Source organism: Pseudomonas sp. P4_C4, from assembly GCF_056402055.1.
This window is the reverse complement of the sequence record NZ_JBFUID010000014.1, coordinates 1-56,989: the sequence shown is the minus strand read 5'-3', so window position 1 is coordinate 56,989 and position 56,989 is coordinate 1. Positions and strand designations below refer to the sequence as shown.

Here is a 56,989-nt window from a genome sequence, read left to right as displayed (position 1 = left end):
CGTGCTTACGATCTACAACACGCTCACCAAGAGCAAAGAAGTTTTCAAGCCTTTGGATGGCAACAACGTGCGCATGTATGTCTGCGGGATGACCGTGTACGACTACTGCCACATTGGCCACGGCCGCAGCATGGTCGCGTTTGACCTGGTGACCCGCTGGTTGCGGTTCAGCGGTTATAACCTGACCTACGTGCGCAACATCACCGACATCGAAGACAAGATCATCAATCGTGCCCGCGAGAACGGCGAACCGTTCGACGCGCTGACCGAACGCATGATCACTGCTATGCATGAGGACGAGGCGCGCCTCAACATCCTCAAGCCGGACATGGAACCGCGTGCCACCGATCACATTCCGGGCATGCTGAGCATGATCCAGACCCTGATCGACAAGGGTTACGCCTACGCCCCGGGCAATGGCGACGTGTACTACCGCGTCGCCAAGTTCATGGGTTACGGCAAGCTGTCGCGCAAGAAGATCGAAGACCTGCGCATCGGCGCACGGATCGAAGTCGACGAGTCCAAGCAGGACCCGCTGGACTTCGTGCTGTGGAAAGCCACCAAGCCGGGCGAACCGAGCTGGCCATCGCCGTGGGGCGCCGGGCGTCCGGGCTGGCACATCGAATGCTCGGTGATGTCCACCTGCTGCCTGGGCGAGACCTTCGACATTCATGGCGGCGGCAGCGATCTCGAGTTCCCGCACCACGAAAACGAAATCGCCCAGAGCGAAGCGGCCACCGGCAAGACCTACGCCAACGCGTGGATGCATTGCGGCATGATCCGTATCAATGGCGAGAAGATGTCCAAGTCCTTGAACAACTTCTTCACCATTCGCGACGTGCTCGACAAGTACCACCCGGAAGTCGTGCGTTACCTGCTGGTGTCGAGTCACTACCGCAGCGCCATCAACTACTCGGAAGACAACCTCAAGGACGCCAAGGGCGCCCTGGAGCGTTTCTACCACGCGTTGAAAGGCCTGCCGAACGTTGCACCGGCTGGCGGCGAAGCCTTCGTCGAGCGTTTCACCCAGGTGATGAACGACGACTTCGGCACGCCGGAAGCCTGCGCGGTACTGTTCGAGATGGTCCGCGAGATCAACCGCCTGCGCGAGAGCGACCTGAACGCAGCGGCCGGTCTGGCGGCGCGTTTGAAAGAGCTGGCCAGCGTGTTGGGTGTATTGCAGCTCGAAGCCGATGACTTCCTGCAGGCTGGCGCCGAAGGGCGCGTCGATGCAGCCGAAGTCGAGGCGCTGATTGCAGCGCGCCTGGCAGCGCGTGCCGGCAAGGACTGGGCCGAATCTGACCGCATCCGCGACCAGCTCACTGCCATGGGCGTGGTGCTGGAAGACGGCAAGGGCGGTACGACCTGGCGTTTGGCTGACTGATTGCTTTGCTTATTACAGACAAAACCCGCCTTGTGCGGGTTTTTGTTTATGGGGTTGGACTCCAGGCTTGTGTTGACAGGGCTGGCGCCATCGCGAGCAAGCTCGCTCCCACAGTGTCCGTGTCGAACACAAAATCTGTGGGCATCTCTGAACCTGTGGGAGCGAGCTTGCTCGCGATGGTCTCAAGTCGAGTACCGCCAGTGCGGCTAACCTGTCATTCAACCTGGCGCAACCGCTTGTAAAGGGTATTCCTGCTCACCCCCAATCGCCTCGCCAGATACGAAATATTCCCCCCCGCCGCCTGCAACTGCCGGTTCAAATCTTCGGCATCATTCAGATCCACGGCTAACGGTTCCGGCGTATCGACCGGCTCCATCTCCAGATCAACAAAAAAATCATCCGGCAAATGCTCCGGCCTTATCGGTTGTTCCTCGGCCATCGCCAATGCCACCTGCATCACACTGCTGACCTGGCGCAAATTCCCCGGCCACGGGTGGCGGCTGAACAACTCCATCACTTCGTGACTCAACCCAGCCCACTGACTCAGTTCGCGGTGCTGTTCCCACAAGCGTTTGAACAGTGCCTCTTTATCGCTGCGCTCTCTTAACGGTGGCAATTCCAGAGTCAGGCCGCCGATGCGGTAATACAGGTCTTCACGAAACCGCCCCAGTTGTACCTGTTCGCGCAACGAGCGATTGGTCGCGGAAATGATGCGCAAGTCCACCGGGAACAACTCGCTGCTGCCCACCGGTTGCACGCAACGCTCCTGCAACACCCGCAACAGGCGCGCCTGGGTCGGCAGCGGCATGTCACCGATTTCGTCGAGAAACAGCGTGCCTTTGTCAGCCTTGCGGATCAGCCCGATGCTGCCTTTCTGGTTGGCGCCGGTGAACGCGCCTTTCTCATAGCCGAACAACTCGGACTCCACCAGTTCGGCGGGAATCGCTGCACAGTTGACGGCGATGAACGCTTGTTTGCTGCGCGAGCTGGCTTGATGCAGGGCTTTGACGAACACTTCCTTGCCGACCCCGGTTTCACCGTGGATCAACAAGGGAATGTCTTTTTCCAGCAAACGCTCGGCCTGACGCACGGCTTTTTCCACGCGACTGTCGCCGAAGTGCAGGGTGTTGAGGCTGATGGCCGCGGGTACCGCTACAACCGGTTCGGTGAACACTCGAGGTTGAATTGATGCCTGTTTCGGCCGCTTCAACAGGCACTGGAAGCGGTTGCGCCCCGAGGTCTGCAGGGCGAAGGGCAGGCCTTCGGGCTGGTTGAGCAACTCCAGCAGCGAGACCTTGAACAGGCTTTCGACACTGACCCGCGACAGGCTGATGCCCAGCAGGTTGTCGGCCCGGCGATTGGCCGACAACACTTGGCCAGTCTCATCGAATATCAGCAGCCCCGCCCACTGACTGTCGAGGTTGTTCAGTCCGGTGTTGAACGTCAGTTGGAAATGCTGGCCATGGAACAGGTTGAGGATCAGCCGGTTTTCCACGGTCTGGCTCATCATCTTGACCATGCCCAGGGTGTGGGAGGGCGGCAGGTAGCTGTCACTGGACACGTCCAGCACCGCGATCACCTTGCGCTCGGCATCGAAAATCGGCGCGGCGGAGCCGGTCATGAAGCGGTTGGCCTTGAGGAAATGTTCGTCGTGCTCGATGTGCACCGCTTGTTCACAGGCCAGGGCGGTGCCAATGGCGTTGGTGCCGCTGCAGCGTTCCATCCAGCTGGCGCCGGCGCTGAACCCCCGTGCCAGTTTGGGTTCGATAAAGCGCTGCGTTCCCCACGACGTGAGCACCTGGCCCTGATGGTCGGCGAGCATGATCAGGCAATTGGAATTGCTCAGGATGTTCTCGTAGTAGGGCAGCACTTCCTGGTGGGTGGTTTGCACCAGTGAATGTTGGCTCTCCAGCAATTGCGCAATGCCCGCTGCCGGCAATTGGTCGAATGCCGGTGTGCTCTGATGACTGAGACCGAACGCGCGGCAACGGGACCAGGAGTCCTGGATGATGGCGTCGTGGGACAGCGGCGAGGCAGGTGCGGCCATGGCGGTCGATCTCTGAACAATCTTTATTGTTTTTATGGGATAGCGCCGATCCCTGTAGGAGCGARCTTGCTCGCGATGCACGTGAGAGCGCCGCGTTTATTCAGGCAGCCCTCGTCAACGTTAACGTCCATCGCGAGCAAGCTCGCTCCTACAGGGGCCGTGAACAGTCCGTAGAGTGTTGTTCACTATTGTTCACTGTCAATGGGTGAACTGTTCAATTGTTCATTTTCGATTGTTCATTTGTGTTCAGCAACGAACGCGGTTTGTACGTCCCGTTCGGGAATTTTAAGCTGAATCAATAGCTTGAATTTTTTGGCACGGATGTCGCTATGTAGCTCCGGTCGCTTGACTCCAAAAAAAAAAGGCCGAGCCATGTCATTAACCCTGGAGCACGTCAGCCGCACCGTCGAGGGCCAGACCTGGATCGACGATGCCAACCTGAGTTTTGAACCCGGTTCCTTCAACGTTTTGCTGGGTCGCACCTTGTCCGGCAAAACCAGCCTGATGCGCTTGATGGCCGGTCTGGACAAGCCCGACAGCGGCCGCATCCTGATGAACGGCGTCGATGTCACCCAGCGCCCAGTGCGCCTGCGCAATGTGTCGATGGTGTATCAGCAGTTCATCAATTACCCGACCATGACCGTCTTCGAGAACATCGCCTCGCCGCTGCGCCAGGCCGGTGTATCCAGCGAGCTGATCCAGAGCAAGGTGCTGGAAACCGCGAAGATGCTGCGCATCGAGAAATTCCTCCAGCGCCATCCCCTCGAACTCTCCGGCGGCCAGCAACAGCGCACGGCCATGGCCCGGGCGCTGGTCAAGGATGCCGAGCTGATCCTGTTCGACGAACCGCTGGTCAACCTCGACTACAAGTTGCGTGAAGAGCTGCGCCAGGAAATGCGCGAGCTGTTCAAGGCGCGCCACACCATTGCGATCTACGCCACCACCGAGCCCAACGAAGCCCTGGCTCTGGGCGGTACCACGACCATTCTTCACGAAGGCCGGGTGATCCAGAGCGGCCGCTCTTCCTCGGTCTATCACCAGCCGCAAACGGTGCTGGCGGCCGAGCTGTTCTCCGAGCCGCCGATCAACCTGATGCCGGGACGCATTGCCGGCAACGAAGTGAGTTTCGCCAACTTCGTGCACTTTCCGTTGAACGTCGATTTACGTCCGGTGGGCGAGGGCGAGTTCCGTTTCGGCGTGCGGCCCAGTCATATCTCGCTGGTGCCGAGCAACGACGATGACCTCGAGTTGGCGGTGACCGTCGAAGTCGCGGAAATCAGCGGCTCGGAAACCTTTCTTCACGTGCGCAACGAGCACTTCCTGCTGGTGCTGCACTTGCCGGGTGTTCACGAATACGACGTCGATGCGCCGATCCGCATCTACATCCCGACCCATAAACTGTTTGTGTTCGATACGCAGGGGCGGCTGGTCCAGGCGCCGGGCCGGCGTGTCACGAGGGTTGCCTGATGGCCGAAATCCGTTTGCACAACCTCGCCCACAGTTACACCAAAACCCCGGTGGGACCTGAGGACTACGCGATCCGCGAGATGGACCACATCTGGGAGCAGGGCGGCGCCTACGCGTTGCTCGGACCATCGGGCTGTGGGAAATCGACCTTGCTCAACATCATTTCCGGGCTGCTCAGCCCGTCCCAGGGCCATGTGCTGTTCGACGGCAAAGCGGTCAATGACCTGACCCCGGAGAAGCGCAACATCGCCCAGGTTTTCCAGTTTCCGGTGGTCTACGACACCATGACGGTGTTCGACAACCTGGCCTTCCCGTTGCGCAATCAAGGCATGGTGGAAGCGAAAATTCACAGCAAAGTGCAGGAAATCGCTGAAGTCCTCGACCTCCAGGCATTGCTTTACAAGAAGGCGCGCAACCTCACCGCCGACGAAAAACAGAAAGTCTCCATGGGCCGCGGGCTGGTGCGCGATGACGTGTCGGCGATCCTGTTCGACGAGCCGCTGACGGTGATCGACCCGCACCTGAAGTGGAAACTGCGGCGCAAGCTCAAGCAGATCCACGAGCAGTTCAACATCACCATGGTCTACGTCACCCACGATCAGCTGGAGGCCTCGACCTTCGCCGACAAGATTGCGGTGATGTACGGCGGGCAGATCGTGCAGTTCGGCACGCCAAGGGAATTGTTCGAGCGCCCGAGCCACACCTTTGTCGGCTACTTCATTGGCAGTCCGGGGATGAACCTGATCGAAGTGCAGCCGCAACCGGGTGGAGTCGGTTTTGCCTCGACCCATCTGCCGCTGTCCGAGGCCATGCAGCAGCGCATCGCCGAGTCCGAATGGAAAACCCTGAAGGTCGGCATTCGACCGGAGTTCGTCCATGTGTGGGACGAAGCCTTTGATGACGCGCTGCGGGCACAGGTCGTACACGTCGAAGACCTGGGCACCTACAAAATCATGACCCTCAACCTCGATGGCGTCCCCCTGAAGGTGCGCCTGGCCGAAGACAAATTGGTGCCGCAAGGCACGGCCTACATCAGTTTTCCGGCGCAATGGCTGATGGTCTATGCCGACGAATTCCTCCTGGAAACCCAAGCCAACATTGAGGTGCAGCCATGAACAAGGTGCAGAACAACAAGGCCTGGTGGCTGGTACTGCCGGTGTTCCTGCTGGTGGCATTCAGTGCGGTGGTCCCGATGATGACCGTGGTCAACTATTCGGTGCAGGACATCTTCGACCAGTCCAGCCGTTATTTCGTCGGCGCCGACTGGTACAAGCAGGTGCTGCTCGACCCGAGGCTGCATGACTCGTTGCTGCGTCAGTTCATCTATTCCGCCTGTGTGCTACTGATCGAAATTCCGCTGGGCATCGCCATTGCCCTGACCATGCCGACCAAGGGCCGCTGGTCTTCGGTGGTGTTGATCGTGCTGGCAATCCCGTTGCTGATCCCGTGGAACGTGGTCGGCACCATCTGGCAGATCTTTGGCCGCGCCGATATCGGCCTGCTGGGGGCGAGTCTCAAGGCCATGGGCATCAGCTACAACTATGCGGCGAACACCATGGACGCCTGGGTCACGGTGCTGGTGATGGACGTCTGGCACTGGACCTCGCTGGTGGCGCTGTTGTGCTTCTCCGGGTTGCGGGCGATTCCCGACGTGTATTACCAGGCGGCGCGGATCGACCGTGCCTCGGCCTGGGCGGTGTTCCGGCATATCCAGTTGCCCAAGCTCAAGAGTGTGCTGCTGATCGCGGTGATGCTGCGCTTCATGGACAGTTTCATGATCTACACCGAACCGTTCGTACTCACGGGCGGCGGTCCTGGCAATGCCACGACCTTCCTCAGTCAGACCTTGACCCAGATGGCCGTAGGGCAATTCGACCTGGGGCCGGCAGCGGCATTCTCGCTGGTGTACTTCCTGATCATCCTGTTGGTGTCCTGGCTGTTCTACACCGCCATGACTCACTCTGACGCCAACCGTTGAGGACCGCGCCATGAGCAAAAGAAAACTTATCCCCTTGCTGCTCTACATCCTGTTCCTGCTGGTGCCGATCTACTGGCTGCTGAACATGTCCTTCAAGAGCAACACCGAAATCCTCGGCGGCCTGACGCTTTTCCCACAGGATTTCACCCTGGCCAACTACAAGGTGATCTTCACCGATCCGAGCTGGTACACCGGCTACATCAACTCGGCGTACTACGTGAGCCTGAACACGATCATTTCCCTGACCGTGGCGCTACCGGCGGCCTATGCCTTCTCGCGCTACCGCTTCCTCGGTGACAAGCACCTGTTCTTCTGGTTGCTGACCAACCGCATGGCGCCGCCGGCGGTGTTCCTGTTGCCGTTCTTCCAGCTGTATTCCTCGATCGGCTTGTTCGATACCCACATCGCCGTGGCCCTGGCCCACTGCCTGTTCAACGTGCCGCTGGCGGTATGGATTCTCGAAGGCTTCATGTCCGGCGTGCCCAAGGAAATCGACGAAACCGCCTACATCGATGGCTATAGCTTTCCCAAGTTCTTCGTGAAGATTTTCATCCCGCTGATCGGCTCCGGCATCGGTGTCACGGCGTTCTTCTGCTTCATGTTTTCCTGGGTCGAACTGCTGCTGGCGCGAACCCTCACCTCGGTGAACGCCAAACCCATCGCGGCGGTAATGACCCGCACCGTCTCGGCATCCGGTATCGACTGGGGGGTACTGGCGGCGGCGGGGGTGTTGACCATCCTGCCGGGCATGCTGGTGATCTGGTTTGTTCGCAACCACGTGGCCAAGGGCTTTGCCCTGGGCCGGGTATGAGGAACTGATGATGGAATGGATGAGCTGGACCGTCCCCACGGCGGCATTCTTCAGCGTGATTGCCCTGATTCTGGTGGTCATGACCACCTGGGAATTACGTTCGCCGAGCATCCTTCGGCGTGGTTTTCTGCCGATTGCCACCACCCGTGGCGATCGCTTGTTTATCGGTCTTCTCGGCAGCGCCTACCTGCACTTGCTGGTAATCGGCGTCACCGACTGGAGCATCTGGGTCGCCTTCGCGATGTCCCTGGTGTGGCTGTTGGCTGTGATGCGTTGGGGCTAGTCGAATCGCTCGGCAATGTTGCTCCGAAACTTAAACAGGAGGTCTCTATGTTCGACAAAAACAATAAGCTGCGACATAGCATTTCATTGGCAGCCATGCTGGCACTCAGCGGTTTGAGCGCATCTGCCTGGGCCGATGCCTACGAAGATGCCGCGAAAAAATGGATAGGCAGCGAGTTCAAGCCGTCCACCCTGACGGCCGATCAGCAGCTCGCGGAATTGAAGTGGTTCATCAAGGCGGCGGAGCCATTCCGCGGGATGGACATCAAGGTGGTGTCGGAAACCATTGCCACCCACGAGTACGAGTCCAAGGTGCTGACCAAGGCCTTCACCGAAATCACCGGCATCAAAGTGACCCACGACTTGCTGCAAGAAGGCGACGTGGTGGAAAAATTGCAGACCGTGATGCAATCGGACAAGAGCATCTATGACGGCTGGGTCAACGACTCGGACCTGATCGGCACGCACTTTCGTTACGGCAAGACGGAATCGATCACCGACCTGATGGCCAACGAGGGCAAGAACTTCACCTCACCGACCCTGGACATCAAGGACTTCATCGGCATCTCGTTCACCACCGCGCCGGACGGCAAGATCTACCAGTTACCTGACCAGCAGTTCGCCAACCTCTACTGGTTTCGCGCTGACTGGTTCGAACGCGCAGACCTCAAGGCCAAGTTCAAGGAAAAGTACGGCTATGAGCTGGGCGTGCCGGTGAACTGGTCAGCCTATGAAGACATCGCCAAATTCTTCAGCGAAGACGTCAAGGAAATCGACGGCAAACGCGTCTACGGGCACATGGACTACGGCAAGAAAGACCCGTCACTGGGCTGGCGCTTCACCGATGCCTGGTTCTCCATGGCCGGTGGCGGCGACAAGGGGCTGCCCAACGGTTTGCCGGTGGACGAGTGGGGCATCCGCGTCGAGGATTGCCATCCGGTGGGTTCCAGCGTAACCCGCGGCGGCGACACCAACGGCCCGGCGGCGGTGTTCGCCACCACCAAGTATGTCGACTGGATGAAGAAGTACGCGCCACCGGAAGCGGCGGGCATGACCTTCTCCGAATCAGGTCCGGTGCCGTCCCAGGGCAACATCGCCCAGCAGATCTTCTGGTACACCGCCTTCACCGCCGACATGACCAAACCGGGTCTTGCGGTGATGAACGCCGACGGCACGCCGAAATGGCGCATGGCGCCGTCACCGCGCGGACCGTACTGGGAAGAGGGCATGAAGCTGGGGTATCAGGACGTGGGTTCCTGGACCTTCATGAAATCCACGCCTGAGAAGCAGAAACTGGCGGCCTGGCTCTATGCGCAGTTCGTGACCTCGAAAACCGTGTCGCTGAAGAAGACCATCGTCGGCCTGACGCCGATTCGCGAGTCGGACATCAACTCGCAAGCGATGACCGACCTGGCGCCGAAACTCGGTGGCCTGGTGGAGTTCTACCGCAGCCCGGCCCGCGTGCAATGGACCCCGACCGGGACCAACGTGCCTGATTATCCTCGCCTCGCGCAGTTGTGGTGGAGCCACATCGCCGAAGCCGCCAGCGGCGAGAAAACCCCGCAAGAGGCGCTGGACGGCCTGGCCAAGGATCAGGACGCAATCATGAGCCGTCTGGAACGCTCGAAGGCACAAGCCACCTGCGCCCCGAAAATGAACCCGGAACGCGATGCGCAATACTGGTTCGACCAGCCGGGCGCACCGAAGCCGAAACTGGCGAATGAGAAGCCTAAGGGCGAGACCGTGAGCTACAGCGAACTGCTGAAATCGTGGGAGGCGGCGCGTAAGTAAAATGGTTGTAATGTGAAAGGCGAGCGGCACCGGAAGGTGCCGTTTTTGTTGGTGTCTGTTCCACCGTCATCGCGAGCAAGCTCGCTCCCACAGGTTTTGTGTCATACACAAAATCTGCGGGTATCCTCGGTCACTGTGGGAGCGAGCTTGCTCGCGATGGGGGCGTTACGGTCAAAGCATGTATTACCGCAGACCGATCAGACCAAAACAGCCAAATCCGTGTACTGAGCAACCACGGAATCGGCGGTGAGGAGTCTCATGGGTTCTGTGATGGCCGTTGCAATAATCAAACGGTCGAAAGGGTCACGATGGTGATGCTCGAGGTCTTTTACGGCAATGGCGTGTTCTGACGTTACCGGCAACTCGATGAAGCCGCTTTCGAGGCAGTATTGACGGATCTCCTCCAGATCGACGTTCAGCTTTCCTAGCCCGAGCTTGATTGCCATCTCCCAGAATGTCGCTGCACTGATGTAAATGTCGGCGGCGTTTTCAATGATCTTTCTGGCCTTGCCAGTTAGCCTTGGATCATCACTGAGAGTCCAAAGCAGAACATGGGTGTCAAGCAGAACCCTCATTCGTGAGTTCCCTCAAAAGCATCCAGCATGTCGTCGGGCAGGGGGGCGTCAAAGTCTTGAGGAAGAACCAGTTTGCCTTTCATCGCTCCGATACGCTGTGCGCAAGGTTTTCCCACGGGAACCAGACGAGCCAGGGCTCGACCATGTTTGGCAATCGTAATGATCTGTCCGGCTGCTGCATCATCGACGAGTTTGGACAGGTTGTTTTTTGCTTCGGCCAGCGGAACGACGATCATGGCGTTTCTCCTGAATTCTGGACAAATATAGCCAGAATTCAGAGCGCCGACAAAGGCAAGCTGACGATAGGTCAAATCGTCATGTGTCAAATTGGGTGAGTAATCAAAACTGCTGTCCCGCAACGTATAGGTTTCCCGTTTCATGGAATGCTCCGAATGGCTTTTCACGCACCATAGCGATCGGTAGCAATGATCGGATGTCAGCTATTCCATACCGTCGCTCAAGCATCTTCTTAAAATGGGTAGGGAAAAAAGCTCAAAAGATCGCAGCCTGCGGCAGCTCCTACAGGGTGTAAGCCATCCCGATGTAGGAGCTGCCGCAGGCTGCGATCTTTTGATCTTTGATCCCAAACGCAAAAACGGCACCCGAAGGTGCCGTTTCTGTTTACTACCGAGTGTCGCTCAAGCGATCAACCCGCCAGGCCCGACTGTTGAACCAGGTTCAACAACGGTTGTGGGTACAGGCCGAGGAAGAACGCCAGTACCGCGATGGCCAGCAGCATCACGCCGCCTGCACGTTGTTCCCAGTGCAGTTGGGCGTCGACTCGACGCAGGTTCGGTTCGATCAGGTACAGGGTGACCATCACACGCAGGTAGTAGAACACGCCGATGGCGCTGCCCAGTACCAGGGAGCCGACCAGCCACCATTGGTGCGATTCGACACCGGTGGCGATGATGTAGAACTTGCCGATGAAGCCCGCGGTCAGCGGGATACCGGCCAGGGACAGCATCATCACGGTCAGTACGGCGGTCAGGTACGGACGGCGCCAGAACAGACCGCGGTATTCGTACAGGGCGTCTGCGTCACGGCCTTTGTACGGCGAGGACATCAGGGTGATCACACCGAAAGCACCGAGGCTGGTGATCACGTAGGTGACCAGGTACACGCCGATGGCTTCCACGGCCAGACCCTTGCTCGCCACCAGGGCGATCAGCAGGTAGCCGAAGTGGGCGATGGACGAGTAACCCAGCAGACGCTTGAGGTTGCTCTGGGTCAGGGCCAGCAGGTTACCGAACAGGATCGACGCGATGGCGATGATGGTCAGCACGTTGCTCAGCACGCCGCTGCTCGCCGCTGGCGAGATCTGGAACAGACGCACCATCACCGCGAACACGGCAACCTTGGAAGCGGTAGCGAGGAACGCTGCAACCGGTGCCGGAGCACCTTCGTAGACGTCCGGAGTCCAGAGGTGGAAGGGTACCAGCGACAGCTTGAACGCCAGGCCGATCAGCATCATGCCCAGGCCCAATTGAGCCAGAGAGCTTGGCAGGCCAGTAGCCGCCAGCGCCTGGCCGATGCCGACGAAGCTCAGGGAACCGGCGTCAGCGTAGAGCAGGGCCATACCGAACAACAGGAACGCGGAACCGGCAGCCGACAGCACCATGTACTTGATGCCGGCTTCCAGCGAACGCTTGTTGAAGAAGGCATAGGCCACCAGACCGTAGACCGGTACCGAGAGCAGTTCCAGACCGACGAACAACCCGGCCAGGTGCTGCGCGCTGACCAGCACCAGGCCACCGGCGGCGGCCATCAGGATCAGCAGGTACAGTTCTTCACGGTTGCCCGGGTAACCCGTGCCGCCATCGCCGAGGTAGGCATGGGCGAGGGTCACACAGGCGAGGGTGGCGACCAGGATCAGCGCCATGTACAGGCAGGCGAAGCTGTCGATCTGCAGCAATGGGGTCACGGCCAGGGGCGCGACTTTCAGGGCAGGCAGGATCGACAGCAGTGCCAGGTTCAGACCCGCCACCGACAGCAGGAAGGTCTGGGAGTGGTTGCGGCGCCAGGCGATCGCCAGCATCACCACGATGATCGTGGCGCTGGTGATCAACAACGGCGCTAGCGCGATAAAGTGTTGAGTCGTGAATTCCATAGCGCTCTTACCGGGCCGAAGCGAGTTGAGTGAAGGCGGTGCCGAGCCATTGCTGCACGCCATGCATCGTAGCGGCAGAGGTATCGAGGAACGGTTGTGGGTACACGCCGATGTAAATCAGCAGTGCGGCCAGACCGACCACCATGATCATTTCGCGACCGTCCATGCCATGTAACACCGCGTCCGATTTCGACGGGCCGAAGTAGGCACGGTGGATCATGATCAGCGAGTAGACCGAACCGAACACCAGGCCGGACGTCGCGATGATGGTGACCCATGGAGCGATCGGGAAGGTGCCGATCAGAATCAGGAACTCACCGACAAAGTTACCGGTCGCCGGCAAGCCCAGGGAAGCTGCTGCGAAGAACAGGCTTAAGGCTGGCAGGTAAGCGATCTTCGACCACAGGCCACCCATCTCGCGCATGTCGCGGGTGTGGGTACGCTCGTACAACTGACCGGAGAGGATAAAGAGTGCCGCCGCCGACAGACCGTGCGCCAGCATCTGCATCACCGCACCCTGCAGCGCCAGTTGGCTGCCGGAGTAGATGCCGATCAGTACGAAGCCCATGTGGGAAACGGACGAGAAGGCAATCAGGCGCTTGATGTCGGTTTGCGCGAACGCCAGGAACGCACCGTAGAAAATCCCGATCAGACCCAGGGTCATCGCAAACGGCGCGAACTCGGCCGAGGCATTCGGGAACAGCGGCAGGGCGAAACGCAGCAGGCCATACGCCGCAGTCTTCAACAAGATACCGGCCAGGTCCACGGAACCCGCGGTCGGCGCCTGGGCGTGAGCGTCAGGCAGCCAGGAGTGGAACGGCACGACCGGCAACTTGACCGCGAAGGCGATGAAGAAGCCGAGCATCAGGATGTACTCGGTAGTCGTCGACATCCTGGTTTTCAACAGATCGGCGTAGTTGAAAGTAATCACGCCGGTGTCGTTGAAGTTGACCAGTACCAGACCCAGGATCGCCACCAGCATGATCAGGCCGGAAGCCTGAGTGAAGATGAAGAACTTGGTCGCCGCGTAGATCCGGGTTTTCTTGCCGTCCGAAGAACTGTGACCCCAGAGCGCGATGAGGAAGTACATCGGCACCAGCATCATTTCCCAGAAGAAGAAGAACATGAACAGGTCGAGGGCGAGGAACACGCCGACGACACCGCCCAGGATCCACATCAGGTTCAGGTGGAAGAAGCCAACGTGACGCTGGATCTCTTTCCACGAGCAGAGTACCGAGAGGACACCCAGCAGACCGGTCAGCATGATCATCAACAGCGACAGGCCGTCGAGGGCCAGGTGCACATTGATGCCGAAGCGCTGGATCCAGACGTGTTTGAACTCAAGCGCCCAGGTCGGATCGGCACCCGGTGCCGGAGCAAATGAATAGTCACCGTTGGCCCACAGCCAGAGGCCGAGGGAGAGCAGCAGGGACATGGTGATCAGCGCAATCCAGCGCGGGAGGGTGGCGCCGAAGCGCTCACCCATCCAGCACAGCAGGCCGCCGATGAAGGGGATCAGGATTAGCCAAGGCAGAATCATGACGGGTTCGTTTCCTTTCGCAAATTCGCAAGGTTCATATCAGACCGCTACCAGCACGACGGCGCCAATGACCAGCACGGCACCAGCAGCCATCGAGGCGGCGTACCAACGCAGTTGACCGGTCTCGGTACGGCTCAGGGCGGTGTGACCGCCTTTGGCCATGCGCGGGATCAGACCGATGGTCTGGTCGAGCGGGTCTTTGCGCAGGATGTGGCTGATCGCCAGGTACGGCTTGACGAACAGTTTGTCGTAGATCCAGTCGAAGCCCCAGGCAGCGAACCACCAGGCCGAGAGGATGCGGCCGATGCCGCTGTTGGCGATGCCGGTGACGAAGCGACGCTTGCCGAGGAACAGCAGCGCGGCCAGCAGGATACCGGACAGGGCGATGGCGCCCGAAGCGATTTCCAGACTGTGCTTGGCTTCGCCGCCGGCATGGCCGACGCTTTCCGGCAACACACCGTGCAGCGGCGGAACGATCATCGCGCCGACGAAGGTCGACAGTACGATCAGCACCGACAGTGGCAGCCAGTGAGCGATACCGTGACCAGCGTGGGCTTCGGTCTTCGCTTCACCGTGGAACGCGATGAAGATCAGGCGGAAGGTGTACAGCGAAGTCATGAACGCGCCGACCAGACCCGCGTAAAGCAGACCGTTGTTGCCGCTGGCGAACGCTTCCCAGAGGATTTCGTCCTTGGAGTAGAAGCCTGCGGTCACCAGAGGCAGGGCCGCCAGGGCCGCGCCGCCGACGATGAAACTGGCGTAGGCCAGTGGCAGTTTCTTCCACAGGCCGCCCATCTTGAAGATGTTCTGCTCGTGGTGGCAGGCAACGATCACCGCACCGGACGCAAGGAACAGCAGGGCCTTGAAGAAGGCGTGGGTCATCAGGTGGAAGATCGCGCCATCCCAGGCACCAACGCCCAGGGCCAGGAACATGTAGCCGATCTGGCTCATGGTCGAGTAGGCGAGGATACGCTTGATGTCAGTCTGAACCAGTGCGGCGAAACCTGCGAGAACCAGGGTCACACCGCCAACGATGCCCACCAGGTGCAGGATTTCCGGCGCCAGGGTGAACAGGCCGTGGGTACGGGCAATCAGGTAGACACCGGCGGTCACCATGGTTGCGGCGTGGATCAGTGCCGAAACCGGAGTCGGGCCGGCCATCGCATCCGCCAGCCAGGTTTGCAGCGGCAGTTGCGCGGATTTACCGACAGCGCCGCCCAGCAGCATCAAGGTAGCCATGACCATCCAGAAATCGCCGGACTGGAATTTCTGCGGAGCCAGCACCAGCAGTTCCTGGATGTTCAGGGTGCCCAGTTGGGCAAACAGAATGAACAGGCCGATGGCCATGAACACGTCGCCGATACGGGTCACGATGAAGGCCTTGAGTGCGGCGTTACCGTTGTTGCGGTTGCTGTAGTAGAAACCGATCAACAGGTACGAGCACAGGCCCACGCCTTCCCAACCGAAGTACACGAACAGCAGGTTATCGGCCAGGACCAGGAACAGCATGCTGGCGATAAACAGGTTGGTGTAGGCGAAGAAACGCGAGTAGCCGTCTTCACCGCGCATGTACCAGGAGGCGAACAGGTGGATCAGGAAGCCGACGCCAACCACCACACCGAGCATGGTTACGGACAGGCCATCCAGGTGCAGGGCGAAGTTCGGCGTGAAGCCTTCCACCGCCATCCACTGCCACAACACCAGGGTGTAGTGACCGCCTTCCGGCGGGGCGACGTTGAACTGCCAGATCACATAGGCCGCGACGATCGCCGACAGGCCAATGGAGCCGACGCCGATCAGCGCCGAAAGGTTTTCCGAGAGACGGCCGCGAGAAAACGCCAGCAGCACAAAACCGATCAGGGGGAACAGGAAAGTCAGATAGAGAAGGTTCATCCGCGCATCTCACTGGCAGCGTCGATATCGAGCGTGTGGAAGCGGCGATACAGTTGCAGCAGGATCGCCAGGCCAATACTGGCCTCGGCGGCTGCCAGGCTGATCACCAGGATGAACATGATCTGTCCATCCGGCTGCGCCCAGCGGCTACCGGCAACGATGAACGCCAGGGCGGAGGCATTCATCATGACCTCCAGGCTCATCAGCACGAAAAGGATGTTGCGGCGGACCATCAGGCCGACCAGGCCGAGGCAGAACAGGATGCCGGCGACCGCCAGACCATGCTCCATGGGGATAGCAGGCATCGTCATTGCTCCTTGGCTTCGTTGCGGCCCAAGTGGAACGCCGTGACGGCTGCGGCGAGCAGCAGCATCGAGGCGAGTTCGACCACCAGCAGGTAAGGACCGAACAGGCTGATGCCCACGGCCTTGGCGTCTACGGTGGTGTGGCCGATGGCTTCACCGGTCTGGTGGGAGAACAGCACATACAGCAGTTCCACCAGCAGCAGCGCAGCGAGGAGGACCGGGCCGCCCCAGATGCCGGGCTTGAGCCAGGCGCGCTCTTGCTGAGCCGAGGCCGGGCCCAGGTTCAGCATCATCACCACGAACACGAACAGCACCATGATGGCGCCAGCGTAGGCGATCACTTCCAGGACACCGGCAAACGGTGCGCCGAGGGCGAAGAACGTCATCGCCACGGCGATCAGCGAAATGATCAGGTAGAGCAGGGCGTGCACAGGGTTGGTGTTGGTGATCACGCGAAGCGTGGACACCACAGCGATACCCGATGCGAAATAGAAAGCGAATTCCATCTTTCTTCCTTAAGGCAGCAAGCTCTTCACGTTGATCGGTTCGGCTTCATTCTGCGCGGAGCCTTTCGGCTTCCCGGCAATCGCCATACCTGCAACACGATAGAAGTTGTAATCAGGGTTTTTGCCGGGGCCGGAGATCAGCAGATCTTCTTTCTCGTAAACCAGGTCCTGACGTTTGAACTCGGCCATTTCGAAATCCGGCGTCAGCTGGATCGCGGTGGTCGGGCAGGCTTCCTCGCAGAGGCCGCAGAAAATGCAGCGCGAGAAGTTGATGCGGAAGAAGTCCGGGTACCAGCGACCGTCTTCGGTTTCAGCTTTCTGCAGCGAGATGCAACCAACCGGGCAGGCCACGGCGCACAGGTTGCAGGCTACACAACGTTCTTCGCCATCAGGGTCGCGGGTCAGGACGATACGCCCACGGTAGCGCGGCGGCAGGTAGACCGGTTCTTCCGGGTACTGCAGCGTGTCGCGCTTGTGGAAGGCGTGGCTGAAAATCATCACCAGGCTACGAAGCTGGGTGTAGAAGCCATGCACGATGTCAAAAATGTACTTCATGATTCTCTATCCTCACTGAGCCGCGACGGCGGGCGTGTTGAGCAACACGATCGCAGCGGTCACCAGCATGTTGACGAGGGTCAGCGGCAGGCAGAACTTCCAGCTGAAATCCATCACTTGGTCATACCGTGGGCGCGGAATCGAGGCGCGCAGCAGGATGAAGAACATGATGAAGAACGCGGTTTTCAACGCGAACCAGATGAACGGGATCTGCGGCAGGATGCCGAACGGACCGTGCCAGCCACCGAAGAACAAGGTCACCAGCAGCGCCGAAATCAACACGATGCCGATGTACTCGCCGACGAAGAACATGCCCCATTTCATGCCGGCGTATTCAATGTGGTAACCGTCGGCCAGTTCCTGCTCCGCTTCCGGCTGGTCGAACGGGTGACGGTGAGTCACGGCGACGCCAGCGATGAAGAAGGTCAGGAAACCGAAGATCTGCGGAATGACGAACCACAGGTTCTGCGCTTGATATTCAACGATGTCGCGCATGTTGAACGAGCCGACCTGGATCACGATGCCCATCAGCGACAGGCCCATGAACACTTCGTACGACACGGTCTGCGCCGAGGCACGCAAGCTGCCCAACAGGGCGAACTTGTTGTTGCTCGACCAGCCGGCGAACAGCACCGCGTAGACCGACAGGCCAGCCATGGCGAAGAAGAACAGGATGCCGATGTTGATGTCCGCGACACCCCAGGTCGGGGTGATCGGGATGATTGCGAAGGCAATCAGCAAGGCGCTCATGGCCACGACCGGCGCCAAAGTGAAGATCACTTTGTCGGCGAACGGCGGCGTCCAGTCTTCCTTGAAGAACATCTTGATCATGTCGGCCGCGATCTGGAATGCGCCGAACGGACCGACACGGTTCGGACCGTAACGGTCCTGCCAGAGGGCGAGCAGACGACGCTCGACCCAGCTCAGCAGGGCGCCGCAAACCACCACGGCAAGCAGAATCACCACGGCCTTGAGGACCGCGATGATGATGTCGATCACTTCAGGAGTGAACAAGGTCATTGAGCTGCCTCCTGCAGACCGTCAACGGAAAAGCCTGCGATCGCTGGCGGAATGCCGGCGATGCCCGCAGGCAATGCCACCAGACCGGCGCCCAGCTCTTCATTGATACGCAGTGGCAGACGCAGGGTCTGACCAGCCACGTTCAGGCTCAGCATGGCGCCATCGTTGACGCCCAAACGGTCGGCTTCGGACTTGGCCAGCGCAACATAAGCAGCCGGAATGCGTTCCTGAACCGGAGCGGCTTTCGAAGAGTTCTCTTCGCTGCCGAACAGGTGGAAGAACGGTACAACCTGCCAGGTGCCCTGGGCCGGATTGAACGCGCGCGGAACGCTGGCGAACCAGTTCAGCGAGTCACCGCTGCTTTCGATCAGGCGGGTGCCCGGGTCGCCAGCGCGGATGTGACCACCGACTTCGTCCTGGAACTTGTTCCAGGCTTGCGGCGAGTTCCAGCCCGGAGACCAGGCGAATGGCACTTGCTGACGCGGTTCGACCGAGCCCGAGTAACCTTCCATCGAGAAGTTGAACGCGGTGTCGTTGTCTTGCGGAGTACGCGGTTCATGCACGTTGATGTCGGCGCGCATGGCGGTACGACCGGAGTAACGCAGCGGTTCACGGGCCAGTTTCATGCCCTTGATGCGGAACGCGGCGGACGGTGCGGCATCGACAATGCGGTTCAGGATCGAGGTGCTGGAAGCGACAGCGGCGGTGACGTGGTCCAGTTGGGTCCAGTCGATTGGCTGGTTCAGCAGGGTCGCGCGCAGGGCATGCAGCCAGCGCCAGCCTTCGTGAACCAGGATGCTCGCGTCCATGTACTTCGGATCGAAGACCTGGAAGAAGCGCTGGGCGCGGCCTTCCTGGCTGACCAGGGTGCCGTCGCCTTCAGCGAAGCTGGCGGCTGGCAGAACCAGGTGCGCGCGATCGCTGGTGGCAGTCTTCTGATGGTCGGCGACGATCAGCACTTTGGCGGCGGTCAGGGCAGCATCGACACGGGCTTTGTCGGTACGGGTGTACAGATCGTTTTCCAGCACGACGATGGCGTCGGCCTTACCGTCGATCACCGCTTGTAGCGCGGCATCAACCGATTCGCCACCGAGCATGGCCAGGCCGAGGCTGTTGGCCTCTGGCACGATCAGGCTGATGGAACCGTCCTTCTCGCGCAGCTTCAGAGCTTTGGCAATGTTGGCAGCAGCCTCAATCAGCGCCTTGGAGCCCAGAGAGGTACCGGCGATGATCAGTGGGCGCTTGGCAGCGAGCAGGGCGTCGGCGATGCGCTTGGCCAGCTCGAGTGCTTCGCTGTCCAGGCCTTCAACGGCAGGAGCGCTGGCGTCGAGGGCGTGAGCTACGGCGAAACCGATGCGGGCCAGGTCGTCTGGAGCGGCGTGAACGCACTCTTCGGCGATGTCGTCGAGCTTGGTTTCAGCGATGCTTGCGATGAACAGCGGGTTCAGCGCGTGCTGGCCGATGTTCTTCACGGCGGCGTCGAGCCAAGGCTGGACGCGCATGGCGTCGGCCATGTCTTCGGCCTTGCCCTTGACCGATTGGCGCAGGGACAGGGCCATGCGCGCAGCAGTCTGGGTCAGGTCTTCACCGAGGACGAACACGGCGTCGTGGTCTTCGATGTCGCGCATGTTCGGCACTGGCAGCGGGCTGTCTTTCAGCACTTGCAGGACCAGACGGATGCGTTCCAGTTCGGAGGCTTCGATACCCGAGTAGAAGTGTTCGGCGCCGACCAGTTCACGCAACGCGTAGTTGCTTTCGAGGCTGGCGCGAGGCGAACCGATACCGACGATGTTGCGGCCGCGCAGCAGGTCAGCGGCTTTATCCAGCGCTTCGTCGAGGCTCAGCTTGGTGCCGTTGGCCAGCAGCGGTTGACGCGGGCGGTCTTCGCGGTTGACGTAGCCATAGCCGAAACGGCCACGGTCGCACAGGAAGTACTGGTTCACCGAACCGTTGAAACGGTTTTCGATACGACGCAGTTCACCGTAACGCTCGCCCGGGGAGATGTTGCAACCGCTGGAGCAGCCATGGCAGATGCTCGGCGAGAACTGCATGTCCCACTTGCGGTTGTAGCGCTCGGAGTGAGTCTTGTCGGTGAACACACCGGTCGGGCAGACCTCGGTGAGGTTGCCGGAGAACTCGCTTTCCAGGGTGCCGTCTTCAACGCGACCGAAGTACACGTTGTCGTGGGCGCCGTATACGCCCAAGTCGGTGCCGCCGGCGTAGTCTTTATAGAAGCGCACGCAACGGTAGCAAGCGATGCAGCGGTTCATTTCGTGGGAAATGAACGGGCCCAGTTGCTGGTTCTGGTGGGTACGTTTGGTGAAGCGGTAACGGCGCTCGTTGTGGCCGGTCATTACCGTCATGTCTTGCAGGTGGCAGTGACCGCCTTCTTCACAGACCGGGCAGTCGTGAGGGTGGTTGGTCATCAACCATTCAACAACGCTGGCGCGGAAGGCCTTGGACTCTTCATCTTCGATGGAGATCCAGGTGCCGTCGGTGGCAGGGGTCATGCAGGACATCACGATACGACCACGGGTGTCGTTCTCGTCGGTGTACTGCTTGACCGCGCACTGGCGGCAAGCGCCAACGCTGCCAAGGGCAGGGTGCCAGCAGAAATAAGGGATATCGAGGCCTAGCGACAGACATGCCTGTAACAGGTTGTCTGCCCCATCGACTTCGAGCTCTTTGCCGTCTACGTGGATAGTGGCCATGGTTCAAAGTTCTTCGTTGGCCCGGTGTCAGCGGGCGTGGCTAATGGAATCTTGTTATCCGCGTGAATCAACACAGCCGTTAAAGGCGTCATCACACGAAAAGCGAAGGGCACGGACCCTTCGCCTTTTTTAAGCGTTTACGCGCCGACCAGGATCGGCCTTGCCAGAGGCGGGACGGCGGCGCTGACTGGCGCGATACCGGCTTCGAACTCATGGCGGAAGTATTTGATCGCGCTGCCCAACGGCTCCACGGCGCCCGGTGCGTGAGCACAGAAGGTCTTGCCTGGGCCGAGGAAGCCGACCAGACCCAGCAGGGTCTCGATGTCGCCGGCTTGCCCTTCACCGTTCTCGATGGCCATCAGGAGCTTGACGCTCCATGGCAAGCCATCGCGGCACGGGGTGCAGAAGCCACAGGACTCGCGGGCGAAGAACTGTTCCATGTTGCGCAGCAGGGACACCATGTTGACGCTGTCGTCCACCGCCATGGCCAGGCCGGTACCCATACGGGTGCCCACTTTGGCGATGCCGCCGGCGTACATTTGTGCGTCCAGGTGTTCCGGCAACAGGAAGCCGGTACCGGCGCCGCCAGGCTGCCAGCACTTGAGCTTGTAACCGTCGCGCATGCCGCCGGCGTAGTCTTCGAACAGCTCGCGAGCGGTGACGCCGAATGGCAGTTCCCACAGGCCCGGGTTCTTCACCTTGCCGGAGAAGCCCATGAGCTTGGTGCCCATGTCTTCACTGCCTTCGCAGGCCAACGATTTGTACCAGTCCACGCCGTCGGCAATGATCGCCGGCACGTTGCACAGGGTCTCGACGTTGTTCACGCAAGTCGGCTTGCCCCACACGCCAACGGCGGCCGGGAACGGCGGCTTGGAGCGCGGGTTGGCGCGGCGGCCTTCGAGGGAGTTGATCAGTGCGGTTTCTTCACCGCAGATGTAACGCCCGGCGCCAGTGTGGACGAACAGTTCGAAATCAAAACCCGAACCCAGGATGTTCTTGCCCAGCAGGCCAGCTGCCTTGGCTTCTTCCACGGCACGGTTCAAGTGCTTGGCGGCGGTGGTGTACTCGCCACGCAGGAAGATGTAGCCACGGTAGGTTTTCAGCGCGCGGGCACTGATCAGCATGCCTTCGATCAGCAGATGGGGCAGTTGCTCCATCAGCATGCGGTCTTTCCAGGTGTTCGGCTCCATTTCATCCGCGTTGCACAGCAGGTAGCGGATGTTGATGGATTCGTCCTTTGGCATCAGGCCCCACTTCACGCCAGTGGGGAAGCCTGCACCGCCGCGGCCCTTGAGGCCGGAGTCTTTCACGGTCTGGACGATGTCGTCCTGAGCCATGTCGGCGAAGGCCTTGCGCGCAGCGGCGTAACCGTTCTTGGCCTGGTACTCGTCGAGCCATACGGCTTCGCCGTCGTCACGCAGACGCCAGGTCAGTGGGTGAGTCTCGGCCGAACGTTTGATGAGGTTGGCCGGACCGAAGGAAGTCAGGGTCATACGTAGCCCTCGAGCAATTTGGCAACGCCTGCTGGCTGCACATCACCGAAAGTGTCGTCGTCGATCATCAACGCCGGCGCCTTGTCGCAGTTGCCGAGGCAGCAGACCGGCAGCAGGGTGAAACGACCATCGGTGGTGGTCTGACCCAGGCCGATGCCCAGTTTGCTCTGGATTTCACTGACCACGGACTCGTGGCCGCCGATGTAGCAGACCATGCTGTCGCAGACGCGAATGATGTGACGGCCCACTGGCTGACGGAAGATCTGGCTATAGAACGTCGCCACACCTTCAACGTCGCTGGCCGGGATGCCGAGGATCTCGCCGATGGCGTACAGGGCGCCGTCCGGCACCCAGCCACGTTCCTTCTGGACGATCTTCAGGGCTTCGATCGACGCCGCTCGCGGGTCTTCGTAGTGATGCAACTCGTGCTCGATGGCCGAGCGCTCGGTTTCACTCAAGGTGAAACGGTCTGTCTGGATAAGCGTGCTGTTCATGCTTAGCGGTCCACGTCGGCCATAACGAAATCGATACTACCCAGGTACGCAATCAAGTCCGCGACCATGCTGCCTTTGATCACCGAAGGGATCTGCTGCAGGTGCGGGAAGCTTGGGGTACGAATCCGGGTGCGGTAGCTCATGGTGCCGCCATCGCTCGTCAGGTAATAACTGTTGATGCCCTTGGTCGCTTCGATCATCTGGAAGGATTCGTTGGCCGGCATGACCGGGCCCCACGAAACTTGCAGGAAGTGTGTGATCAAGGTTTCGATGTGCTGCAGGGTGCGCTCTTTCGGCGGCGGCGTGGTCAGCGGGTGATCCGCCTTGTACGGGCCTTCCGGCATGTTGCGCAGGCACTGGTCGATGATCCTGATGCTCTGGCGCATCTCCTCGACACGCACGATGCAGCGGTCATAGGCATCGCCATTGGCGGCCAGCGGCACTTCGAATTCGAAGTTCTCGTAGCCCGAGTACGGACGCGCTTTGCGCAGGTCGAAATCGCAACCGGTCGAACGCAGGCCGGCACCGGTGACGCCCCATTCCAGGGCCTCTTTGGTGTTGTAGTCGGCGACGCCGATGGTCCGGCCACGCAGGATGCTGTTGTCCAGTGCGGCTTTCTGGTATTCGTCCAGACGCTTGGGCATCCACTCGACGAAATCCTTGACCAGTTTTTCCCAGCCGCGCGGCAGGTCGTGGGCGACGCCACCGATGCGGTACCAGGCCGGGTGCAGGCGGAAACCGGTAATGGCTTCGATCACCGTGTACGCGCGCTGACGGTCGGTGAAAGTGAAGAACACCGGGGTCATGGCGCCGACGTCCTGGATGTAGGTACCCAAGAACAGCAGGTGGCTGGTGATCCGGAAGAACTCGGCCATCATGATGCGGATGACGTCGACCTTCTCCGGCACCTTGATGCCGGCCAGCTTCTCGACCGAGAGCACGTACGGCAGGTTGTTCATCACGCCGCCGAGGTAGTCGATACGGTCGGTGTATGGGATGAAGCTGTGCCAGGACTGACGCTCGGYCATCTTCTCGGCACCACGGTGGTGGTAACCGACGTCCGGTACGCAGTCGACGATCTCTTCACCGTCCAGCTGCAGGATGATGCGGAACGCACCGTGCGCGGACGGGTGGTTCGGGCCGAGGTTGAGGAACATGTAGTCCTCGTTCGGGCCGGAACGCTTCATGCCCCAGTCTTCCGGCTTGAAGCGCGCGGACTCTTCCTCGAGCTGCTGCTTGGCCAGGTTCAGGGTGAACGGGTCGAACTCGGTGGCACGCGCCGGGAAGTCCTTGCGCAGCGGGTGACCTTCCCAGGTCGGCGGCATCATGATGCGCGACAGGTGAGGGTGGCCTTTGAAGTCGATGCCGAACATGTCCCAGACTTCACGCTCGTACCAGTTGGCGTTCGGCCAGATGCTGGTGACGGTCGGTAAACTGAGGTCGCTCTCGGACAAGGCGACCTTGATCATTACGTCACTATTACGTTCGATCGACATCAAGTGATAGAACACGGAGAAGTCGACGCCGTTCGGCAGCCCTTGACGCTTGGTACGCAGACGCTCGTCCACGCCGTGCAGGTCATAGAGCATGACGTACGGCTTGGGCAGGTTGCGCAGGAAACCCAGGACTTCGACGAGTTTGGCGCGGGCAACCCAAAGCACCGGCATGCCGGTGCGGGTAGGCTGGGCGGTGAACGCCTCCGGGCCAAAACGGTTGTTCAGTTCGACGACCACATCCTGGTCGTCTGCCTTGTAAGGCGGGATGTACAGAGCACTGCCTGTAGTCATGGTTATTTTATCGCTTTCGGTCAACGTAAAGAATGAAGCCAGGTTCTCGTTCTATGGAAAGAAGCAGATCTGGATCAGACTTCGTCGGGGCTGCGCAGGTTGGTGACTGCGATTCGCTGTTCGCGGCGCTTTTCCTTCTCGGAAGGCATCTCGGCGCGATACACGCCTTGATCGCCGACGACCCAGGAAAGCGGGCGACGCTCCTGTCCAATCGACTCTTGCAAAAGCATCAAGCCTTGCAGGAAAGCCTCAGGGCGGGGCGGGCAGCCAGGCACGTAGACGTCCACGGGCAGGAACTTGTCCACCCCTTGAACGACGGAGTAGATGTCGTACATGCCACCGGAGTTGGCGCACGAACCCATGGAGATGACCCATTTAGGTTCGAGCATTTGCTCGTAGAGACGCTGAATGATCGGCGCCATCTTGATGAAGCAGGTACCGGCGATAACCATGAAATCCGCCTGGCGCGGTGATGCCCGGATAACCTCGGCGCCAAAGCGCGCGATGTCGTGGGGCGCCGTGAAGGCGGTGGTCATTTCCACGTAGCAGCACGAAAGACCGAAGTTATACGGCCACAGGGAGTTCTTGCGCCCCCAGTTGATCGTGCCGTTAAGCACGTCTTCGAGCTTGCCCATGAAAATGTTTTTGTGGACTTGATCTTCTAACGGATCGGAAACGGTTTCCCGCTGGCCAATCGGATACTGCTCGTTAGGAGCATCGGGGTCGATCCTGGTGAGATTGTATTGCATTGCCAAAGCCTCATTGTTTCAGCTTCGCTTGCCGCTTGCGCCGAGCTTCCGGAGCCCAGTCAAGGGCGCCCACTCGGAATAGGTAGACAAGGCCTGCCAACAGAATTGCTATGAAAACGAGAGCTTCGACGAATCCGGTCCAGCCGCTTTCGCGGACGGACACAGACCATGCAAAGAGAAAGAGGGCTTCGATATCGAAGATCACGAAGAGCATCGCGACCAGATAGAATTTGGCTGAGAGCCGCAAGCGGGCGCCACCTGTAGGTAGCATGCCGGACTCGAACGGTTCGTTTTTGCTGCGGCCCCAGGCTTTTGACCCAAGGAGGCTGGAGACGCCCAGCATGAAGGCACAGAGGCCGACAACGCCTAGAAGGAAAATGGCAAAGCCCCAGTTGTGGGCCATGAGTCCTGTCGCTTCGGGCATGCTGGTAATCCTTAACAGAGAGCAAAGGTCTCTGAGCTTGAAAAGAAACAAAGGCAGTGACGATATGTCGCAGCAATCAATCCCGCTGATTTTATGGCTAAACACCCGGCAAGTAAAATTCCTATAGCGAAATTTATTATAGGAATAAGGACATAGCGTGCCTCAAAACCCCCACAGGCCTTGCGGCTCGGGCATTAGCCGGCATTTCGTCAATTATGTTTTGTAGGGAATGTAACGAACATAGTTGTTGCTAAATGATAATCAGTATTGTTTGGCGTGGTTTTTAAACTGCTTGTCCTTCGGATGCTCGGGAAGTTGTCTTATATGGGCGTTACAGCAAGTAGCGGCGGGGCGTGTTTTAGCGGATTTTTCTGACAGAGATGGCGCTCTGGATCAATGTTTTTCCGGATCACCACCATCCCCTGTAGGAGCGAGCCTGCTCGCGATAGCGGTCTGTCAGGTGACATCTCTGCTGGATGTGTCGGCCTCATCGCGAGCAGGCTCGCTCCTACAAGGGGTTTTGCAGTGTTTGTTGAATCCCAGGCAAAAAAAACGCCCCGAACCAGTCGGGGCGTCAGATGTGCAGCGCTGCAGTTAGCTTTCTATCGGGTCCGCAGCGGCTGATGTCTCAGGCGAAGCAGATCAGTGGAACTGTTCTTCTTCGGTCGAACCGGTCAGTGCGGTCACTGAAGACGAGCCACCCTGGATCACGGTAGTCATGTCGTCGAAGTAGCCGGTGCCCACTTCCTGCTGGTGCGCCACGAAGGTGTAACCCTTGGCGGCGTCAGCGAATTCCTGCTCTTGCAGCTTCACGTAGGCAGTCATGTCGTTGCGGGCGTAGTCGTGCGCCAGGTTGAACATGCTGTGCCACATGTTGTGAATGCCGGCCAGGGTGATGAACTGGTGCTTGTAGCCCATGGCGGACAGTTCGCGCTGGAACTTGGCGATGGTCGCGTCGTCCAGGTTTTTCTTCCAGTTGAAGGAAGGCGAGCAGTTGTACGACAGCAGTTGGTCCGGGTATTCCTTCTTGATCGCTTCAGCGAAGCGACGAGCCTCGTCCAGGTCTGGCTTGGCGGTTTCGCACCAGATCAGGTCGGCGTACGGAGCGTAGGCCAGACCGCGAGCGATGGCCTGGTCCAGGCCGGCGCGCACTTTGTAGAAGCCTTCCTGGGTACGTTCGCCAGTCACGAATGGCTGGTCGTACGGGTCGCAGTCGGAAGTCAGCAGGTCAGCGGCGTTAGCATCGGTACGGGCCAGGATGATGGTCGGAGTACCGGCAACGTCAGCAGCCAGGCGAGCAGCGGTCAGCTTCTGTACGGCTTCCTGGGTAGGAACCAGTACCTTGCCGCCCATGTGGCCGCATTTCTTCACGGAAGCCAGTTGGTCTTCGAAGTGAACGCCGGCGGCGCCTGCTTCGATCATGCTCTTCATCAGCTCGTAAGCGTTCAGTACGCCGCCGAAACCGGCTTCAGCGTCAGCCACGATTGGCGCGAAGTAGTCGATGTAGCCAGCGTCGCCCGGGTTCTTGCCGGCTTTCCACTGGATCTGGTCGGCACGACGGAACGAGTTGTTGATGCGCTTGACCACGGTTGGAACCGAGTCCACCGGGTACAGCGACTGATCCGGGTACATCGATTCGGCGGAGTTGTTGTCCGCAGCCACTTGCCAGCCCGACAGGTAGATCGCCTGGATACCGGCCTTGACTTGTTGTACAGCCTGGCCGCCGGTCAGGGCGCCCATGCAGTTGACGAAATCTTTCTCGGGACGGAAGGCCGGCTTGGCACCCTGGGTGACCAGGTTCCACAGCTTCTCGGCGCCCATTTTTGCAAAGGTGTGCTCAGGTTGAACCGAGCCACGCAGGCGGACGACGTCAGCAGCGGAGTAAGTGCGTGTCACGCCTTTCCAGCGCGGGTTTTCAGCCCAGTCTTTTTCGAGGGCTGCAATTTGCTGTTCGCGTGTCAGTGCCATGGGAGATAAACCTCGTCGCGTCTTTATGAAAAGTTGTTCTGCGGTGGAAAATTCCTGCGCTCGCTGACCAGAAGCTTAAGCGGTCAAGTCGGATTCGGCGGGGAGGGCGACGGGATGAACGATCGGCTCGAGGGGAAGTGAGCAGGTAAAGGCGAACTGCGGGCGCATTCGGGCGTCGTGGGCCTTGGTGCGAACATCAGTGTGGTGCCGGGTTACCTATTACGCTTCCGTCCCTCGGGACAACTTCGTTCCAGTCGACAACCTCGTCAAACACACCTTGTGGGCGGTACAGACACGAAGCGGTTCGCGGGGGTAGGTGCGAACATCGCCTCGAAGGCCCTTGCCAGGGCCTCTGATTAGCGGGAGCGAGGCCATCATGCCTTCGCTTTTTTGGCTCGTCAAACGTTTTGTAGTGCTTTTTTTCAAGCACTACATCTTTGGTCTAATACGACTCGTCAGTCAGTTTTTGGTGCTTTGGTCCAGGGTGTCGACTTTCACCCGCAATGTCATGTCGTTGCGGCTCTGGGTCGAGTAGCTGCGGGTCAGGCCCTGTTTGTCGGCCTGGGTCTGGCCATTCACCCCGGCCAGCAGGATCCACTCACCGAGGTGACCGGTGACGGTTGTGTCGGTGCTTTGTACGTTCACTACATCGGGACGTTCCTGGCTCGTGCGGTCACGGTTGGTACTGATCGACAAGTGAACGATGTCACCGGTGACGTTTGCGGTGACGTAGAAGCCCTGGGTGACGTTGCGGTATTCAGTCTGGTTGCGGTAACCGCCATAGGAGTCGCTCTGGCTGCTGGTGATCGGCACGCTCTGGCCGACCTGGATCAGTGCCGGTGCGCCTTCGCTGGCCTGCACTTGCTGAATGCCGCCGTCGCGGCTATCGGTGCTGTAGTTGATGATGCGGGTCTGGTTTGACTTGGCGCCGTTGACCGAATAACCCTGGTCGTCCTGGAAGTTGTTGTCGCTGGTGTCGACGGTGATCAGCAGGCGCTTGGGTGCGGTGTCGAGTTGCGAAAGAAGGGCTTTAAGTTCGTCGATCTTGCGTTGATCGGCGTTGACGATCAGCTGATTGCCGTAGGCGCTGACCTGGCCGTCCTTGCCGACGAAATCCTGCGCCACCGGCAGCAGGTCGGCGCTGGTGCGGTAGTTCAGGGGCACGATTTCGGTGGCTGCCAAGACCGAAAAGCTGCAGGCCACCAGCAGGGTGCTGAGCAGGGTGCGTAGGGACATGTCCGTTATCTCCGCCATTGTGATTTGTGTAGGAGCAGCCGGTCGACGCTCGATTGCTCGCGATGGACTTGAGAGCGCCGTGGGGTGTCAGACTTCACGCATTATCGTTGACGACCATCGCGAGCAAGCTCGCTCCTACAAGTGTTGATATTGTCAGTTTGTCGGCCCGGGATGGGGCAAGTTGAATGGTAGACAGCAAAACGCCCCGGCATCCGGAGATGGCGGGGCGTTTTGTTGTGTAGTCGAGTGCATTTGTGGCGAGGGAGCAAGCCCCCTCGCTACAGGGTCTCAGGCCGAATGGCGAACCATGTCCACATGGGGAATCCCGGCTTCCAGGAACTCCTCACTGACCATGTGAAAGCCCAGGCGCTCATAGAACGCCGTGGCTTGCACTTGAGCGCTGAGCATCTGCTGCTTCAACCCGTGCTCTTCAGCTTCGCCAATCACCGCTTGCATCAGTGCGTCGCCGACTTTCAGGCCACGCCAGTCCTTGAGCACCGACACTCGGCCGATGTGACCATCGGGCAGCAAGCGGGCGGTGCCAATCGGAAAGTCGCCTTCGTAAGCGAGGAAATGCACTGCATCAATGTCATCGGCGTCCCATTCCAATTCTGGCGGAACGGATTGCTCGGCGACGAACACCGTCTCACGAATGCGCCGGATCTCGGCGTTGTCCTTTTGCCAGTCTGCGACACGTACGTGAATCTTATTCATCGGCAAACCCCAGGCTTCCTTGCTTGACCAGTTCGCACAGCAGGCCGCGGCCGTCTTCGTCGCTCAGCCATTCGCCGAGGTTGTCGGCGTGCAGCGAGTCGGCGGCGCAGATCATCTTCAGCAGTTCGCGCAGCTTGCCTGGCAGGTAACGGCTCTGGCCGCTGGCGAACAGCAGCAGGTCGTCATCGACTTCAGACCACGCCAGGCGTGCGCTCGGGTTACGAATCAGGATCGCGCCTTGCTCCAGGGCGGACATGAAGTCCTCTTCTTCGACGTCTTCCGGGCCCACCACCAGTTCCGGGTAACGTGGCTCGGTCATGAACTGGCCGAACCAGGTCAGCAGCAGGCGCTCGTCGCTCATGTGCTCGGCCAGCAGGCCTTTCAAGCGGTCGAGTGCATCGCGCTGGATCTGGTGAGGGTCGGCAGTCGGCAAGGCGTCGGCGTCGGTGTAGCGTTCTTCGTCCGACAGGAACTGGCTGAGGAAGTCAGTGAAGTGGGTCAGCACTTCAGCGGCGCTCGGTGCGCGGAAGCCGACCGAGTAGGTCATGCATTCATCAACGGCAACGCCGCAATGGGCCAGGCGCGGTGGCAGGTAGAGCATATCGCCCGGTTCCAGCACCCATTCATCGGTGGCTTCGAATTCGGAGAGGATGCGCAGGTCGGCGTGGGTCAGCATCGGGCTCTCGGTGTTGCACATCTGGCCGATCTTCCAGTTGCGCTTGCCGTGGCCTTGCAGCAGGAACACGTCGTAGTTGTCGAAGTGCGGACCAACGCTGCCACCTGGCGCGGCGTAGCTGATCATCACGTCGTCGATGCGCCAGCTCGGCAGAAAGCGGAAGTTTTCCAGCAGTTCGCTGACTTCCGGCACGAATTGATCCACGGCTTGAACCAGCAGGGTCCAGTCACGTTCAGGCAGCTTGCTGAATTCATCTTCGGCGAACGGGCCGCGACGCAGTTCCCACGGACGCTCGCCATTCTCGATGATCAGTCGCGATTCGACTTCTTCTTCCAGCGCCAGGCCGGCCAGTTCGTCGGCGTCGATCGGGCTTTCGAAATCAGGAATCGCCTGGCGGATCAGCAGTGGTTTTTTCTGCCAGTAGTCGCGCAGGAATTCCCGTGCCGTGATGCCGCCCAGAAGTTGAAGAGGAATATCAGGATTCATGTGTAACCTATTGAAAAAATGCACTTTTCAGACGGGAATAAAAACGCCCGGCGCTGCCGGGCGTCTTAAAAGGGTCTAGCGGTCGATCAGATGCGTCTGGCTTGTTCTGCAGCGTTGCCGATGTAGTTGGCCGGGGTGAGCAATTTCAGCTCGGCCTTGGCGGCGGCTGGCATGTCCAGGCCGTCGATGAAAGTCTGCAGTGCTTCTGGGCTGATGCCCTTGCCGCGGGTCAGTTCTTTCAGCTTTTCGTACGGGTTTTCGATGTTGTAGCGACGCATTACGGTCTGGATCGGCTCGGCCAGTACTTCCCAGCAGGCGTCCAGGTCAGCGGCAATCTTCTGCTCGTTGAGCTCAAGCTTGCTGATGCCCTTGAGGCTGGCTTCGTAGGCGATCACGCTGTGGGCGAAGCCGACACCGAGGTTGCGCAGTACGGTGGAGTCGGTCAGGTCGCGCTGCCAGCGAGAGATTGGCAGTTTGCTCGCCAGGTGCTGGAACAGTGCGTTGGCGATGCCCAGGTTGCCTTCGGAGTTCTCGAAGTCGATCGGGTTGACTTTGTGCGGCATGGTCGACGAGCCGATTTCGCCAGCGATGGTGCGCTGCTTGAAATAGCCCAGGGAGATGTAGCCCCAGATGTCGCGGTCGAAGTCGATCAGGATGGTGTTGAAGCGCGCAATCGCGTCGAACAGCTCGGCGATGTAGTCGTGCGGTTCGATCTGCGTGGTGTACGGGTTGAAGCCCAGGCCCAACTCGTCTTCGATGAAGGCGCGGGCGTTGGCTTCCCAGTCGATCTCGGGGTAGGCCGACAGGTGGGCGTTGTAGTTGCCGACAGCGCCGTTGATCTTGCCCAGCAGCGGAACGGCAGCGACTTGAGCGATCTGGCGCTCCAGGCGGTAAACCACGTTCGCCAGTTCTTTACCCAGGGTGGTCGGTGAGGCCGGTTGACCGTGGGTGCGCGACAGCATCGGTACGTCGGCGAAGCGGATCGCCAGTTCGCGGATGGCGTTGGCGGTCTGGCGCATCAGCGGCAGCATCACGTCATCACGGCCTTCGCGCAGCATCAGGGCGTGGGACAGGTTGTTGATGTCCTCACTGGTGCAGGCAAAGTGGATGAACTCGCTGACCTTGGCCAGTTCCGGCAGCTTGGCCGCCTGCTCTTTGAGCAGGTATTCAATGGCCTTGACGTCGTGGTTGGTGGTGCGCTCGATCTCTTTGACGCGCTCGGCGTGCTCCAGAGAGAAATTTTCCGCCAGGGTGTTGAGCACAGCGTTGGCTTCGGCAGAGAACGCCGGCACTTCGCTGATGGCAGGGTGAGCGGCCAGGCGCTGGAGCCAGCGCACTTCAACCAGAACGCGGGCACGGATCAGGCCGTACTCGCTGAAAATTGGGCGCAGGGCCTGGGTTTTGCCGGCGTAGCGGCCGTCAACAGGGGAAACCGCAGTGAGCGAAGAGAGCTGCATGGGGTGTTCTCGGACAGTCGGGCAACGAAATGGGGCGCGTATCATACATGAAAAAATCCGCCGGTCCGTCGCCAACTGACCGGCGTATTACGCGTATTGCTATGTTCAGTTCTGTCGATGCGGGTTATTCGTTACGCATCAACGGGTAAAGCTCTTTCAGCAATTTGCGGCGGCTGATCACCAGCTGCCAGCGATGACCGCCCAATTGCCGCCACAGGCGCGCCGAACGGATGCCGGCCAGCAGCAGGGCGCGAATTTTCGAGGCATTGCTCGGTTGTTGCAGGTTGCGCATGTCACCGTGCACCTGGATGCGTTGGCGCAGGGTGCTCAGGGTGTCCTGATACAGCGCGCCGCATGCAGCGATCACGTTTTCGTGGGCCGGGCCGAAGTGTTCGACCTGGGACTGAATCTGCGGCAGACGCTTGCCAATCACGTCGAGCATGTCGTTTCGCTTGGCCAGCTGACGTTCAAGGCCGAGCATGGCCAGGGCATAACGCAGCGGTTCGCGCTGCAGGGCGCTTGGATCGCGTTCGAGGGCGCCAATCAGCGCGCGGTAGCCTTCACGCAGGTTGATGTCGTCGCCGCCGTAGACTTCCAAAGTGTCCTTGGGGTCGCGGATCAGCAGGCTACCGAGCATGCAGGTCAGTCCGGCTTCGTTGGTCTGGCCGGACTTGGCAATCCTGTCCACCAGCACGGCGGCGAGAAACACGCCGCCCAGTGCTGTCAGTTGCTCCTGAATCGGGTTCATAGGGCCTGGCCCTTGCTCGTCCACGGCTCGGCTACTTCAATCACGCCGCCGCCGAGGCAGATTTCACCGTCGTAGAACACCACGGACTGGCCCGGAGTGACCGCGCGTTGCGGATCATCGAAGGTCGCGCGATAACCGGTGGCGGTTTTTTCCAGGGTGCACGGCTGGTCGCTCTGGCGATAACGAACCTTGGCGGTCAGCTTGCGTGGCTGGCTCAGATCGATCGGGTTGACCCAGTAGATATCGGAAGCGAGCAGGGCGCGGGAGAACAGCCACGGGTGATCGTTGCCCTGGCCAACGATCAGCTCGTTGTGTTCCAGGTCCTTGATCAGCACGTACCACGGCTCATCGCTGGCATCTTTCAGCCCGCCAATGCCCAGGCCCTGGCGCTGGCCGATGGTGTGGTACATCAGGCCGTGGTGACGGCCGATGACTTCACCTTCGGTGGTCTTGATCTCGCCCGGTTGCGCTGGCAGGTACTGCTTGAGGAAGTCGCTGAAGCGGCGCTCGCCGATAAAGCAGATCCCGGTGGAATCCTTTTTCTTCGCGGTCGCCAGTTCGTATTTCTCGGCAATGGCGCGCACTTGCGGTTTTTCCAGCTCGCCGACCGGGAACAGGGTCTTGGCGATCTGTTCACCGCCGACGGCGTGCAGGAAGTAGCTCTGGTCCTTGTTCGGATCCAGGCCCTTGAGCAGTTCGGTGCAGCCGTCGATGTCGCGGCGACGCACGTAGTGACCGGTGGCGATCAGGTCGGCGCCGAGCATCATGGCGTAGTCGAGGAACGCCTTGAACTTGATTTCGCGGTTGCACAGGATGTCCGGGTTCGGCGTGCGTCCGGCCTTGTATTCGGCCAGGAAGTGCTCGAACACGTTGTCCCAGTACTCGGCGGCGAAGTTGGCGGTGTGCAGCTTGATGCCAATCTTGTCGCAAACGGCCTGGGCATCCGCCAGATCATCCATGGCGGTGCAGTATTCCGTTCCATCGTCTTCTTCCCAGTTCTTCATGAACAGGCCTTCCACCTCATAGCCCTGCTCGATCAGCAGGAGGGCGGAAACGGAAGAGTCCACGCCGCCGGACATGCCGACAATGACGCGCTTCTTTTGTGTGTCAGAAGGGGCTGGATCACGCATAGGGATTCAATGAGTGTCTTGAAAAAAGACGCGATTCTAGCAGGCTAAGGCCCGCAAGGCTAAAGAGAAGGACGGATCAATTCGAGGCCGAAGTGTTGGCCTGTCAGATAGTCGTCGATGCAGCGGATGATCAGCTCGCTGCGCCAGTTGTCGCGCTGCTCGATTAATTCCTCGCGGGTCAACCACTTGGCGCCGATGATGCCGTCATCCAGTTGGTAGTCGGGGTGGTGTTTCAACGCTTTGGCGATGAAACAGATCCGCTGGTAGGTCACGCCGTTGCTTGGGGCTGTATAGAGGTAAATGCCCAGTACGCCGGTCGGTTCGACGTCCCAGCCGGTTTCCTCGAGGGTTTCGCGCACGGCGGCTTCGGTCAGTGTTTCGTTCGGGTCCAGATGACCGGCGGGCTGGTTAAGCACCACGCGTCCGTGCTTGAGTTCCTCGACCATCAGGAAGCGGCCGTTGTCTTCGACGATGGTGGCGACGGTGATGTGGGGTTTCCAGTCCATGAATCGTCCTCAATTTCCAATGTTGAAACACAGTCAAATGTAGGAGTGAGCCTGCTCGCGATAGCGGTGGGTCAGGCGAATCAATGTTGAATGATATACCGCTATCGCGAGCAGGCTCGCTCCTACATTGGTTTTGTCTGGGTTCTGAAAACACAAACCCCGGCACAGGGCCGGGGTTTGTGATGTTCCCTTACAACCTTAAACCAGCGCAGCAACTGCCGCGTTGAAGGTTGCGCTCGGGCGCATGGCCTTGCTGATCAGCTCGGCGTCGGCGTGGTAGTAACCGCCGATGTCCACTGGCTTGCCCTGAACGGCGTTGAGTTCGGCAACGATGGTCGCCTCGTTCTCGGTCAGGGTCTTGGCCAGGGTCGCGAACTGCGCTTGCAGTGCAGTGTCTTCGGTCTGGGCAGCCAGGGCTTGAGCCCAGTACAGTGCCAGGTAGAAGTGGCTGCCGCGGTTGTCGATGTTGCCGACTTTGCGCGATGGCGACTTGTTGTTGTCCAGGAACTGGCCGGTGGCCTGGTCCAGGGTCTTGGCCAGCACCAGCGCCTTAGGGTTGTTGTAGGTCACGCCCAGGTGTTCCAGGGACGCGGCCAGGGCCAGGAATTCACCCAGCGAATCCCAGCGCAGGAAGTTTTCTTCCAGCAACTGCTGAACGTGCTTCGGAGCCGAACCGCCAGCGCCGGTTTCGAACAGGCCACCGCCGTTCATCAGCGGCACGATCGACAGCATCTTGGCGCTGGTGCCCAGTTCCATGATCGGGAACAGGTCGGTCAGGTAGTCGCGCAGTACGTTGCCGGTCACCGAGATGGTGTCTTTACCTTCGCGGGTGCGCTGCAGGGTGTACTTCATCGCGTCGACCGGCGCCATGATCTGGATGTCCAGGCCGGCAGTGTCGTGATCTTTCAGGTAAGCCTGAACTTTCTCGATCACTACGCCATCGTGGGCGCGCATTGGGTCAAGCCAGAAAATCGCCGGAGTGCTGCTGGCGCGAGCACGGTTGACGGCCAGTTTGACCCAGTCCTGGATCGGCGCATCTTTGGTCTGGCACATGCGGAAGATGTCGCCGGCTTCAACAGCCTGTTCCATCAGCAGGGTGCCTTTGCTGTCGGTCACGCGAACAACGCCGTCAGACTTGATCTGGAAAGTCTTGTCGTGGGAACCGTATTCTTCGGCTTTCTTCGCCATCAGGCCAACGTTTGGCACGCTGCCCATGGTGGTCGGATCGAACGCGCCGTTGGCCTTGCAGTCTTCGATCACTGCCTGGTAGATGGTCGCGTAGCAGCGATCCGGGATCACGGCCTTGGTGTCGTGCAGCTGGCCGTCGGTGCCCCACATCTTGCCGGAGTCACGGATCATTGCTGGCATCGAGGCGTCGACGATGACGTCGCTCGGCACGTGCAGGTTGGTGATGCCTTTGTCGGAGTTGACCATCGCCAGGGAAGGGCGAACGGCGTAGACCGCCTGGATGTCAGCTTCGATCTGCGCTTGCTGCTCGGCAGGCAAGGCCTTGATGCGAGCGTACAGGTCGCCGATGCCGTTGTTCAGGTTGAAGCCGATCTGTGCCAGCACGTCAGCGTGCTTGGCCAGTGCGTCTTTATAGAACTCGGCAACGATCTGGCCGAACATGATCGGGTCGGAGACCTTCATCATGGTGGCTTTCAAGTGAACCGACAGCAGCACGCCTTGTGCCTTGGCGTCTTCGATTTCGGCCGCGATGAAGCTGCGCAGGGCGTTTTTGCTCAATACCGCGCAATCGAGGATCTCACCGGCTTGTACGCTGGTCTTTTCTTTCAGGACGGTGGCGGTGCCGTCTTGAGCGATCAGTTCGATCTTCACGGCGTCAGCGGCGTCGATCAGGGCAGCTTTTTCGCTGCCGTAGAAATCGCCGGTGCTCATGTGTGCGATGTGGGACTTGGAGTCCTTGGCCCAGGCGCCCATTTTGTGCGGGTGCTTGCGTGCGTAGTTCTTGACCGACAGCGGAGCACGGCGGTCTGAGTTGCCTTCRCGCAGAACCGGGTTTACGGCGCTGCCCTTGATCTTGTCGTAGCGCGCCTTGGCTTCTTTGTCGGCGTCGCTGGTGACGGTCTCAGGGTAGTCCGGCAGTGCGTAGCCCTGAGCTTGCAGCTCTTTGATCGCGGCTTGCAGTTGTGGAACCGAAGCGCTGATGTTCGGCAGCTTGATGATGTTGGCTTCAGGCGTAACGGCCAGGGCGCCCAGTTCGGCGAGGTGGTCGGCTACGGCTTTGTCACCCAGTTGCTCGGGGAAGCTGGCCAGGATGCGCCCTGCAAGAGAGATATCGCGGGTTTCAACGGCGATATCAGCCGAGGCGGTGAACGCCTCTACGATAGGCAACAGTGAATAGGTGGCGAGGGCAGGAGCTTCGTCGGTGAAGGTATAGATGATCTTCGAGCGGGTGGGCATATTCGGATTAACTCTCTCTTCTTTGCTAAAGCGTGCGCAGAAACTCGAGGGCGCCGGGTAAGCGCGTTCGTTCAAAGTCATCCATGAGCCGAATATCGAGGTTTCGTTGCTGTGATGTTGGGTGCATCAGTAAGGCGTCAAGTGGCCGGACTGCGATAACAGGCCGGCCTGCCAGGCGGAAAGTCTCGTCGTAGAGCACTTCAACCGTCGTGACCCTGTGGTCAGCGGCGGCATTATACATAGGTAGCTGGCAATCTGCCGATGGTTCATACGCAACGAATGTCGTCCATTGGTCTAAAGGTCGCAGGGGCAAGTCGGGCGTAGAGTCATTCGTCGTGCTTGGTTTTGGCGCTTTTCCCTTTGCTTTCAGGCTTGTAGCGCACGAGTTGCAAGGCTTTGCGCCAGATGGATGGAACATAGGGTTTGCGCGCCGATTCAACTGGGTTACGCTCGAACCAAGCCAGATGTTCAATCCAATCAATGGAGTTCAGCATGGGTTACAAGAAGATTCAGGTTCCAGCCGTCGGCGACAAAATCACCGTCAATGCAGACCATTCTCTCAATGTTCCTAATAACCCGATCATCCCCTTCATCGAAGGCGACGGCATTGGTGTCGACATCAGCCCGGTCATGATCAAGGTTGTCGATGCTGCTGTTAAGAAGGCTTACGGTGGCGAGCGCAAGATTTCCTGGATGGAAGTGTACGCCGGGGAGAAAGCGACTCAGGTTTACGATCAGGACACCTGGCTGCCTCAGGAAACCCTGGACGCGGTCAAGGATTACGTGGTTTCCATCAAGGGCCCGCTGACCACCCCGGTCGGTGGCGGCATCCGTTCCCTCAACGTGGCCCTGCGTCAGCAACTCGACCTGTACGTCTGCCTGCGCCCGGTGCGCTGGTTTGAAGGCGTGCCTAGCCCGGTCAAGAAGCCAGGCGATGTCGACATGACCATCTTCCGCGAGAACTCCGAGGACATCTACGCCGGCATCGAGTGGAAGGCCGGTACGCCGGAAGCCACCAAGGTCATCAAGTTCCTGAAAGAAGAAATGGGCGTGACCAAGATCCGTTTCGACGAAAACTGCGGCATCGGCGTCAAGCCGGTTTCCCTGCAAGGCACCAAGCGTCTGGCGCGCAAGGCCCTGCAATATGTTGTCGACAACGATCGCGATTCGCTGACCATCGTGCACAAAGGCAACATCATGAAGTTCACCGAGGGTGCCTTCAAGGAATGGGCCTACGAAGTGGCGGCTGAAGAGTTCGGCGCGACCCTGCTCGACGGTGGTCCGTGGATGCAGTTCAAGAACCCGAAAACCGGCAAGAACGTTGTCGTCAAGGATGCGATCGCCGATGCCATGCTTCAGCAGATCCTGCTGCGCCCGGCCGAGTACGATGTGATCGCGACCCTGAACCTGAACGGCGACTACCTCTCCGACGCCCTGGCGGCGGAAGTGGGCGGTATCGGTATCGCGCCAGGTGCCAACCTGTCCGACACCGTGGCCATGTTCGAAGCCACCCACGGTACTGCGCCGAAATACGCCGGCAAGGACCAGGTCAATCCCGGTTCGCTGATCCTGTCCGCTGAAATGATGCTGCGCCACATGGGCTGGACCGAAGCAGCCGACCTGATCATCAAGGGCACCAACGGCGCGATTTCCGCCAAGACCGTGACCTATGACTTCGAACGTCTGATGGAAGGTGCGAAGCTGGTATCGTCTTCCGGTTTCGGTGATGCGCTGATCTCGCACATGTAAGAACGCGCAGGCACACAAAAACCGCCTGATTCAATAAGTTGAGTCAGGCGGTTTTTTTATGACTGGATGACGGGTTGCGTCAGCTCGACACCGTTTCGTGCTGGGTGGCGGGCGCGGTCTGTTCGCTCGGGAGCGTGGCAGACGTGATATTCAATGCATGCAAGCCTTTGGGGCCCTGAACGATCTCGAAGCTGACGATTTGTCCGGCCTTGAGGGTTTTGTAGCCGTCCATCGCGATGGCCGAATAGTGAGCAAAGAAATCGATTTCCTTGCCGTCCTCATCACGGCCTTCTTTGGCATCGGTGTTAATGAAACCGAATCCCTTGGCATTGTTGAACCATTTCACCTTGCCAACTGACATACCCAACTCCCTCTGCAACAGACTCCATCACTGGAGTATCATCCAGTACATCCGCAGTCGAATCTGTAAATAAGATTGACTCCGCGGACCTTTTTTACCCACTGTGGGCTCTATTGGTTGTAACACCGTTTTGCCGATAGTCAAGCTGACCGGGCAGTCGGAGTTGAAAACGCTGATAGCCGCCCCCACCAATGTATTTGAACAACTGACGAACCTTTCTTTCCATGCATGCAATCAGCCAGATTCGACTAACATTCAATCAGGATCGCCCTGATTTACACGACGACGATTCCACAGGCATTGCTGTTCAGGAGGCAAAGCCTGCACTACAGGCGCCGCCGATGTACAAGGTGGTTTTGTTCAACGATGACTACACACCGATGGATTTCGTCGTCGAAGTGCTCGAGGTGTTTTTTAACCTGAATCGCGAGCTGGCGACCAAGGTCATGCTGGCCGTCCATACAGAAGGGCGGGCAGTATGTGGAGTGTTTACCCGCGACATCGCCGAGACCAAGGCCATGCAGGTCAACCAGTACGCCAGGGAAAGCCAGCATCCGCTACTCTGTGAAATCGAGAAGGACGGTTAATCGCCGACCACTTGGGTATGAGGTGAAGCTATGTTAAACCGCGAGCTCGAAGTCACCCTCAATCTTGCCTTCAAGGAGGCCCGTTCGAAGCGTCATGAGTTCATGACCGTCGAACACCTCTTGCTGGCCCTATTGGACAATGAGGCTGCCGCCACCGTTTTGCGTGCGTGCGGTGCAAACCTCGACAAACTCAAGCATGACCTGCAGGAGTTCATCGACTCCACCACGCCATTGATCCCCGTGCATGACGAGGATCGCGAAACCCAGCCAACCCTGGGCTTCCAGCGTGTCCTGCAACGTGCTGTGTTTCACGTACAGAGCTCGGGCAAACGCGAAGTGACTGGTGCCAACGTGCTGGTCGCGATCTTCAGTGAGCAAGAGAGTCAGGCGGTGTTCCTGCTGAAACAGCAGAGCGTCGCCCGTATAGATGTCGTCAACTACATCGCCCACGGCATTTCCAAGGTGCCGGGGCATGGCGATCACTCTGAAGGTGAGCAAGATATGCAGGACGACGAGGGCGGTGAGTCTTCTTCCTCGGGTAATCCCCTGGATGCTTATGCCAGCAACCTCAACGAACTGGCGCGCCAGGGTCGTATCGATCCGTTGGTGGGTCGTGAGCTGGAAGTCGAGCGCGTCGCGCAGATCCTTGCGCGTCGTCGCAAAAACAATCCGCTGCTGGTGGGCGAGGCGGGCGTGGGTAAAACCGCGATTGCCGAAGGCCTGGCCAAGCGCATTGTCGACAACCAGGTGCCGGACCTGCTGGCCAACAGCGTGGTTTACTCCCTTGACCTGGGTGCCTTGCTGGCCGGTACCAAGTACCGTGGCGATTTCGAGAAGCGCTTCAAGGCGTTGCTCAATGAGCTGAAAAAACGTCCGCAGGCGATCCTGTTCATCGACGAGATCCACACCATCATTGGTGCGGGTGCCGCGTCCGGTGGTGTCATGGATGCCTCGAACCTGCTCAAGCCACTGCTGTCGTCCGGTGATATCCGCTGCATCGGTTCCACAACGTTCCAGGAGTTCCGCGGGATCTTCGAGAAGGACCGTGCCTTGGCTCGGCGCTTCCAGAAGGTCGATGTGTCGGAGCCTTCGGTGGAAGACACCATTGGCATTCTGCGCGGCCTGAAGGGGCGTTTCGAAAGCCATCACAATATCGAATACAGTGATGAAGCCCTGCGCGCGGCTGCCGAACTGGCCTCGCGTTACATCAATGATCGTCACATGCCGGACAAGGCCATTGATGTCATTGATGAGGCGGGTGCCTATCAGCGTCTGCAACCGGTGGAAATGCGCGTTAAACGCATCGAAGTGCCTCAGGTCGAGGACATCGTTGCGAAGATTGCGCGGATTCCGCCAAAACACGTCACCAGCTCCGATAAAGAGTTGCTGCGTAACCTTGAGCGTGACCTGAAATTGACCGTGTTCGGTCAGGATGCCGCGATCGATTCGCTGGCAACCGCGATCAAGCTGTCCCGTGCCGGCCTCAAATCCCCTGACAAGCCTGTCGGTTCGTTCCTGTTCGCAGGGCCTACCGGTGTCGGTAAAACCGAAGCGGCGCGTCAGTTGGCCAAGGCCTTGGGTGTCGAGTTGATTCGCTTCGACATGTCCGAGTACATGGAGCGCCACACCGTATCGCGTCTGATCGGTGCGCCTCCGGGTTATGTCGGGTTCGATCAGGGCGGCCTGCTCACCGAAGCCATCACCAAGCAGCCACACTGCGTGCTGTTGCTCGATGAGATCGAGAAGGCGCATCCGGAAGTCTTCAACCTGCTGCTGCAGGTGATGGATCACGGTACGTTGACCGATAACAACGGGCGCAAGGCGGATTTCCGTAACGTGATCGTCATCATGACGACCAACGCCGGTGCCGAGACCGCAGCCCGCGCTTCGATCGGTTTCACCTATCAGGATCACTCGTCCGATGCGATGGAAGTGATCAAGAAGAGCTTCACGCCGGAATTCCGCAACCGTCTGGATACCATCATCCAGTTTGGTCGCCTCAGCCATGAGGTCATCAAGAGCGTGGTGGACAAGTTCCTTACCGAGCTTCAGGCGCAACTGGAAGACAAGCGTGTGTTGTTGGAAGTCACTGATGCGGCCCGCAGCTGGCTGGCCGAAAGTGGTTACGACGCGGCGATGGGTGCTCGCCCAATGGCGCGCCTGATCCAGGACAAGATCAAGCGTCCGCTGGCGGAGGAGATTCTCTTTGGCGAACTGGCCGAACATGGCGGTGTGGTGCACATCGACATCAAGGACGGCGAGCTGACCTTCGAGTTCGAGACCACAGCCGAGATGGCCTGACGTTTGGAAGCAAAGCCAAAAGGCGCTGAAAGGCGCCTTTTTGCTATCTGTCGAAATCACCACGGTTCCCTGTGGGAGCGAGCTTGCTCGCGATAGCGGTGCATAAGCTTGCATCAACGTTGGATCAGCTGACGCCATCGCGAGCAAGCTCGCTCCCACAGGGTTCTGTGTTGTGGTTGCTAAATCGCCCACAAACAAAAACGCCCGGCATAAGCCGGGCGTCTTGTATTGACCTGATTAGCGAGCGCGGTAAGTGATGCGCCCTTTGCTCAAGTCATAGGGCGTCAGCTCGACGCGCACTTTGTCGCCGGTAAGAATACGGATGTAGTTCTTGCGCATCTTGCCGGAGATGTGCGCGGTTACGACGTGCCCATTTTCCAACTCCACACGAAACATGGTGTTGGGCAGGGTGTCGACGACAGTGCCTTCCATTTCGAAGCTGTCTTCTTTCGACATGCAGTAAAGCCCTCGGTGTCCAATGAATGGCCCGGTGCAACTGCGCCAGGCAAAAGCGGCGTGCATTGTGCCCGAAAAGTGGGGTTTAAGCCAAGGGGTTTAGGGTTGGCTCTAGTTTAGAACCACCCAGCGCTGATTAATCAGCAACTCAATGGGGCGATATTGAGTCTTGTAGTTCATCTTTTTGCAGTTTTTGATCCAGTAGCCGAGGTAGACCGCCTCCAGCCCCAGTCGGCTGGCCTCGGCGATTTGCCAGAGGATTGCGTAGCGCCCAAGGCTGCGACGCTCTTCGGCGGGCTCGTAGAAGGTGTAGACCGCCGAAAGACCGTTCGGCAGTAGATCGGTGACCGCGACGGCCAGCAGCCGGCCGTTCAGACGAAACTCATAAAAGCGTGAAAACGGCAGGTCCCGCACCAGGAATGTCGAAAACTGGTCGCGACTTGGCGGGTACATGTCGCCATCGGCGTGACGCTGTTCGATATAGCGCTGGTAAAGGTCGAAGTACTCTTCGTTGAAGCCGGGCTTGGCGGGACGCACCTGCAAATCCGCGTTGCGCTTGAAGATGCGTTTCTGTTGCCGGTTGGGCGTGAACTGTCCCACGGGAATACGCGCCGGAACGCACGCATTGCAATTCTGGCAATGCGGCCGATAGAGATGATCGCCACTGCGACGAAAACCCATCTCCGACAGGTCTGCATAGACATGCACATCCATGGGCTGACTAGGGTCGAGGAACAGGGTTGTGGCCTGCTCATCGGGCAGATAACTGCAAGAGTGCGGCTGAGTGGCATAGAACTTCAAACGCGCCAACTCGGTCATGATCAACCCTCGGGATAATGCTTTTGAATAAGTGTAAGCCACGCGCGCAAAAGTCGCTCAGCAAACCCAGGTGGCATGGTTGGGTTGGTCAAGGTGCCTGGCCAGATAATCGGCAAACTCGCGACGCGCAATCGCCCGGGCGCCCAGGCTATGCAGGTGGTCGGTGGGCATCTGGCAATCGATCAGTACAAAGCCCGAGTCTTTCAGATGCCGGACCAGCGTGGCAAAGCCGAATTTCGACGCGTTGTCAGCGAGGCTGAACATGGACTCGCCGAAAAACAACTGGCCCATTGCCAGGCCATACAGCCCGCCAACCAGTTCGTCCCCGTCCCATACTTCCACCGAGTGCGCGTGTCCACGCCTGTGCAACTCGATATAAGCGTCCTGCATGGCCTCGGTGATCCAGGTGCCATCGGCGTAATCCCGGGGGGCGGCACAGGCGCGGATGACGGCGGCGAAGTCCTGATCGAAGGTCACTTGATAGCGTTGCTGACGCAGCAGTTTGTTCAGGCTGCGCGAGACGTGCAATTCGTCGGGAAACAGAACCGTGCGCGGGTCCGGAGACCACCAGAGGATCGGCTGGCCTTCGGAAAACCAAGGGAAGCAGCCGTGGCGATAAGCCGAGATCAGCCGATCGGCGGACAGATCACCACCTGCAGCCAGAAGCCCGTTGGGGTCGCGCATGGCCTTTTCCAGCGGTGGGAAATGCAAGGTATTGCGTTGTAACCAGGTCAGCATGGCATCCGGACTTACAGAAGGGGAGGGCAGTGGCGGGTTTTGGCCCGCCATAAAGTTTGCCTTCAAACGGTTGGAATGTCGTCGAGGTATTTTTCGGCGTCCAGTGCCGCCATGCAACCGGCCCCGGCAGACGTAACGGCCTGGCGATAAACGTGGTCGGCCACGTCACCGGCGGCAAAAACCCCGGCAATCGCCGTAGCGGTGGCATCGCCTTCGCTGCCACCCTTGACCAGTAGATACCCGTCGCGCATTTCCAGTTGGCCCGTAAACAGGTCGGTATTGGGCTTATGGCCGATGGCGATAAACACCCCGGCCAGCGGCAGCTCTTTGGTTTCACCCGTTTGGCTGTCCCGCAGACGGGCGCCGGTCACGCCGCGGGCATCGCCGAGCACTTCGTCCAGGTTCTGGTTCCAGTGCAGGCGGACATTGCCGTTGGCGGCTTTTTCGAAGAGTTTGTCCTGGAGGATCTTCTCCGAGCGCAGCTTGTCGCGCCGATGCACCAGGTGCACTTCCTTGGCGATGTTCGACAGGTACAAGGCTTCCTCGACCGCCGTATTACCGCCGCCGACCACCGCAACCACCTGATTGCGATAGAAAAATCCGTCACAGGTCGCACACGCTGATACCCCTTTGCCGGCAAACGTTTCCTCCGACGGCAGGCCCAGGTATTGCGCGGAGGCGCCGGTGGCAATGATCAAGGCGTCGCAGGTGTAGGTGCCGCCATCGCCGATCAATTCGAACGGCCGTTGTTGCAACTTGGCGGTGTGGATGTGGTCGTAAACGATCTCGGTGGCAAAGCGTTCGGCGTGTTTTTGCATGCGGTCCATCAGGACTGGTCCGGTCAGGCCTTCGACGTCGCCTGGCCAGTTATCCACTTCGACGGTGGTGGTGAGCTGGCCACCTGCCTGTATGCCGGTAATGACAACGGGCTTGAGGTTGGCGCGGGCGGCATAAACGGCCGCGCTGTAACCCGCAGGGCCGGAGCCCAGGATAATCAGGCGTGAATGCTTCGCTTCGCTCATAAAAACACCTCATAAGCCTTTGTCACCAAAGAGAATGCATGCTCAAATTGAACAGCATGTCATGTGCTGTTGACTATGCTACACCCAAGGGTCTCAAGCATGGCGTCGTGCGTACAAACCCGTACAATGCCCTGCGTGTTACATATATTCAGTGCGCGCCGTGTTTATAAAAACCGGGGCGCAGTGTTAAAAGTAGTCCCGGTTACGCGTGTTAACTTTTTTACCTGCCTGGATTGGGTAGTTTTTCGGCAGTTTTTATAGACATTCACCAGATGGACGCGCCATTGGCGCAGGAAAAGAAGCGTTTTGAAGAAATCCACCGCAGCACCTAAACCAGCCGTCGTTCCGCTCTGGCGTCAGCACTTGCACTACCGACTCAAGGAAGGTGCGCTGATCGCCATCGGTGCCTTGTGCCTGTTCCTGATGATGGCCTTGTTGACCTATGGCAAGGATGATCCGGGCTGGAGTCATAACAGCAAGATCGACGACGTGCAGAACTTCGGCGGGCCAGCGGGCTCCTACAGCGCCGATATCCTGTTCATGGTGCTGGGTTACTTCGCCTACATCTTCCCGTTGCTGTTGGCCGTCAAGGCGTACCAGATCTTCCGCCAGCGTCACGAACCGTGGCAGTGGAGCGGTTGGCTGTTCTCCTGGCGCCTGATCGGCCTGGTGTTCCTGGTGCTGTCGGGCGCCGCTCTGGCCCATATCCATTTCCATGCCGCGACCGGTCTGCCGGCCGGTGCGGGCGGTGCGCTGGGCGAAAGCCTTGGCGACCTGGCCAGGAACGCCTTGAATATCCAGGGCAGCACACTGTTGTTCATTGCGTTGTTCCTGTTCGGCCTGACTGTGTTTACCGACCTGTCGTGGTTCAAGGTGATGGACATCACTGGCAAGATTACCCTCGACCTGTTCGAACTGTTCCAGGGTGCGGCCAATCGCTGGTGGGCGGCCCGTACCGAGCGCAAACGACTGGTTGCCCAGTTGCGTGAAGTCGACGACCGTATGGATGAAGTGGTCGCGCCGACCGTCACCGACAAGCGCGAGCAGGCGAAGGTCAAGGAGCGGCTGATCGAGCGTGAGCAAGCCCTGAGCAAACACATGTCCGAGCGCGAGAAACAGGTGCCGCCGGTGATTGCGCCCGCGCCGCCAAAGCCCGCCGCACCGAGCAAGCGCGTCGAGAAAGAGAAGCAGACGCCGTTGTTCGTCGACAGCGCCGTGGAAGGCACCTTGCCACCAATCTCGATTCTCGATCCCGCGGAAAAGAAACAGCTCAATTACTCGCCTGAATCCCTGGCGGCGGTCGGCCACCTGCTGGAAATCAAGCTCAAGGAATTCGGCGTTGAAGTCACGGTGGATTCGATTCACCCGGGTCCGGTGATCACCCGTTACGAAATCCAGCCGGCGGCCGGTGTCAAGGTCAGCCGCATCTCCAACCTGGCCAAAGACCTGGCCCGTTCCCTGGCCGTGACCAGCGTGCGCGTGGTGGAAGTGATTCCGGGCAAGACCACCGTCGGTATCGAGATTCCCAACGAAGACCGGCAGATCGTGCGTTTCTCCGAGGTGTTGTCGACCCCCGAATACGACAACTTCAAATCCCCGGTCACCCTGGCCCTGGGTCACGACATCGGCGGCAAGCCGGTCATCACCGACCTTGCGAAAATGCCGCACCTGCTGGTGGCCGGTACCACCGGTTCCGGTAAGTCGGTGGGGGTGAACGCGATGATCCTGTCGATCCTGTTCAAATCCGGCCCGGAAGACGCCAAGCTGATCATGATCGACCCGAAAATGTTGGAACTGTCGATCTATGAAGGCATTCCGCACCTGCTGTGCCCGGTGGTCACCGACATGAAGGACGCCGCCAACGCCCTGCGCTGGAGCGTTGCCGAGATGGAGCGACGCTACAAGCTGATGGCCAAGATGGGCGTGCGAAACCTGTCTGGCTTCAACGCCAAGGTCAAGGAAGCCCAGGACGCCGGCGAGCCGTTGAGCGATCCGCTGTACAAGCGCGAAAGCATTCACGACGAAGCGCCGCTCCTGCAAAAGCTGCCGACCATCGTGGTGGTGGTCGACGAATTCGCCGACATGATGATGATCGTCGGCAAAAAGGTTGAAGAACTGATCGCCCGTATCGCCCAGAAGGCGCGGGCGGCCGGTATCCACCTGATTCTTGCGACCCAGCGTCCGTCGGTAGACGTGATCACCGGTCTGATCAAGGCCAACATCCCGACCCGTATGGCGTTCCAGGTATCGAGCAAGATCGATTCGCGGACCATCATCGACCAGGGCGGTGCCGAACAACTGCTCGGTCACGGTGACATGCTCTACATGCCGCCGGGCACCAGCCTGCCGATTCGTGTTCACGGTGCTTTCGTGTCCGACGATGAGGTTCACCGCGTGGTGGAAGCCTGGAAACTGCGTGGCGCGCCGGAATACAACGACGACATTCTCAATGGCGTCGAAGAGGCGGGTAGCGGCTTCGAAGGCAGCAGCGGTGGCGGCGACGGTGACGATCCTGAGGCCGACGCGCTGTACGACGAAGCCGTGCAGTTCGTGCTGGAAAGCCGTCGTGCCTCCATTTCCGCGGTTCAGCGCAAGCTGAAGATCGGCTACAACCGCGCCGCGCGCATGATCGAAGCCATGGAAATGGCCGGGGTCGTGACGTCCATGAACACCAACGGTTCGCGTGAAGTCCTGGCCCCGGGCCCGGTGCGCGACTGACCCGAGCATGAAAGGGGTGGCGCCCATTGGCGTCGCCCGCACTCCCACGAATGTTATGAGGACTCCCATGCGTCTGATCCGCATGTTGTTGCTGCCGGTACTGGCTTTGACCACGCTCCAGGCTAACGCCGATGACAAGGACGTGGCGCGCCTGACCCAATTGCTGGAAAAATCCAAGACGCTGACGGCCAACTTTTCGCAGTTGACCCTCGACGGCAGCGGCACCCAGTTGCAGGAAACCACCGGCGACATGACGCTGCAGCGCCCGGGCCTGTTCTACTGGCACACTAATGCGCCGGCCGAGCAGACCATGGTATCCGACGGCAAGAAAGTCACTCTGTGGGATCCGGATCTGGAGCAGGCGACGATCAAGAAGCTGGACGAGCGTCTGACCCAGACCCCGGCTCTGCTGTTGTCCGGTGACGTGTCGAAGATCAGCCAGAGTTTCGACATCACCGCGAAAGAGGCGGGTGGCGTGATCGACTTCACCTTGAAGCCGAAAACCAAGGACACTCTGTTCGACAACCTGCGTCTGTCGTTCCGCAACGGTCTGCTCAACGACATGCAACTGATCGACAGCGTCGGCCAACGCACCAACATCCTGTTCACCGGGGTGAAGGCCAACGAAGCAGTGCCAGCGTCCAAGTTCAAGTTTGACATCCCCAAGGGTGCCGATGTAATTCAGGAATAAAGTGCAGAACCTCTGTAGGAGCGAGCTTGGTCCGGGCGGCGTTCCGACGATAAACCCGAGCACGCCGCGGGGTGTCAGGCTTACAGCGTTATCGTTGGCGACCATCGCGAGCGAGCTCGCTCCTACAGAATCGGCGCCAGACCCAGTGAGGTTTCATAGTTAGTGATGGACCTGTTTCGCAGCACCCCGATCGCCCAGCCCTTGGCCGCCCGCCTGCGCGCGGCCAATCTGGACGAGTACGTCGGTCAGGAACACGTGCTCGCTCGCGGCAAGCCCTTGCGCGAAGCGCTGGAGCAGGGTGCCCTGCATTCGATGATTTTCTGGGGGCCGCCGGGTGTGGGCAAAACCACCCTGGCGCGATTGCTCGCGGAAGTCTCGGATGCGCACTTCGAAACGGTCTCGGCGGTGCTGGCCGGGGTCAAGGAGATCCGTCAGGCGGTGGAAATCGCCAAACAGCAGGCCGGGCAATACGGCAAGCGCACCATCCTGTTCGTCGATGAAGTGCATCGCTTCAACAAGTCGCAGCAGGACGCGTTCCTGCCTTATGTCGAAGACGGCACGCTGATTTTCATCGGCGCAACCACCGAAAACCCCTCGTTCGAACTCAACAACGCCTTGCTGTCCCGGGCCCGCGTCTACGTGCTCAAAAGCCTCGACGAAGCGGCCCTGCGCAAGCTGGTGCACCGCGCATTGACCGAAGAGCGTGGCCTGGGCAAACGCAACTTGACCCTCAGCGATGAAGGGTTCCAGATGCTGCTGTCGGCCGCCGATGGGGATGGCCGGCGTTTGCTCAACTTGCTGGAAAACGCCTCGGACCTCGCCGAAGACAACGGCGAAATGGGTGTCGACCTGCTGCAAAGCCTGCTCGGCGATACCCGCCGGCGGTTCGACAAGGGCGGCGAAGCGTTCTACGACCAGATATCCGCGTTGCACAAGTCGGTGCGCGGTTCCAACCCCGACGGCGCGCTGTACTGGTTTGCGCGGATGATCGACGGCGGTTGCGACCCCTTGTACCTGGCCCGGCGCGTGGTGCGCATGGCCAGCGAAGACATCGGCAATGCCGACCCGCGCGCCCTGAGCCTGTGCCTGGCGGCCTGGGAAGTGCAGGAACGCCTCGGCAGCCCCGAAGGCGAACTGGCGGTGGCCCAGGCCATCACCTATCTGGCCTGCGCGCCAAAAAGCAACGCGGTGTACATGGGCTTCAAGACCGCACTGCGCGCCGCCGCCGAGCACGGCTCGCTGGAAGTGCCGCTGCACCTGCGCAACGCGCCGACCAAGCTTATGAAGCAATTGGGCTACGGCGATGAATATCGCTATGCCCACGATGAGCCGGACGCCTACGCCGCCGGAGAAGACTATTTCCCGGAGGAACTCGATCCGATCCCGTTCTATCAGCCCGTGCCCCGTGGCCTGGAATTGAAGATCGGCGAAAAGCTTAATCACCTGGCGAAACTCGACCGTTCAAGCCCCCGGCAGCGGAGAAAATAGTGTTTCCAGCGATCGTTGCGGTTTCCGTCGGCGGGATGGCCGGCACTCTGTTGCGTTTTGCCGCGGGCAATTGGATCAACGCGAATTGGCCACGGCACTTCTATACCGCGACGCTGGCCGTTAATATCGTGGGCTGTTTGCTGATCGGTGTTCTATACGGTCTGTTTTTGATACGCCCGGAGGTGTCTTTTGAAATTCGCGCCGGGTTGATCGTTGGCTTCCTCGGGGGGCTGACGACTTTTTCATCCTTTTCACTGGATACGGTGCGCCTGCTGGAAAGCGGGCAGGTGCCGCTGGCCCTGGGCTATGCGGCGCTCAGCGTATTCGGCGGGCTACTTGCCACCTGGGCCGGCCTGTCCTTGACCAAACTTTGATAAACGAGAAACCGACATGCTCGATTCCAAACTGTTACGTAGCCACCTTCAGGACGTAGCGGACCGCCTGGCATCCCGTGGCTATGCCCTGGACGTCGCGCGCATCGAAGCGCTGGAAGAACAGCGCAAGACCGTCCAGACCCGCACCGAAGCACTGCAGGCTGAACGTAACGCGCGCTCCAAATCCATCGGTCAGGCCAAGCAGCGCGGCGAAGACATCGCGCCGCTGATGGCGGACGTCGAGCGCATGGCGGGCGAATTGAGTACCGGTAAAGTCGAACTGGACGCGATCCAGACCGAGCTGGACTCGATCCTGCTGGGCATCCCCAACCTGCCGCACGAATCGGTACCGGTCGGCGAAGACGAAGACGGCAACGTCGAAGTGCGCCGCTGGGGAACCCCGACGGCCTTCGATTTCCCGGTTCAGGACCACGTGGCCCTGGGCGAGAAGTTCGGCTGGCTGGACTTCGAAACCGCTGCCAAACTGTCCGGCGCCCGTTTCGCCCTGCTGCGCGGCCCTATTGCCCGTCTGCACCGCGCCCTCGCGCAGTTCATGATCAACCTGCACGTCACCGAGCACGGCTACGAAGAGGCCTACACGCCTTATCTGGTCCAGGCCCCGGCGCTGCAAGGCACCGGCCAACTGCCGAAGTTCGAAGAAGACCTGTTCAAGATCGCGCGCGAAGGCGAAGCTGACCTGTACCTGATCCCGACCGCCGAAGTGTCGCTGACCAACATCGTCGCCGGCGAAATCGTCGATTCGAAACTGCTGCCGATCAAGTTCGTTGCCCACACCCCGTGCTTTCGCAGTGAAGCCGGCGCGTCGGGTCGCGATACCCGCGGCATGATCCGCCAGCATCAGTTCGACAAGGTCGAGATGGTGCAGATCGTCGAGCCGGCGAAGTCGATGGAAGCGCTGGAAGGCTTGACCGCCAACGCCGAGAAAGTCCTGCAACTGCTGGAACTGCCTTACCGCACCTTGGCGTTGTGCACCGGCGACATGGGCTTCAGCGCGGTCAAGACCTACGACCTGGAAGTGTGGATCCCGAGCCAGGACAAATACCGCGAAATCTCGTCGTGCTCCAACTGCGGCGACTTCCAGGCCCGTCGCATGCAAGCGCGTTTCCGCAACCCGGAAACCGGCAAGCCGGAACTGGTGCACACCCTGAATGGCTCCGGTCTTGCTGTCGGCCGTACCCTGGTGGCGGTGCTCGAGAACTATCAGCAGGCCGACGGTTCGATCCGTGTGCCTGAAGTCCTCAAGCCGTACATGGGTGGCCTCGAGGTTATCGGCTAAATGAACTATCTGCCGCTGTTTCACAACCTTCGCGGCAGTCGTGTGTTGGTCGTCGGCGGGGGGGAGATTGCCTTGCGCAAATCCCGCCTGCTGGCCGATGCCGGTGCGCTGCTGCGGGTGGTTGCACCTGAAATCGAAGCACAACTGCGCGAGCTGGTTGCCGGCAGCGGTGGCGAGTGCCTGCTACGTGGCTACGCCGAAACGGACCTGGACGGATGCGGGCTGATCATTGCCGCCACCGACGACGAAACGCTGAACGCACAAGTTTCCGCCGATGCCCATCGGCGTTGCGTGCCGGTCAACGTGGTGGACGCGCCAGCCCTGTGCAGCGTGATCTTCCCGGCGATCGTCGACCGTTCTCCGTTGATCATTGCAGTGTCCAGCGGCGGCGATGCGCCGGTGCTGGCACGTTTGATCCGCGCCAAGATCGAAACCTGGATTCCTTCCACCTACGGTCACCTGGCCGGTTTGGCGGCGCGATTCCGTCATCAGGTCAAAGGCCTGTTTCCGGATGTGCAGCAGCGTCGGGCGTTCTGGGAAGATGTTTTCCAGGGGCCGATTGCCGATCGGCAACTGGCCGGGCAGGGCGGTGAAGCCGAGCGGTTGCTCCAGGCGAAAATCGATGGCGAAGCGCCAGTGGCGACCGGTGAGGTCTATCTGGTGGGCGCAGGGCCAGGTGACCCCGACCTGCTGACGTTCAAGGCATTGCGTCTGATGCAGCAAGCCGATGTGGTGCTGTACGACCGTTTGGTGGCACCGGCAATTCTCGAACTGTGCCGTCGCGACGCCGAACGGGTTTACGTCGGCAAGCGCCGAGCCGATCACGCGGTGCCGCAGGATCAGATCAACCAGCAATTGGTGGACCTGGCCAAGCAAGGCAAGCGTGTGGTGCGATTGAAGGGCGGCGATCCGTTCATCTTCGGTCGTGGTGGTGAAGAGATCGAAGAACTGGCGGCCCAAGGCATCCCGTTCCAGGTCGTGCCGGGGATCACGGCGGCCAGTGGTTGCGCGGCTTATGCCGGGATTCCGCTGACTCACCGCGATTATGCGCAGTCGGTGCGATTCATCACCGGCCACCTCAAGGACGGTTCCAGCGATTTGCCATGGGCCGATCTGGTCGCGCCGGCGCAAACCCTGGTGTTCTACATGGGCCTGGTGGGCTTGCCGATCATCTGCGAGCAGTTGATCAAACATGGTCGCGCCGCCGATACCCCGGCGGCACTGATCCAGCAGGGCACCACGGTCAATCAGCGCGTCTTCACCGGCACCCTGGCCGATTTGCCACGACTGGTGGCGGAGCATGAAGTACATGCGCCGACATTGGTGATCGTGGGTGAAGTGGTGCAACTGCGCGAGAAACTGGCGTGGTTTGAAGGGGCTCAGGGACAGGTCTAGGCACCGAGTCGCTCCCATCGCGAGCAGGCTCACTCCTACATCGGATTTGCGGCGTTCAAAAATCCCCTGTAGGAGCGAGCCTGCTCGCGATGAGGCCCTAAAAGACAATAAAATTTTTAGATCAAACTCAGGCCTTGCGCCAAACCCCTTTCCCGCTAAACCGCTCCCGATCATGGGCCGCGGTGAAGTCCTGTGCCGGCCCTTTCGGCACCACACCCGTCGGGTTGATGGTGCGGTGGCTGGCGTAGTAGTGGTTCTTGATATGGGTGAAGTCCACCGTCTCGGCAATCCCCGGCCACTGGTAAATTTCCCGCAGCCAGTTCGACAGGTTCGGATAATCGGCAATCCGCCGCAGGTTGCACTTGAAGTGCCCGTAGTACACCGCATCGAAGCGAATCAGCGTGGTGAACAGGCGGATGTCCGCTTCGGTCAGGTATTCGCCAGCCAGGTAACGGTTGGCACCCAGCAGCAGCTCCAGCCGATCCAGCTCGGCAAACACATCATCGAAGGCTTCTTCATAAGCCTGTTGCGAGGTGGCAAACCCGGCGCGGTACACGCCATTGTTCACCGCCGGATAAATCCGCTCGTTCAGCGCATCGATCTCTCCGCGCAGCGGCGCCGGGTAGAAGTCCAGGTCGTTACCGGTCAGATCGTCGAAGGCGCCATTGAACATGCGGATGATTTCCGATGATTCATTGTTGACGATGCGATTCTGTTGTTTGTCCCACAGCACCGGTACGGTGACGCGGCCGGTGTAGTCGGCGGTGTCGGCGGTGTAGCGCTGGTGCATGAAGTCGAAGCGATCGAGCTTGTCGCCGGTCGAACCCAGGTGCTGGTCGAAGGTCCAGCCGTTTTCCAGCATCAACCAACTGACCACCGAAACGTCGATCAGGTTTTCGAGGCCTTTGAGTTTGCGCAGGATCAGCGTGCGATGGGCCCACGGACAGGCCAGGGACACGTACAGGTGATAGCGCCCAGGCTCGGCCGCAAAACCGCCGACGCCGGTCGGTCCGGGCTTGCCGTCAGCGGTCAACCAGTTGCGTCGCTGCGCCTGTTCACGCTGGAACGCGCCGTCCTTGCTGCTTTCGTACCATTTGTCCTGCCAGCGGCCATCAACTAACAAACCCATGTTCGAGACTCCCGAAACCCATAATCGATGGAGTTGAGTCTATTCCGATGAGTTCGAACAAAAAGCGCAAAGATCGGGCGCGAATGATCGATTAAATTGATTTGTCCCGCGCAGCCCAGTATTTTTCAGCGGTTTCGAAGGCCTGGTCGCGGGTCTGTCCGAGGCCACGCAGGGCCAGGGCCATGGTCGAGATCAGGGCCATTTGCGGGTAGCTGTCGACCACATCGCCACGCCAGACTGCTTTCAAATGTTCAGGTTCAAGCGAAGCAGGTTTGACGTGACGTTGCGCCGACAACTGCGGCCATTCCTCGTCCCAGCTAACGCCGCCGGTGGTGCCGTACAGGTGACTGTCGGCGTCCGGGTTGATCTCGATTTCGCCGCCATCGCCCTTGATCACGATGGCGGTGTCACCCAGCAGGCCGCTGGCATCGCGATGCACCGCCTGATAACCCGGGTGGAAAATGCTTTGCAGACCGCAACGGGCGCCCAGCGGATTGAGAATCCGCGCCAGGGAGTGGATCGGCGAGCGCAGGCCCAGGGTGTTGCGCAGGTCGATCATCCGTTGCAACTGTGGCGCCCAGTCCATCAAAGGCATGAACGCCAGGCCGCCGTTGTCCAGTGCCGAGCCGACTTGCTGCCAGTTGCGGCACAGCGGGATGTTCAATTCGCCCAGCAGTTGCTCGCTGTACAGCCGACCGGCCGTGTGGGCGCCGCCGCCGTGCATGAAAATCCGCACGCCGTTTTGTGCCAGGCACTTGGCTGCCAACAGATACCACGGCAAGTGCCGCTTCTTGCCGGCGTAGGTCGGCCAGTCCAGATCCACCGCCAGTGCCGGAGGATTCAGGCGTTCGCGCAAGGCTTCGGTGAAGCCTGCCATCTCCTCGAAGCTTTCTTCCTTGTGCCGCAACAGCATCAGGAATGCGCCGAGTTGGGTTTCCTCGATCTTTTCATCGAGCACCATGCCCATGGCCTCGCGGGCCTCGACCCGGGTCAGGTCACGGGCGCCGCGTTTGCCTTTGCCAAGGATCCGCACGAATTGGGCGAACGGATGCTCGGCGGGTGTTTCGAGGGTCAGTGCTGGGTAATCAGTCATAAGCAATTCGTCGGTTTGGGCAGGCCCGCCAGTTTCGCGGCGAGTTTGGCGGGAGTGCCTTTGAACAGTCGGTTCAGGTGCAGGCTGTTGCCTTTTTCCGGGCCGAGTTTCAGGGCGGTGTACTTGATCAGCGGACGGGTGGCCGGTGACAGCTGGAATTCGGTGTAGAAACTGCGCAGCAGCTCGAGGACTTCCCAGTGTTCGGGCGTCAACTCGATGTCTTCGGCAGCCGCCAGGGCACTGGCCACGTCGGCGGACCAGTCACTCAGTTCGACCAGGAAACCATCCTTGTCCAGCTCGATGGCGCGGGCGCCGACCGTCAATGCATTCATAGCCAACTGTTGACCTTGTCGTAGTGAATCGACAGTTCGACGAAGGCCGGGTAATCGATGGCCTTGGCCCATTCTGGAACCGCAAGCGCACGGGCCTGGGCATCTTCAGCCAGGACGAACAGCTTCAGGCCGCGTGCGCTGAGCACCGTGAAGGGCGCGGTGCCTGGCTGCAACGCATAGGCGGCATCACCGGACAACAGCAACCCGTCGTTGGCGCCGATTACGCGCAGGCAACTGGTCAGGCGTTCGTCGCCGAACGGGGAATGAGACAACACATGCAAAGTCGACATCAGAGGGTGATCACCTGGTCGTAACGGTCAATGAGGGCGGTGATTTCAGGGGCGGCCAACACTTGGGCTTCTTCCAGCGACAGGCCGCTGGGGTCCAGGCCGCGCTGGGTGATGCTGTCGCCGCAGGCGAACAGTTCCTCGACACCGAACATCGGCAGGGCTTGCAGATTGGCGCTCAGGTCTTTCAGTTGCAAGGCCTTGGCGTCCTGACTGGCGACGAGCTGGAACACGCCGTCATCGAGAAACAACAGGCCGATCGGCAGGTCGAAGGCGCCCCCGGCCAGCACGATATCCAGCGCTTCGCGCGCGCCAGGGCCGGACCATGGCGACTGGCGGCTGATGATCAACAAGGATTTGGCCATGTCATGCGCCTCCGAAACAGATCAGGCGGTCGGCATCCTGCGCGGCGTCATGCAATTGGCCGAGGCCCGACAATTCCCACGGCGCACCGACGGCAACAGCCTCGCGCTGATAGCGTCTGGCTTCTTCATCGTTCAACACGCCACGACGCAGCGCGGCGGCGATGCACACCACACCATCGAGTTGATGGTCGCTGACAAAGGTGCGCCATTGCCTGGGCAAGTCCAGTTCATCCTGGGGCGTGACCACGCTGGCAGACGCGTTGTAGACGCCGTCCTGGTAGAAAAACAGCCGGACAATCTCATGCCCGCCGGCCAGCGCCGCTTGGGCGAACAGCAAGGCGCGGCGCGAGGAGGGCGCATGGGCGGCGGAAAACACGGCGATGGCGAATTTCATGACGGACTCGATCAGCGAAACTGCGGCCATGATAAAGCTTTATCGGCGGGGMGGCGAAGGGCTTTGCCGCGAAGGTAGCCTGCCATATACACGCAAGCCCTCTGTAGGAGCTGCCGCAGGCTGCGA

Annotated in this window: 53 protein-coding genes; 16 read left to right on the top strand and 37 right to left on the bottom strand. The window is 59.8% G+C overall.

The genetic code is table 11. The features are described from left to right. Position 1 precedes the first annotated feature (1 nt). Entirely contained in the window at positions 2-1,384 is a 1,383-nt protein-coding gene (cysS, locus tag AC1DXW_RS10050) for a cysteine--tRNA ligase (RefSeq protein ID WP_477753964.1), read from the top strand. Between the two features lie 214 nt (positions 1,385-1,598). Here cysS and AC1DXW_RS10045 read toward each other — a convergent pair whose 3' ends face one another. After that, positions 1,599-3,431: a sigma-54-dependent Fis family transcriptional regulator gene (locus AC1DXW_RS10045; RefSeq protein WP_477753963.1), complete on the bottom strand. Its 1,833-nt coding sequence runs from the start codon at positions 3,429-3,431 to the stop codon at positions 1,599-1,601. Positions 3,432-3,803: 372 nt separating this feature from the next. On the opposite strand from AC1DXW_RS10045, the gene AC1DXW_RS10040 reads away from it, so the two are divergent. Genes AC1DXW_RS10040 through AC1DXW_RS10015 form a run of 6 tightly spaced genes read left to right on the top strand, consistent with a single transcriptional unit; the run spans position 3,804 to position 9,760 of the window. Then, positions 3,804-4,898: an ABC transporter ATP-binding protein gene (locus AC1DXW_RS10040; protein WP_477753962.1), complete on the top strand. Its 1,095-nt coding sequence runs from the start codon at positions 3,804-3,806 to the stop codon at positions 4,896-4,898. Beyond that, positions 4,898-6,013, top strand: coding sequence for an ABC transporter ATP-binding protein (locus AC1DXW_RS10035; RefSeq protein ID WP_477753961.1), 1,116 nt, complete (start codon positions 4,898-4,900; stop codon positions 6,011-6,013). The genes AC1DXW_RS10040 and AC1DXW_RS10035 overlap by 1 nt, the downstream gene beginning before the upstream one ends. Continuing rightward, positions 6,010-6,876, top strand: coding sequence for a carbohydrate ABC transporter permease (locus AC1DXW_RS10030; protein ID WP_477753960.1), 867 nt, complete (start codon positions 6,010-6,012; stop codon positions 6,874-6,876). Before AC1DXW_RS10035 ends, AC1DXW_RS10030 begins: the two co-directional genes overlap by 4 nt. A 10-nt stretch (positions 6,877-6,886) precedes the next feature. Beyond that, entirely contained in the window at positions 6,887-7,687 is an 801-nt protein-coding gene (locus AC1DXW_RS10025; RefSeq protein WP_110662253.1) for a carbohydrate ABC transporter permease, read from the top strand. A gap of 10 nt (positions 7,688-7,697) precedes the next feature. Continuing rightward, entirely contained in the window at positions 7,698-7,970 is a 273-nt protein-coding gene (locus AC1DXW_RS10020) for a DUF2160 domain-containing protein (protein ID WP_095943787.1), read from the top strand. 47 nt (positions 7,971-8,017) lie between these two features. Next, entirely contained in the window at positions 8,018-9,760 is a 1,743-nt protein-coding gene (locus AC1DXW_RS10015; protein WP_477753959.1) for an ABC transporter substrate-binding protein, read from the top strand. A gap of 197 nt (positions 9,761-9,957) precedes the next feature. On the opposite strand, the gene AC1DXW_RS10010 is transcribed toward AC1DXW_RS10015, so the two are convergent. The 25 genes from AC1DXW_RS10010 to AC1DXW_RS09890 all read right to left on the bottom strand — a co-directional run bounded on the left by AC1DXW_RS10010 (position 9,958) and on the right by AC1DXW_RS09890 (position 37,761). Further along, entirely contained in the window at positions 9,958-10,335 is a 378-nt protein-coding gene (locus AC1DXW_RS10010; protein ID WP_477753958.1) for a type II toxin-antitoxin system VapC family toxin, read from the bottom strand. Continuing rightward, entirely contained in the window at positions 10,332-10,715 is a 384-nt protein-coding gene (locus AC1DXW_RS10005) for a type II toxin-antitoxin system Phd/YefM family antitoxin (RefSeq protein WP_477753957.1), read from the bottom strand. The genes AC1DXW_RS10010 and AC1DXW_RS10005 overlap by 4 nt, the downstream gene beginning before the upstream one ends. Positions 10,716-10,981: 266 nt before the next feature. After that, positions 10,982-12,445, bottom strand: coding sequence for an NADH-quinone oxidoreductase subunit NuoN (nuoN, locus tag AC1DXW_RS10000; protein ID WP_108217843.1), 1,464 nt, complete (start codon positions 12,443-12,445; stop codon positions 10,982-10,984). Positions 12,446-12,452: 7 nt separating this feature from the next. Continuing rightward, positions 12,453-13,985: an NADH-quinone oxidoreductase subunit M gene (nuoM, locus tag AC1DXW_RS09995; protein ID WP_477753956.1), complete on the bottom strand. Its 1,533-nt coding sequence runs from the start codon at positions 13,983-13,985 to the stop codon at positions 12,453-12,455. A gap of 39 nt (positions 13,986-14,024) precedes the next feature. Continuing rightward, entirely contained in the window at positions 14,025-15,878 is a 1,854-nt protein-coding gene (nuoL, locus tag AC1DXW_RS09990) for an NADH-quinone oxidoreductase subunit L (protein WP_477753955.1), read from the bottom strand. Next, positions 15,875-16,183, bottom strand: coding sequence for an NADH-quinone oxidoreductase subunit NuoK (gene nuoK, locus AC1DXW_RS09985; protein WP_007946416.1), 309 nt, complete (start codon positions 16,181-16,183; stop codon positions 15,875-15,877). The genes nuoL and nuoK overlap by 4 nt, the downstream gene beginning before the upstream one ends. Positions 16,184-16,185: 2 nt before the next feature. Then, complete coding sequence (gene nuoJ, locus AC1DXW_RS09980) at positions 16,186-16,689, bottom strand: NADH-quinone oxidoreductase subunit J (protein ID WP_046037836.1); 504 nt, start codon at positions 16,687-16,689, stop codon at positions 16,186-16,188. Positions 16,690-16,698: 9 nt separating this feature from the next. Further along, complete coding sequence (gene nuoI / locus AC1DXW_RS09975) at positions 16,699-17,244, bottom strand: NADH-quinone oxidoreductase subunit NuoI (protein ID WP_477753954.1); 546 nt, start codon at positions 17,242-17,244, stop codon at positions 16,699-16,701. Positions 17,245-17,256: 12 nt separating this feature from the next. Then, entirely contained in the window at positions 17,257-18,264 is a 1,008-nt protein-coding gene (nuoH, locus tag AC1DXW_RS09970; RefSeq protein WP_046037838.1) for an NADH-quinone oxidoreductase subunit NuoH, read from the bottom strand. Continuing rightward, complete coding sequence (gene nuoG, locus AC1DXW_RS09965) at positions 18,261-20,975, bottom strand: NADH-quinone oxidoreductase subunit NuoG (RefSeq protein ID WP_477753953.1); 2,715 nt, start codon at positions 20,973-20,975, stop codon at positions 18,261-18,263. Before nuoG ends, nuoH begins: the two co-directional genes overlap by 4 nt. A gap of 137 nt (positions 20,976-21,112) precedes the next feature. Further along, positions 21,113-22,468: an NADH-quinone oxidoreductase subunit NuoF gene (nuoF, locus tag AC1DXW_RS09960; protein ID WP_477753952.1), complete on the bottom strand. Its 1,356-nt coding sequence runs from the start codon at positions 22,466-22,468 to the stop codon at positions 21,113-21,115. Continuing rightward, entirely contained in the window at positions 22,465-22,962 is a 498-nt protein-coding gene (gene nuoE / locus AC1DXW_RS09955) for an NADH-quinone oxidoreductase subunit NuoE (RefSeq protein ID WP_008053447.1), read from the bottom strand. Before nuoE ends, nuoF begins: the two co-directional genes overlap by 4 nt. A 2-nt stretch (positions 22,963-22,964) precedes the next feature. Then, positions 22,965-24,749 carry an NADH-quinone oxidoreductase subunit C/D gene (gene nuoC / locus AC1DXW_RS09950; RefSeq protein WP_477759983.1) on the bottom strand — a complete coding sequence of 595 codons (1,785 nt, stop codon included), beginning with the start codon at positions 24,747-24,749 and terminating at the stop codon, positions 22,965-22,967. Between the two features lie 74 nt (positions 24,750-24,823). Next, the gene (locus AC1DXW_RS09945; RefSeq protein ID WP_046037844.1) at positions 24,824-25,498 is read right to left on the bottom strand and encodes a NuoB/complex I 20 kDa subunit family protein; all 675 of its coding nucleotides are present in this window, start codon (positions 25,496-25,498) and stop codon (positions 24,824-24,826) included. Between the two features lie 10 nt (positions 25,499-25,508). Beyond that, the gene (locus AC1DXW_RS09940) at positions 25,509-25,922 is read right to left on the bottom strand and encodes an NADH-quinone oxidoreductase subunit A (RefSeq protein WP_003223812.1); all 414 of its coding nucleotides are present in this window, start codon (positions 25,920-25,922) and stop codon (positions 25,509-25,511) included. Positions 25,923-26,564: 642 nt separating this feature from the next. After that, the gene (aceA, locus tag AC1DXW_RS09935) at positions 26,565-27,890 is read right to left on the bottom strand and encodes an isocitrate lyase (protein ID WP_007970439.1); all 1,326 of its coding nucleotides are present in this window, start codon (positions 27,888-27,890) and stop codon (positions 26,565-26,567) included. 459 nt (positions 27,891-28,349) lie between these two features. Then, positions 28,350-29,126: a secretin N-terminal domain-containing protein gene (locus tag AC1DXW_RS09930; RefSeq protein ID WP_477756702.1), complete on the bottom strand. Its 777-nt coding sequence runs from the start codon at positions 29,124-29,126 to the stop codon at positions 28,350-28,352. Positions 29,127-29,414: 288 nt separating this feature from the next. Next, entirely contained in the window at positions 29,415-29,840 is a 426-nt protein-coding gene (locus tag AC1DXW_RS09925) for a GNAT family N-acetyltransferase (protein ID WP_477757067.1), read from the bottom strand. Then, positions 29,833-31,002 (bottom strand): ribosomal protein uL16 3-hydroxylase, encoded by a 1,170-nt coding sequence (locus AC1DXW_RS09920; protein WP_477759982.1) that lies wholly within the window; start codon positions 31,000-31,002, stop codon positions 29,833-29,835. The genes AC1DXW_RS09925 and AC1DXW_RS09920 overlap by 8 nt, the downstream gene beginning before the upstream one ends. 86 nt (positions 31,003-31,088) lie before the next feature. After that, complete coding sequence (purB, locus tag AC1DXW_RS09915) at positions 31,089-32,459, bottom strand: adenylosuccinate lyase (protein WP_103405060.1); 1,371 nt, start codon at positions 32,457-32,459, stop codon at positions 31,089-31,091. 124 nt (positions 32,460-32,583) lie between these two features. Next, positions 32,584-33,207, bottom strand: coding sequence for a high frequency lysogenization protein HflD (gene hflD / locus AC1DXW_RS09910; RefSeq protein ID WP_108217855.1), 624 nt, complete (start codon positions 33,205-33,207; stop codon positions 32,584-32,586). After that, a complete protein-coding gene (gene mnmA, locus AC1DXW_RS09905) occupies positions 33,204-34,337 on the bottom strand; it encodes a tRNA 2-thiouridine(34) synthase MnmA (RefSeq protein ID WP_477755249.1) in 1,134 nt (377 codons plus the stop codon). Before mnmA ends, hflD begins: the two co-directional genes overlap by 4 nt. 59 nt (positions 34,338-34,396) lie before the next feature. Next, positions 34,397-34,843: an NUDIX hydrolase gene (locus AC1DXW_RS09900; protein ID WP_477755248.1), complete on the bottom strand. Its 447-nt coding sequence runs from the start codon at positions 34,841-34,843 to the stop codon at positions 34,397-34,399. Between the two features lie 198 nt (positions 34,844-35,041). After that, entirely contained in the window at positions 35,042-37,267 is a 2,226-nt protein-coding gene (locus AC1DXW_RS09895; protein WP_477755247.1) for an NADP-dependent isocitrate dehydrogenase, read from the bottom strand. Between the two features lie 326 nt (positions 37,268-37,593). Next, positions 37,594-37,761: a hypothetical protein gene (locus AC1DXW_RS09890; protein ID WP_191628038.1), complete on the bottom strand. Its 168-nt coding sequence runs from the start codon at positions 37,759-37,761 to the stop codon at positions 37,594-37,596. On the opposite strand from AC1DXW_RS09890, the gene icd reads away from it, so the two are divergent. Continuing rightward, the gene (gene icd / locus AC1DXW_RS09885) at positions 37,760-39,016 is read left to right on the top strand and encodes an NADP-dependent isocitrate dehydrogenase (RefSeq protein ID WP_057399856.1); all 1,257 of its coding nucleotides are present in this window, start codon (positions 37,760-37,762) and stop codon (positions 39,014-39,016) included. The genes AC1DXW_RS09890 and icd overlap by 2 nt on opposite strands. A 79-nt stretch (positions 39,017-39,095) precedes the next feature. On the opposite strand, the gene AC1DXW_RS09880 is transcribed toward icd, so the two are convergent. Further along, positions 39,096-39,377 (bottom strand): cold shock domain-containing protein, encoded by a 282-nt coding sequence (locus AC1DXW_RS09880; RefSeq protein WP_477755246.1) that lies wholly within the window; start codon positions 39,375-39,377, stop codon positions 39,096-39,098. Between the two features lie 224 nt (positions 39,378-39,601). Here AC1DXW_RS09880 and clpS point away from each other — a divergent pair, with 224 nt between their 5' ends. After that, the gene (clpS, locus tag AC1DXW_RS09875) at positions 39,602-39,964 is read left to right on the top strand and encodes an ATP-dependent Clp protease adapter ClpS (protein WP_032829596.1); all 363 of its coding nucleotides are present in this window, start codon (positions 39,602-39,604) and stop codon (positions 39,962-39,964) included. 30 nt (positions 39,965-39,994) lie between these two features. Continuing rightward, complete coding sequence (clpA, locus tag AC1DXW_RS09870; RefSeq protein WP_477759981.1) at positions 39,995-42,265, top strand: ATP-dependent Clp protease ATP-binding subunit ClpA; 2,271 nt, start codon at positions 39,995-39,997, stop codon at positions 42,263-42,265. 237 nt (positions 42,266-42,502) lie between these two features. On the opposite strand, the gene infA is transcribed toward clpA, so the two are convergent. The 4 genes from infA to trxB all read right to left on the bottom strand — a co-directional run bounded on the left by infA (position 42,503) and on the right by trxB (position 45,300). After that, positions 42,503-42,721 (bottom strand): translation initiation factor IF-1, encoded by a 219-nt coding sequence (gene infA, locus AC1DXW_RS09865; protein ID WP_002553999.1) that lies wholly within the window; start codon positions 42,719-42,721, stop codon positions 42,503-42,505. Positions 42,722-42,832: 111 nt separating this feature from the next. Then, on the bottom strand, positions 42,833-43,540 hold the full coding sequence (locus AC1DXW_RS09860; protein ID WP_111287927.1) for an arginyltransferase: 708 nt from the start codon (positions 43,538-43,540) through the stop codon (positions 42,833-42,835). A 57-nt stretch (positions 43,541-43,597) separates the two neighbouring features. Then, the gene (gene aat, locus AC1DXW_RS09855) at positions 43,598-44,278 is read right to left on the bottom strand and encodes a leucyl/phenylalanyl-tRNA--protein transferase (RefSeq protein ID WP_108217862.1); all 681 of its coding nucleotides are present in this window, start codon (positions 44,276-44,278) and stop codon (positions 43,598-43,600) included. 62 nt (positions 44,279-44,340) lie between these two features. After that, positions 44,341-45,300 (bottom strand): thioredoxin-disulfide reductase, encoded by a 960-nt coding sequence (gene trxB / locus AC1DXW_RS09850; RefSeq protein ID WP_477755029.1) that lies wholly within the window; start codon positions 45,298-45,300, stop codon positions 44,341-44,343. Between the two features lie 306 nt (positions 45,301-45,606). Here trxB and AC1DXW_RS09845 point away from each other — a divergent pair, with 306 nt between their 5' ends. The 6 genes from AC1DXW_RS09845 (at position 45,607) to cysG (ending at position 53,263) form a co-directional block, all read left to right on the top strand. Beyond that, positions 45,607-48,018, top strand: coding sequence for a DNA translocase FtsK (locus AC1DXW_RS09845; protein WP_477759980.1), 2,412 nt, complete (start codon positions 45,607-45,609; stop codon positions 48,016-48,018). A 67-nt stretch (positions 48,019-48,085) separates the two neighbouring features. Beyond that, positions 48,086-48,709 carry an outer membrane lipoprotein periplasmic chaperone LolA gene (lolA, locus tag AC1DXW_RS09840; RefSeq protein WP_477755027.1) on the top strand — a complete coding sequence of 208 codons (624 nt, stop codon included), beginning with the start codon at positions 48,086-48,088 and terminating at the stop codon, positions 48,707-48,709. A 165-nt stretch (positions 48,710-48,874) separates the two neighbouring features. After that, positions 48,875-50,197, top strand: a complete 1,323-nt coding sequence (locus AC1DXW_RS09835; RefSeq protein ID WP_477755026.1) for a replication-associated recombination protein A — start codon at positions 48,875-48,877, stop codon at positions 50,195-50,197. Next, complete coding sequence (gene crcB, locus AC1DXW_RS09830; protein WP_477755025.1) at positions 50,197-50,571, top strand: fluoride efflux transporter CrcB; 375 nt, start codon at positions 50,197-50,199, stop codon at positions 50,569-50,571. The genes AC1DXW_RS09835 and crcB overlap by 1 nt, the downstream gene beginning before the upstream one ends. Before the next feature lie 16 nt (positions 50,572-50,587). Then, on the top strand, positions 50,588-51,868 hold the full coding sequence (serS, locus tag AC1DXW_RS09825) for a serine--tRNA ligase (protein WP_477759979.1): 1,281 nt from the start codon (positions 50,588-50,590) through the stop codon (positions 51,866-51,868). Beyond that, the gene (gene cysG / locus AC1DXW_RS09820; protein ID WP_477755023.1) at positions 51,869-53,263 is read left to right on the top strand and encodes a siroheme synthase CysG; all 1,395 of its coding nucleotides are present in this window, start codon (positions 51,869-51,871) and stop codon (positions 53,261-53,263) included. Between the two features lie 127 nt (positions 53,264-53,390). Here the strand turns inward: cysG and AC1DXW_RS09815 are convergent, their stop codons facing one another. The 6 genes from AC1DXW_RS09815 to tusD form a co-directional block, all read right to left on the bottom strand. Continuing rightward, positions 53,391-54,392: a glutathione S-transferase family protein gene (locus AC1DXW_RS09815; RefSeq protein WP_477755022.1), complete on the bottom strand. Its 1,002-nt coding sequence runs from the start codon at positions 54,390-54,392 to the stop codon at positions 53,391-53,393. A 91-nt stretch (positions 54,393-54,483) separates the two neighbouring features. Beyond that, positions 54,484-55,485, bottom strand: a complete 1,002-nt coding sequence (locus AC1DXW_RS09810) for a glycosyl transferase family protein (protein WP_477759978.1) — start codon at positions 55,483-55,485, stop codon at positions 54,484-54,486. After that, positions 55,482-55,817, bottom strand: a complete 336-nt coding sequence (locus AC1DXW_RS09805) for a TusE/DsrC/DsvC family sulfur relay protein (RefSeq protein WP_477755020.1) — start codon at positions 55,815-55,817, stop codon at positions 55,482-55,484. Before AC1DXW_RS09805 ends, AC1DXW_RS09810 begins: the two co-directional genes overlap by 4 nt. Then, entirely contained in the window at positions 55,814-56,107 is a 294-nt protein-coding gene (gene tusB, locus AC1DXW_RS09800; RefSeq protein ID WP_477755019.1) for a sulfurtransferase complex subunit TusB, read from the bottom strand. The genes AC1DXW_RS09805 and tusB overlap by 4 nt, the downstream gene beginning before the upstream one ends. Next, a complete protein-coding gene (gene tusC, locus AC1DXW_RS09795) occupies positions 56,107-56,469 on the bottom strand; it encodes a sulfurtransferase complex subunit TusC (protein ID WP_477755018.1) in 363 nt (120 codons plus the stop codon). Before tusC ends, tusB begins: the two co-directional genes overlap by 1 nt. Position 56,470: 1 nt before the next feature. Continuing rightward, positions 56,471-56,863, bottom strand: coding sequence for a sulfurtransferase complex subunit TusD (gene tusD / locus AC1DXW_RS09790; RefSeq protein WP_477755017.1), 393 nt, complete (start codon positions 56,861-56,863; stop codon positions 56,471-56,473). Between the last annotated feature and the right edge of the window lie 126 nt (positions 56,864-56,989).

Coding starts and splice junctions, on each gene's coding strand:
- AC1DXW_RS09940 (WP_003223812.1), bottom strand. CDS start 25,922: ATGCCCGAAGCGACAGGACTCATGGCCCACAACTGGGGCTTTGCCATT.
- icd (WP_057399856.1), top strand. CDS start 37,760: ATGGGTTACAAGAAGATTCAGGTTCCAGCCGTCGGCGACAAAATCACC.
- AC1DXW_RS10035 (WP_477753961.1), top strand. CDS start 4,898: ATGGCCGAAATCCGTTTGCACAACCTCGCCCACAGTTACACCAAAACC.
- AC1DXW_RS10005 (WP_477753957.1), bottom strand. CDS start 10,715: ATGAAACGGGAAACCTATACGTTGCGGGACAGCAGTTTTGATTACTCA.
- AC1DXW_RS09930 (WP_477756702.1), bottom strand. CDS start 29,126: ATGTCCCTACGCACCCTGCTCAGCACCCTGCTGGTGGCCTGCAGCTTT.
- AC1DXW_RS09835 (WP_477755026.1), top strand. CDS start 48,875: ATGGACCTGTTTCGCAGCACCCCGATCGCCCAGCCCTTGGCCGCCCGC.
- nuoF (WP_477753952.1), bottom strand. CDS start 22,468: ATGACCCTGACTTCCTTCGGTCCGGCCAACCTCATCAAACGTTCGGCC.
- AC1DXW_RS09810 (WP_477759978.1), bottom strand. CDS start 55,485: ATGACTGATTACCCAGCACTGACCCTCGAAACACCCGCCGAGCATCCG.
- AC1DXW_RS10020 (WP_095943787.1), top strand. CDS start 7,698: ATGGAATGGATGAGCTGGACCGTCCCCACGGCGGCATTCTTCAGCGTG.
- trxB (WP_477755029.1), bottom strand. CDS start 45,300: ATGAGCGAAGCGAAGCATTCACGCCTGATTATCCTGGGCTCCGGCCCT.
- AC1DXW_RS09815 (WP_477755022.1), bottom strand. CDS start 54,392: ATGGGTTTGTTAGTTGATGGCCGCTGGCAGGACAAATGGTACGAAAGC.
- AC1DXW_RS09925 (WP_477757067.1), bottom strand. CDS start 29,840: ATGAATAAGATTCACGTACGTGTCGCAGACTGGCAAAAGGACAACGCC.
- AC1DXW_RS09945 (WP_046037844.1), bottom strand. CDS start 25,498: ATGCAATACAATCTCACCAGGATCGACCCCGATGCTCCTAACGAGCAG.
- lolA (WP_477755027.1), top strand. CDS start 48,086: ATGCGTCTGATCCGCATGTTGTTGCTGCCGGTACTGGCTTTGACCACG.
- nuoH (WP_046037838.1), bottom strand. CDS start 18,264: ATGACCTTGTTCACTCCTGAAGTGATCGACATCATCATCGCGGTCCTC.
- AC1DXW_RS10015 (WP_477753959.1), top strand. CDS start 8,018: ATGTTCGACAAAAACAATAAGCTGCGACATAGCATTTCATTGGCAGCC.
- AC1DXW_RS10030 (WP_477753960.1), top strand. CDS start 6,010: ATGAACAAGGTGCAGAACAACAAGGCCTGGTGGCTGGTACTGCCGGTG.
- purB (WP_103405060.1), bottom strand. CDS start 32,459: ATGCAGCTCTCTTCGCTCACTGCGGTTTCCCCTGTTGACGGCCGCTAC.
- hflD (WP_108217855.1), bottom strand. CDS start 33,207: ATGAACCCGATTCAGGAGCAACTGACAGCACTGGGCGGCGTGTTTCTC.
- nuoI (WP_477753954.1), bottom strand. CDS start 17,244: ATGAAGTACATTTTTGACATCGTGCATGGCTTCTACACCCAGCTTCGT.
- nuoG (WP_477753953.1), bottom strand. CDS start 20,975: ATGGCCACTATCCACGTAGACGGCAAAGAGCTCGAAGTCGATGGGGCA.
- serS (WP_477759979.1), top strand. CDS start 50,588: ATGCTCGATTCCAAACTGTTACGTAGCCACCTTCAGGACGTAGCGGAC.
- AC1DXW_RS10040 (WP_477753962.1), top strand. CDS start 3,804: ATGTCATTAACCCTGGAGCACGTCAGCCGCACCGTCGAGGGCCAGACC.
- tusD (WP_477755017.1), bottom strand. CDS start 56,863: ATGAAATTCGCCATCGCCGTGTTTTCCGCCGCCCATGCGCCCTCCTCG.
- AC1DXW_RS09900 (WP_477755248.1), bottom strand. CDS start 34,843: ATGGACTGGAAACCCCACATCACCGTCGCCACCATCGTCGAAGACAAC.
- aat (WP_108217862.1), bottom strand. CDS start 44,278: ATGCTGACCTGGTTACAACGCAATACCTTGCATTTCCCACCGCTGGAA.
- clpA (WP_477759981.1), top strand. CDS start 39,995: ATGTTAAACCGCGAGCTCGAAGTCACCCTCAATCTTGCCTTCAAGGAG.
- mnmA (WP_477755249.1), bottom strand. CDS start 34,337: ATGCGTGATCCAGCCCCTTCTGACACACAAAAGAAGCGCGTCATTGTC.
- tusB (WP_477755019.1), bottom strand. CDS start 56,107: ATGTCGACTTTGCATGTGTTGTCTCATTCCCCGTTCGGCGACGAACGC.
- cysG (WP_477755023.1), top strand. CDS start 51,869: ATGAACTATCTGCCGCTGTTTCACAACCTTCGCGGCAGTCGTGTGTTG.
- nuoJ (WP_046037836.1), bottom strand. CDS start 16,689: ATGGAATTCGCTTTCTATTTCGCATCGGGTATCGCTGTGGTGTCCACG.
- nuoK (WP_007946416.1), bottom strand. CDS start 16,183: ATGCCTGCTATCCCCATGGAGCATGGTCTGGCGGTCGCCGGCATCCTG.
- AC1DXW_RS09880 (WP_477755246.1), bottom strand. CDS start 39,377: ATGTCAGTTGGCAAGGTGAAATGGTTCAACAATGCCAAGGGATTCGGT.
- AC1DXW_RS09920 (WP_477759982.1), bottom strand. CDS start 31,002: ATGAATCCTGATATTCCTCTTCAACTTCTGGGCGGCATCACGGCACGG.
- clpS (WP_032829596.1), top strand. CDS start 39,602: ATGCATGCAATCAGCCAGATTCGACTAACATTCAATCAGGATCGCCCT.
- infA (WP_002553999.1), bottom strand. CDS start 42,721: ATGTCGAAAGAAGACAGCTTCGAAATGGAAGGCACTGTCGTCGACACC.
- AC1DXW_RS10045 (WP_477753963.1), bottom strand. CDS start 3,431: ATGGCCGCACCTGCCTCGCCGCTGTCCCACGACGCCATCATCCAGGAC.
- tusC (WP_477755018.1), bottom strand. CDS start 56,469: ATGGCCAAATCCTTGTTGATCATCAGCCGCCAGTCGCCATGGTCCGGC.
- aceA (WP_007970439.1), bottom strand. CDS start 27,890: ATGGCACTGACACGCGAACAGCAAATTGCAGCCCTCGAAAAAGACTGG.
- nuoN (WP_108217843.1), bottom strand. CDS start 12,445: ATGGAATTCACGACTCAACACTTTATCGCGCTAGCGCCGTTGTTGATC.
- nuoM (WP_477753956.1), bottom strand. CDS start 13,985: ATGATTCTGCCTTGGCTAATCCTGATCCCCTTCATCGGCGGCCTGCTG.
- AC1DXW_RS10025 (WP_110662253.1), top strand. CDS start 6,887: ATGAGCAAAAGAAAACTTATCCCCTTGCTGCTCTACATCCTGTTCCTG.
- AC1DXW_RS09860 (WP_111287927.1), bottom strand. CDS start 43,540: ATGACCGAGTTGGCGCGTTTGAAGTTCTATGCCACTCAGCCGCACTCT.
- nuoL (WP_477753955.1), bottom strand. CDS start 15,878: ATGAACCTTCTCTATCTGACTTTCCTGTTCCCCCTGATCGGTTTTGTG.
- AC1DXW_RS10010 (WP_477753958.1), bottom strand. CDS start 10,335: ATGAGGGTTCTGCTTGACACCCATGTTCTGCTTTGGACTCTCAGTGAT.
- AC1DXW_RS09805 (WP_477755020.1), bottom strand. CDS start 55,817: ATGAATGCATTGACGGTCGGCGCCCGCGCCATCGAGCTGGACAAGGAT.
- AC1DXW_RS09890 (WP_191628038.1), bottom strand. CDS start 37,761: ATGCTGAACTCCATTGATTGGATTGAACATCTGGCTTGGTTCGAGCGT.
- nuoE (WP_008053447.1), bottom strand. CDS start 22,962: ATGAACAGCACGCTTATCCAGACAGACCGTTTCACCTTGAGTGAAACC.